Source organism: Janthinobacterium sp. 35, assembly GCF_002754575.1.
Classification (GTDB): domain Bacteria; phylum Pseudomonadota; class Gammaproteobacteria; order Burkholderiales; family Burkholderiaceae_D; genus Janthinobacterium; species Janthinobacterium tructae.
The window spans coordinates 228,239-285,402 of record NZ_PEFN01000001.1; the positions used below are offsets into that span (position 1 = coordinate 228,239).

The 57,164-nt window shown below is 62.9% G+C and carries 52 protein-coding genes and 2 tRNA genes (2 of these 54 running past the window's edge); 16 read left to right on the top strand and 38 right to left on the bottom strand.

Annotated elements, in window-relative coordinates:
- Together CLU93_RS01030 and CLU93_RS01035 are read right to left on the bottom strand one after the other, a co-directional pair.
- A protein-coding gene (locus tag CLU93_RS01030) for a CoA-acylating methylmalonate-semialdehyde dehydrogenase (RefSeq protein WP_099759633.1) crosses the window boundary here: on the bottom strand, window positions 1-1,086 show its 5' portion. 429 nt of this gene lie to the left of the window's left edge; only the first 1,086 of its 1,515 coding nucleotides appear in the window; it begins with the start codon at window positions 1,084-1,086; its stop codon lies off the left edge, out of view.
- Between the two features lie 123 nt (window positions 1,087-1,209).
- Window positions 1,210-2,427, bottom strand: coding sequence for an ABC transporter substrate-binding protein (locus CLU93_RS01035; RefSeq protein WP_099759634.1), 1,218 nt, complete (start codon window positions 2,425-2,427; stop codon window positions 1,210-1,212).
- 121 nt (window positions 2,428-2,548) lie between these two features.
- Between CLU93_RS01035 and CLU93_RS01040 the strand changes: the two genes are divergently transcribed.
- The 3 genes from CLU93_RS01040 to CLU93_RS01050 all read left to right on the top strand — a co-directional run bounded on the left by CLU93_RS01040 (window position 2,549) and on the right by CLU93_RS01050 (window position 6,031).
- Window positions 2,549-3,466 carry a LysR family transcriptional regulator gene (locus CLU93_RS01040; RefSeq protein WP_099759635.1) on the top strand — a complete coding sequence of 306 codons (918 nt, stop codon included), beginning with the start codon at window positions 2,549-2,551 and terminating at the stop codon, window positions 3,464-3,466.
- 50 nt (window positions 3,467-3,516) lie between these two features.
- Window positions 3,517-4,047 carry an isochorismatase family protein gene (locus CLU93_RS01045; RefSeq protein WP_099759636.1) on the top strand — a complete coding sequence of 177 codons (531 nt, stop codon included), beginning with the start codon at window positions 3,517-3,519 and terminating at the stop codon, window positions 4,045-4,047.
- Between the two features lie 106 nt (window positions 4,048-4,153).
- A complete protein-coding gene (locus CLU93_RS01050; RefSeq protein WP_099759637.1) occupies window positions 4,154-6,031 on the top strand; it encodes a hypothetical protein in 1,878 nt (625 codons plus the stop codon).
- Between the two features lie 7 nt (window positions 6,032-6,038).
- On the opposite strand, the gene CLU93_RS01055 is transcribed toward CLU93_RS01050, so the two are convergent.
- Window positions 6,039-7,202: a DUF1624 domain-containing protein gene (locus CLU93_RS01055; protein WP_099759638.1), complete on the bottom strand. Its 1,164-nt coding sequence runs from the start codon at window positions 7,200-7,202 to the stop codon at window positions 6,039-6,041.
- 108 nt (window positions 7,203-7,310) lie between these two features.
- A complete protein-coding gene (locus tag CLU93_RS01060; RefSeq protein ID WP_180287778.1) occupies window positions 7,311-9,401 on the bottom strand; it encodes a TonB-dependent siderophore receptor in 2,091 nt (696 codons plus the stop codon).
- 198 nt (window positions 9,402-9,599) lie between these two features.
- Here CLU93_RS01060 and CLU93_RS01065 point away from each other — a divergent pair, with 198 nt between their 5' ends.
- Window positions 9,600-9,923, top strand: coding sequence for a tetratricopeptide repeat protein (locus CLU93_RS01065; RefSeq protein ID WP_099759639.1), 324 nt, complete (start codon window positions 9,600-9,602; stop codon window positions 9,921-9,923).
- A gap of 6 nt (window positions 9,924-9,929) precedes the next feature.
- On the opposite strand, the gene bla is transcribed toward CLU93_RS01065, so the two are convergent.
- The 12 genes from bla to CLU93_RS01125 form a co-directional block, all read right to left on the bottom strand.
- Window positions 9,930-10,892, bottom strand: a complete 963-nt coding sequence (bla, locus tag CLU93_RS01070) for a subclass B3 metallo-beta-lactamase (protein ID WP_257224820.1) — start codon at window positions 10,890-10,892, stop codon at window positions 9,930-9,932.
- 56 nt (window positions 10,893-10,948) lie between these two features.
- Window positions 10,949-12,700 (bottom strand): M56 family metallopeptidase, encoded by a 1,752-nt coding sequence (locus tag CLU93_RS01075; protein WP_180287779.1) that lies wholly within the window; start codon window positions 12,698-12,700, stop codon window positions 10,949-10,951.
- An 8-nt stretch (window positions 12,701-12,708) separates the two neighbouring features.
- Window positions 12,709-13,101 (bottom strand): BlaI/MecI/CopY family transcriptional regulator, encoded by a 393-nt coding sequence (locus CLU93_RS01080; RefSeq protein WP_099759641.1) that lies wholly within the window; start codon window positions 13,099-13,101, stop codon window positions 12,709-12,711.
- A gap of 63 nt (window positions 13,102-13,164) precedes the next feature.
- Window positions 13,165-14,655, bottom strand: a complete 1,491-nt coding sequence (locus CLU93_RS01085) for a hypothetical protein (protein WP_218968318.1) — start codon at window positions 14,653-14,655, stop codon at window positions 13,165-13,167.
- A 104-nt stretch (window positions 14,656-14,759) separates the two neighbouring features.
- On the bottom strand, window positions 14,760-16,106 hold the full coding sequence (locus CLU93_RS01090) for a DUF3422 family protein (protein ID WP_099759643.1): 1,347 nt from the start codon (window positions 16,104-16,106) through the stop codon (window positions 14,760-14,762).
- Between the two features lie 121 nt (window positions 16,107-16,227).
- Window positions 16,228-17,436 carry a multidrug effflux MFS transporter gene (locus CLU93_RS01095; protein ID WP_099759644.1) on the bottom strand — a complete coding sequence of 403 codons (1,209 nt, stop codon included), beginning with the start codon at window positions 17,434-17,436 and terminating at the stop codon, window positions 16,228-16,230.
- Window positions 17,433-18,107: a CerR family C-terminal domain-containing protein gene (locus tag CLU93_RS01100; RefSeq protein WP_099759645.1), complete on the bottom strand. Its 675-nt coding sequence runs from the start codon at window positions 18,105-18,107 to the stop codon at window positions 17,433-17,435. The genes CLU93_RS01095 and CLU93_RS01100 overlap by 4 nt, the downstream gene beginning before the upstream one ends.
- Window positions 18,108-18,230: 123 nt before the next feature.
- A complete protein-coding gene (locus CLU93_RS01105) occupies window positions 18,231-18,701 on the bottom strand; it encodes a copper chaperone PCu(A)C (protein ID WP_207780994.1) in 471 nt (156 codons plus the stop codon).
- 17 nt (window positions 18,702-18,718) lie between these two features.
- On the bottom strand, window positions 18,719-19,315 hold the full coding sequence (locus CLU93_RS01110; RefSeq protein WP_071077916.1) for an SCO family protein: 597 nt from the start codon (window positions 19,313-19,315) through the stop codon (window positions 18,719-18,721).
- 64 nt (window positions 19,316-19,379) lie between these two features.
- Window positions 19,380-19,766, bottom strand: coding sequence for a DUF2946 domain-containing protein (locus tag CLU93_RS01115; protein WP_257224821.1), 387 nt, complete (start codon window positions 19,764-19,766; stop codon window positions 19,380-19,382).
- 20 nt (window positions 19,767-19,786) lie between these two features.
- A complete protein-coding gene (locus tag CLU93_RS01120) occupies window positions 19,787-20,410 on the bottom strand; it encodes a hypothetical protein (protein WP_099759647.1) in 624 nt (207 codons plus the stop codon).
- A 62-nt stretch (window positions 20,411-20,472) separates the two neighbouring features.
- Complete coding sequence (locus tag CLU93_RS01125) at window positions 20,473-21,174, bottom strand: Crp/Fnr family transcriptional regulator (RefSeq protein WP_071077919.1); 702 nt, start codon at window positions 21,172-21,174, stop codon at window positions 20,473-20,475.
- A 113-nt stretch (window positions 21,175-21,287) separates the two neighbouring features.
- Between CLU93_RS01125 and CLU93_RS01130 the strand changes: the two genes are divergently transcribed.
- The gene (locus CLU93_RS01130) at window positions 21,288-22,922 is read left to right on the top strand and encodes an acyl-CoA synthetase (protein ID WP_099759648.1); all 1,635 of its coding nucleotides are present in this window, start codon (window positions 21,288-21,290) and stop codon (window positions 22,920-22,922) included.
- Between the two features lie 10 nt (window positions 22,923-22,932).
- On the opposite strand, the gene CLU93_RS01135 is transcribed toward CLU93_RS01130, so the two are convergent.
- The 3 genes from CLU93_RS01135 to CLU93_RS01145 form a co-directional block, all read right to left on the bottom strand.
- Window positions 22,933-24,348, bottom strand: a complete 1,416-nt coding sequence (locus CLU93_RS01135; RefSeq protein ID WP_099759649.1) for an MFS transporter — start codon at window positions 24,346-24,348, stop codon at window positions 22,933-22,935.
- Window positions 24,349-24,425: 77 nt separating this feature from the next.
- Window positions 24,426-25,142: a ribonuclease T2 family protein gene (locus tag CLU93_RS01140; RefSeq protein WP_099759650.1), complete on the bottom strand. Its 717-nt coding sequence runs from the start codon at window positions 25,140-25,142 to the stop codon at window positions 24,426-24,428.
- 68 nt (window positions 25,143-25,210) lie between these two features.
- On the bottom strand, window positions 25,211-26,311 hold the full coding sequence (locus CLU93_RS01145) for a branched-chain amino acid aminotransferase (protein WP_099759651.1): 1,101 nt from the start codon (window positions 26,309-26,311) through the stop codon (window positions 25,211-25,213).
- A 196-nt stretch (window positions 26,312-26,507) separates the two neighbouring features.
- Between CLU93_RS01145 and CLU93_RS01150 the strand changes: the two genes are divergently transcribed.
- The 4 genes from CLU93_RS01150 (at window position 26,508) to CLU93_RS01155 (ending at window position 30,289) form a co-directional block, all read left to right on the top strand.
- Window positions 26,508-29,048: a PepSY domain-containing protein gene (locus tag CLU93_RS01150; protein ID WP_099764176.1), complete on the top strand. Its 2,541-nt coding sequence runs from the start codon at window positions 26,508-26,510 to the stop codon at window positions 29,046-29,048.
- A gap of 137 nt (window positions 29,049-29,185) precedes the next feature.
- Complete coding sequence (locus tag CLU93_RS27765; protein WP_143451681.1) at window positions 29,186-29,371, top strand: hypothetical protein; 186 nt, start codon at window positions 29,186-29,188, stop codon at window positions 29,369-29,371.
- 150 nt (window positions 29,372-29,521) lie between these two features.
- The gene (locus CLU93_RS28120; protein ID WP_157750997.1) at window positions 29,522-29,677 is read left to right on the top strand and encodes a hypothetical protein; all 156 of its coding nucleotides are present in this window, start codon (window positions 29,522-29,524) and stop codon (window positions 29,675-29,677) included.
- 213 nt (window positions 29,678-29,890) lie between these two features.
- A complete protein-coding gene (locus CLU93_RS01155) occupies window positions 29,891-30,289 on the top strand; it encodes a bacteriohemerythrin (RefSeq protein WP_071077924.1) in 399 nt (132 codons plus the stop codon).
- Between the two features lie 3 nt (window positions 30,290-30,292).
- On the opposite strand, the gene CLU93_RS01160 is transcribed toward CLU93_RS01155, so the two are convergent.
- A complete protein-coding gene (locus CLU93_RS01160) occupies window positions 30,293-31,120 on the bottom strand; it encodes a hypothetical protein (protein ID WP_143451682.1) in 828 nt (275 codons plus the stop codon).
- 324 nt (window positions 31,121-31,444) lie between these two features.
- Between CLU93_RS01160 and CLU93_RS01170 the strand changes: the two genes are divergently transcribed.
- Window positions 31,445-33,679, top strand: coding sequence for a TonB-dependent siderophore receptor (locus tag CLU93_RS01170; RefSeq protein ID WP_180287780.1), 2,235 nt, complete (start codon window positions 31,445-31,447; stop codon window positions 33,677-33,679).
- On the opposite strand, the gene CLU93_RS01175 is transcribed toward CLU93_RS01170, so the two are convergent.
- Window positions 33,676-34,425, bottom strand: coding sequence for a nucleotidyltransferase domain-containing protein (locus tag CLU93_RS01175; protein WP_180287781.1), 750 nt, complete (start codon window positions 34,423-34,425; stop codon window positions 33,676-33,678). The genes CLU93_RS01170 and CLU93_RS01175 overlap by 4 nt on opposite strands.
- Window positions 34,426-34,519: 94 nt before the next feature.
- Between CLU93_RS01175 and CLU93_RS01180 the strand changes: the two genes are divergently transcribed.
- Entirely contained in the window at window positions 34,520-35,086 is a 567-nt protein-coding gene (locus tag CLU93_RS01180) for a methylated-DNA--[protein]-cysteine S-methyltransferase (RefSeq protein WP_099759656.1), read from the top strand.
- 58 nt (window positions 35,087-35,144) lie between these two features.
- The gene (locus tag CLU93_RS01185; protein WP_099759657.1) at window positions 35,145-35,519 is read left to right on the top strand and encodes a DUF1294 domain-containing protein; all 375 of its coding nucleotides are present in this window, start codon (window positions 35,145-35,147) and stop codon (window positions 35,517-35,519) included.
- A 15-nt stretch (window positions 35,520-35,534) separates the two neighbouring features.
- Here CLU93_RS01185 and CLU93_RS01190 read toward each other — a convergent pair whose 3' ends face one another.
- The 7 genes from CLU93_RS01190 to cydD all read right to left on the bottom strand — a co-directional run bounded on the left by CLU93_RS01190 (window position 35,535) and on the right by cydD (window position 44,670).
- Window positions 35,535-36,263, bottom strand: a complete 729-nt coding sequence (locus CLU93_RS01190; RefSeq protein ID WP_099759658.1) for a hypothetical protein — start codon at window positions 36,261-36,263, stop codon at window positions 35,535-35,537.
- 56 nt (window positions 36,264-36,319) lie between these two features.
- A complete protein-coding gene (locus tag CLU93_RS01195; protein ID WP_257224822.1) occupies window positions 36,320-37,885 on the bottom strand; it encodes a methyl-accepting chemotaxis protein in 1,566 nt (521 codons plus the stop codon).
- A 406-nt stretch (window positions 37,886-38,291) separates the two neighbouring features.
- Window positions 38,292-38,417 carry a cytochrome bd-I oxidase subunit CydX gene (gene cydX, locus CLU93_RS01200; RefSeq protein WP_070258990.1) on the bottom strand — a complete coding sequence of 42 codons (126 nt, stop codon included), beginning with the start codon at window positions 38,415-38,417 and terminating at the stop codon, window positions 38,292-38,294.
- 22 nt (window positions 38,418-38,439) lie between these two features.
- Window positions 38,440-39,594 (bottom strand): cytochrome d ubiquinol oxidase subunit II, encoded by a 1,155-nt coding sequence (gene cydB / locus CLU93_RS01205; RefSeq protein WP_099759660.1) that lies wholly within the window; start codon window positions 39,592-39,594, stop codon window positions 38,440-38,442.
- A gap of 13 nt (window positions 39,595-39,607) precedes the next feature.
- On the bottom strand, window positions 39,608-41,185 hold the full coding sequence (locus tag CLU93_RS01210; RefSeq protein WP_099759661.1) for a cytochrome ubiquinol oxidase subunit I: 1,578 nt from the start codon (window positions 41,183-41,185) through the stop codon (window positions 39,608-39,610).
- A 105-nt stretch (window positions 41,186-41,290) separates the two neighbouring features.
- Entirely contained in the window at window positions 41,291-42,973 is a 1,683-nt protein-coding gene (locus CLU93_RS01215) for an amino acid ABC transporter ATP-binding/permease protein (protein ID WP_099759662.1), read from the bottom strand.
- A complete protein-coding gene (cydD, locus tag CLU93_RS01220) occupies window positions 42,970-44,670 on the bottom strand; it encodes a thiol reductant ABC exporter subunit CydD (RefSeq protein ID WP_099759663.1) in 1,701 nt (566 codons plus the stop codon). Before cydD ends, CLU93_RS01215 begins: the two co-directional genes overlap by 4 nt.
- A 117-nt stretch (window positions 44,671-44,787) precedes the next feature.
- Here cydD and CLU93_RS01225 point away from each other — a divergent pair, with 117 nt between their 5' ends.
- From CLU93_RS01225 to CLU93_RS01235, 3 genes are all read left to right on the top strand, one after another.
- Entirely contained in the window at window positions 44,788-45,360 is a 573-nt protein-coding gene (locus CLU93_RS01225) for a GbsR/MarR family transcriptional regulator (RefSeq protein WP_242428456.1), read from the top strand.
- Window positions 45,361-45,660: 300 nt separating this feature from the next.
- Window positions 45,661-46,227: an FxDxF family PEP-CTERM protein gene (locus CLU93_RS28505; RefSeq protein WP_257224823.1), complete on the top strand. Its 567-nt coding sequence runs from the start codon at window positions 45,661-45,663 to the stop codon at window positions 46,225-46,227.
- Window positions 46,228-46,398: 171 nt separating this feature from the next.
- Window positions 46,399-46,578, top strand: a complete 180-nt coding sequence (locus tag CLU93_RS01235; RefSeq protein ID WP_071077939.1) for a hypothetical protein — start codon at window positions 46,399-46,401, stop codon at window positions 46,576-46,578.
- Between the two features lie 69 nt (window positions 46,579-46,647).
- Here the strand turns inward: CLU93_RS01235 and CLU93_RS01240 are convergent.
- The 6 genes from CLU93_RS01240 to CLU93_RS01265 form a co-directional block, all read right to left on the bottom strand.
- Window positions 46,648-46,722: transfer RNA gene (locus CLU93_RS01240), tRNA-Arg, on the bottom strand.
- 94 nt (window positions 46,723-46,816) lie between these two features.
- Window positions 46,817-46,893: transfer RNA gene (locus CLU93_RS01245), tRNA-Pro, on the bottom strand.
- A gap of 81 nt (window positions 46,894-46,974) precedes the next feature.
- Window positions 46,975-48,312, bottom strand: a complete 1,338-nt coding sequence (glmM, locus tag CLU93_RS01250) for a phosphoglucosamine mutase (RefSeq protein ID WP_099759664.1) — start codon at window positions 48,310-48,312, stop codon at window positions 46,975-46,977.
- A gap of 40 nt (window positions 48,313-48,352) precedes the next feature.
- Window positions 48,353-49,186 (bottom strand): dihydropteroate synthase, encoded by an 834-nt coding sequence (folP, locus tag CLU93_RS01255; protein ID WP_099759665.1) that lies wholly within the window; start codon window positions 49,184-49,186, stop codon window positions 48,353-48,355.
- Between the two features lie 114 nt (window positions 49,187-49,300).
- A complete protein-coding gene (gene ftsH, locus CLU93_RS01260; RefSeq protein WP_071077941.1) occupies window positions 49,301-51,184 on the bottom strand; it encodes an ATP-dependent zinc metalloprotease FtsH in 1,884 nt (627 codons plus the stop codon).
- 202 nt (window positions 51,185-51,386) lie between these two features.
- On the bottom strand, window positions 51,387-52,070 hold the full coding sequence (locus CLU93_RS01265) for an RlmE family RNA methyltransferase (protein WP_096234939.1): 684 nt from the start codon (window positions 52,068-52,070) through the stop codon (window positions 51,387-51,389).
- 42 nt (window positions 52,071-52,112) lie between these two features.
- On the opposite strand from CLU93_RS01265, the gene CLU93_RS01270 reads away from it, so the two are divergent.
- Window positions 52,113-52,583: a YhbY family RNA-binding protein gene (locus CLU93_RS01270; RefSeq protein ID WP_010397237.1), complete on the top strand. Its 471-nt coding sequence runs from the start codon at window positions 52,113-52,115 to the stop codon at window positions 52,581-52,583.
- Between the two features lie 194 nt (window positions 52,584-52,777).
- Here the strand turns inward: CLU93_RS01270 and CLU93_RS01275 are convergent, their stop codons facing one another.
- The 4 genes from CLU93_RS01275 to carA form a co-directional block, all read right to left on the bottom strand.
- Complete coding sequence (locus CLU93_RS01275; RefSeq protein ID WP_180287782.1) at window positions 52,778-53,221, bottom strand: DUF4149 domain-containing protein; 444 nt, start codon at window positions 53,219-53,221, stop codon at window positions 52,778-52,780.
- On the bottom strand, window positions 53,221-53,697 hold the full coding sequence (greA, locus tag CLU93_RS01280) for a transcription elongation factor GreA (protein ID WP_071077944.1): 477 nt from the start codon (window positions 53,695-53,697) through the stop codon (window positions 53,221-53,223). Before greA ends, CLU93_RS01275 begins: the two co-directional genes overlap by 1 nt.
- Before the next feature lie 163 nt (window positions 53,698-53,860).
- A complete protein-coding gene (carB, locus tag CLU93_RS01285) occupies window positions 53,861-57,091 on the bottom strand; it encodes a carbamoyl-phosphate synthase large subunit (protein WP_099759667.1) in 3,231 nt (1,076 codons plus the stop codon).
- Window positions 57,084-57,164, bottom strand: the end of a protein-coding gene (carA, locus tag CLU93_RS01290) for a glutamine-hydrolyzing carbamoyl-phosphate synthase small subunit (RefSeq protein WP_099759668.1). 1,098 nt of this gene lie beyond the right edge of the window; 81 of the gene's 1,179 nt are visible here — the last part of the coding sequence; the start codon falls outside the window, past its right edge; its stop codon occupies window positions 57,084-57,086. Before carA ends, carB begins: the two co-directional genes overlap by 8 nt.

A 57,164-nucleotide genomic window follows, 5' to 3' on the forward strand; every position in this document is an offset into this window, starting at 1 on the left:
GGCCACCTTGAGGCCGCGGCCGTCGAGCAGCAACTGCGCGCCCTCGTCCACGCCCGCCTGGATCAGTTTTTCCGCCCGCTGCATGGCCGCTTTCGAGACCATCGGCCCCAGGTCGGCATCGCGGTCACTACCCGGCCCCACTTTCAGCGCTTGCGAACGGGCGACGATTTCCGGCAGCCAGGAACGCGCCTCGCCCACCAGCACGACGACGGAATTGGCCATGCAACGCTGGCCGGCCGCGCCAAAGGCGGCGCCGATCAGGTTATTGATCGCTTGCTCCTTGTTGGCGTCGGCCAGCACCACGCAATGGTTTTTCGCGCCCATCATCGATTGCGCGCGCTTGCCCGATTCGCTGGCGCGGCGATACACATGCGTGCCCACGTGGGTGGAGCCGATGAAGGACACGGCCTTGATGTCGGCATGGTCGCACAGCATGTTGACGACGTCGGCGCCGCCGTGCACGACGTTCAGCACACCGGCCGGCAAGCCCGCCTGGTACATCAGTTCGACCAGGTACATGGTCGATGACGGGTCTTGCTCCGACGGTTTCAATACAAACGTATTGCCGCAGGCGATAGCAATCGGGAACATGAAGCACGGCAGCATGACGGGGAAATTGAAAGCCGTGATGCCGGCGCCCACGCCCAGCGGCTGGTAGATGTTGTAGACATCGACGCCGGTGGCCGCGTTTTCCGCGATTTCGCCCAGCTGCAAGGTGGCGATCGAGCACGCGTGCTCCACCACTTCCAGGCCGCGCATGACCTCCCCTTCCGCGTCCGGCAGGGTCTTGCCGTGTTCGCGCGTGATCAGTGCGGCCAGGGCGCCGATATTTTCACGGATCAGGTGCTGGTACTTGAGCATGATGCGCATGCGCGCGGCCAGCGGGGTATTCCGCCAGGTCTTGAATGCTTCCTTGGCCGTGGCGACGGCCAGGTTGACTTCATCGGCCGTGGAAAACGGCACCCTGGCGACGATTTCCTGCGTGGCCGGGTTGACGACGTCGCGCCATTCGGTGCTGGTCGAGGTGTGGTGCTTGCCGCCGATGTGCAGGGGGACAGTAGGGACTTGGGTGAGGGGGCGATTCATGGCGTACTCCGTGATTTCGATGTTTGTTCAGCTAAACCCAACGGCGTAAAGCTGGGGTCAGTTCCTTCGGAATCGGGATTTTCCCCACTAGGGAAAATCCCCCCGGCGGGTCTGACCCCGGAATTATTTTTTAACGAGGTTGCACGCCGCCGCATCCATAGTCTTGAAAGCCTGGTCGGCGGGGATGGTGGACAGCACTTTCAGGTAATCCCACGCGCCTTTCGATTCGGCCGGGGTTTTGACCTGCACCAGGTACATATCGTGGATGACGCGGCCATCGGGGCGGATCGAGGCATTGTTCATCACAAAGTCCTTGATGGGCAGCTCGCGCATCTTCTGGGCGACGATCTTCGCGTCGTCGCTTTTCGCCGCCGCCACCGATTTCAGGTAGTGGTAGACGCTTGAATACACGCCCGCCTGCACCATGGTCGGCTTGGCGCCCTTGTTGAGCGCCTCGAAACGCTTGGCGAAGGCGCGGCTGCGGTCATCATAATCCCAGTAAAAACCGTCCGCGTAGACCAGGCCCTGGGCCGTTTCCAGCCCCAGCGCATGCACGTCGGAGAGGAACACCAGCAAGGCGGCCAGGCGCTGGTCCTTGCCGCTGCCGATGCGGAACTCGCGCGCCTGCTTGATGGCCGACACCGTGTCGGCGCCGCCGTTGGCCAGGCCGATCACCTGCGCCTTGGAACCCTGCGCCTGCACCAGGAAAGATGAAAAATCGGATGCGTTGAGCGGATGGCGCACGGCGCCCAGCACCGTGCCGCCATTGTGCTTGACGACTTCGCTGGCGTCTTTTTCCAGCGAATGGCCGAACGCGTAATCGACGGTGACGAAGTACCACGATTTTTGTCCCAGCTTGGTCAATGCCGCCGCCGTGCCGGCCGCCTGCGAATACGTGTCGAACATCCAGTGGAAGCCGTTCGGCGAGCAGTCTTCATTGGTCAGGCGCGTGGTGGCCGGGCCGCTGAACATGGCGATGCCGCCCTTTTCTTTCATCAGCTTTTGCACGGACAAGGCCACCGAGGAATTGGTCAGGTCGGCGATGGCGTCGACCTTGTCGCGGTCTATCCATTCGCGCGCCTTTGAGGCGGCGATGTCGGCCTTGTTCAAGTGGTCGGCCGAGACGATTTCGATTTTCATGCCCTTGCATTCGGCTTTCAGACAATCCTCGACGGCCATCTGGCTGGCGACGACGGAGCCGCGCCCGCCCATGGCCGAATATGGGCCGGACATGTCGGTCAGGATGCCGACCTTGACGACGCCATCGGAAATCTGCGCGTGCGCGCCGCCAAAGGAAAGGGTGAGCGCCAGCGCGCCCATGGCCAGAACGGTTTTTTTCATGCGTGTCTCCAGGTGGATGGGTTTTCTTATAGGTGTAGATGCATTCTGCATGTGTAAAAATATGCACTCAAGTGAAATTAATGCATAATTCCTTTGCAAAAATGCACAGAGAGGGATTGCCATGCTCGATTGGGACAATGTACGGGTCTTCCTGGAACTGACGCGCAGCGCGGGACTCGTCGATGCGGCGAAAAAACTGGGCATCGACCATTCCACCGTGTCGCGGCGCATGCGCAAGTTCGAGGAGCAGGTGGGCACGCAGCTGTTCGACCGCAATTACGTGGGCTACCAGCTGACGCCCGAGGGCCACCGCCTGATGGAATACGCGGAAAGCATGGAGAGCACGGTGTTTGCCGCCACCGAGGAGCTGGGCGAACATAATCGCCTGCTGTCGGGCCAGGTGCGCCTGGGCGCCACGGAAGGTTTCGGCGCCATCGTGCTGGCGCCCCACCTGGCGCAGTTTTGCGGCCGCTATCCGCACATCAGCGTGGACCTGATCGCCGTGCCGCGTTTCGTCAGCCTGTCGAAGCGCGAGGCGGACGTGGCCATTTCCATCGAGCGCCCCCTGTCCGGTCCGTACGTGGTGACCAAATTGTCCGACTACCGGTTAAAACTGTACGCCACGCCAGCCTACCTGGCGCGCCACGCGCCCATTACCAGCGTGGCGCAGCTGGCGCAGCACCCGATCATCGGCTACGTGGACGACCTGGTCTTCAGTTCGGAGCTGCGCTACATGGATAACGTGGCGCCCGATTCCCTGCGCGCCTTTCGCAGCACCAGCGTGATCGCCCAATACCACGCGGCGCGCGCGGGCCAGGCGCTGGCGATCTTGCCCTGCTTCGTGGCGCAGCAATCGAACGAACTGGTGCCCGTGCTCGATGGCGAGATCGACCTGCTGCGCGCCTTCTGGATGATCTCGCCAAGCGAGCGGCGCAACATCGCCCGCGTCAGCGCCCTGTGGAATTACCTGCGTGCCGCCATCGACCTGAATCACGCCTATCTGATGGGCGAGACGACCACGCCCAGCTGGCCAGCCTAAGCAAGCGGCAGCGCGCTACACTGTCGTCACATACTAACAAGGAGAACACCATGTTGATGGATGCAAGCCAGTCCGTACTCGTCATTGTCGACCTGCAAGGCCGCTTGATGCCGGCCATCCACGACGCCGGCCTGGTGCTGGCGCAAAACCTGCGCCTGGCGAAGATCGCCCGTCTGCTCGACGTCCCCGTGCTGGGCACGGAGCAAAACCGCCAGGGACTGGGGCCGAACGTGGAGGAAATCGCCGCGCTGTGCGAACGGACCTTGCACAAGACGCATTTCGGCGCCTGCTTTGATGGCTTGCAGGACATGCTGCCGGCCGGGCGCAAGCAAATCGTCGTCACCGGTTGCGAAGCCCATGTGTGCATGCTGCAGACGGCCATCGGCCTGCTGCAGCTGGGCTATGAAGTCATCATCGCCATCGACGCCGTCGGCTCGCGCCAGGCCGCCAGCCGCGATGCGGCGCTGGCCCGCCTGGACAAGCTCGGTGCCCATCTGGTGACGGTGGAAATGCTGGCCTTTGAATGGTTGCGCGACTGCAAGCATCCGCGTTTCCGCGAAGTATTGGCGCTGATTAAATAGAACGCAGGTTTAAGCCAGATCAAGCCTGACGGCCTTTCATTTGCTAGCTTGGTAACAGCGCCGCCACTCCGAGCGGCGCGCCTTCCACATCAGCAAGGGAGCCATCATGGCCTATATCCTGCGGGGCAAACTGTGCGGCTTGATCTGTGCCGAGTGTCCTGAACCGTTGTCGCACGTCATCGTGCGCCTGTATCGCCCGCGCGCGTCGCAAAACATCACGGCCCTGGCCGTGGCCAGCGCCAAGGAAACCTTCGCCATTCTCACGGACGAGGAAGTGCAGGCGAAAGCCCCCTCCCTGCTGGCCGAAACGCGCACGGATGACGATGGCAACTACAGCTTTACCCTGGGCGACAAGGAACAATACCAGGGCGAGGCCGTGGAAGTGGACGTGTTATGTCCCAGCGTGCCGCATCTGAAAGGGGGGCCGAAAGACCCCGTGCCGCTGCAGTTTTCCATCACCACCATCCAGCCGCGCTGGCGCCAGGCTGACAATGATTTCCTCGCCGTCTGGGATTATTGCCTGCCGCAACGCTTCTGGTGCCTGGTGCGCGCCCGCTTCGGCGCCTGGACCATCTGCGGCCGGCTGCGCACCTGCGTTGCGCCCCACACGCCGATCGCCGGCGCCACCGTGCGCGCGTTTGACGCTGACTGGCTGCAGGACGATGCGCTGGGCGTTGCCGTGACCGATGCCACGGGGCGCTTCCGCATCGATTACCTGACGTCGGACTTTACCTTGACGCCGTTCTCGCCGTTCATCAACGTCGAGTTCGCCAGCGGGCCCGACGTGTATTTCACGGCGCAGCTGGGCAGCGTGACCATCCTGACGGAAACCCAGGCCAACGGGCGCCAGCCAGGCCGCGAAAACGTGGGCCACTGTTTCTGCGTGGAGTTGTGCTCGAAAGACGTCTTGCCACCCGATGTGGAAGGCGTGCCCCACTGGCAGCAGGTGGAAATCTTCGACATCCACCCGTTCCCCTCGCTGGCCGGCTTTTCCCCGCAAGGTTATGCGGGCGGCGCCGACGCGTCCTACGTGTTCGCCGGCGGCGTCACTTTGAAAGGCAATTGCCCGCTGCGCAATAGCGCCATCCCCGCCAACCCGCTCGAATACCGTTTTCTGATCGGCGAGTGGTCCTGGCCCGGCGGCAGCGACGACCCGGCAGCCATCCCCACGCTGGCGCCGGCCAGCCTCGCACCGCTCACGCAAGTGCTCGGCACCCTGGTCGGCTATGTGTTTTATACGAATGGACTGGGCCTCGCCGACTCGGCACAGGTGATCGTCGACGCGGGCGACTTGCAGCCTGGCGGCTGGATAAGGGTGGACGGCAAGAGCGTCACCGTGGATATGCGCGATGGCACCACGGCCGTCGTCAACGTAGCGCCCAACATCTTCCTGCGCACGTTTGACTTGCTGACCATCAATACGCCCGCCATCACCAGCCTGCATCCGGCCAAGCTGCCGGGCGGCTTGCCCATCCTCGACGCGGGCCGCAGCCTGACGGCGGCCGAGAGCGAACCAATACGCCGCTACCGCCTGGGCTTCGAAGTACGCGACGGCATCAGCCTGGCGCTGGTGGCCACGGACGGGCTCGACTCCATCGTCTTCGACAATTCGCCCGTCATCGTGGCGCTGGACCTGGAAGAGTTGCGCAGCAATGCCTGCAACCCCATCGCGGGCGGCCTGGTGCATATCCTGTACACGATCGATCACCCGCATTTGCGCTTTTTCAATATCACGATTTCCAATAACAACGGCATCGCGCACCCGCCGCCACCGCTGCCGTCCGCCAGCTTCACGCCGCCGCCACCACCGAACAATTACCTGTTCCGCGGCGGCGCGGGTGGGCCTCATCTGTCAGGCAACAATGGCGGTTTTCCCGTCAACGTGGCGCTCGACCCGCCCTGCGCCTACCGTGTGGCGATTGCTTGGCAGACGCGGCATTACCTGGCGTCCAGCCACAGCATCGACAGGCTGTATTGTAAGTAAGCCTGCCTCAGAAATAGCGCACCCACGCCTGCTGCGAGGTGCGCTTGTAGTTGGCAAACGCGCGGCAGGGAAAGTACAGCACGGGCATCAGCAGCAAGGCCAGCAGCCAGACTTGCCAGAGTTGCTCGACGCCATAGCGGCCAGCGTGATTGGCGCCCAGCATGGCCTTCAAGGCCAGGCCGATGCCCAGCAGCAGATATAAATGCAGCAGATAGTAAAACATGGGCGCGCCGCCAAAGGTGGCGCAGGCCCGCGTGAACCCGTTGTCGACGCTTTCCAGCCAGGCCAGGCCCAGCAAGCCCAGGCCCAGGGTGAACAGCAAAAAGTCCAGCGACGGCGGGTACTTGGTGAAGTTCAGCACGCTCATGACCGTGCGCACGGCCGTGTCGCCCGCCACCCAGGGCAGGGTTTCGCCATACAGATTGAAGCCGCGCAACACGGCCAGCAGCAGCAAGCTGCCCGCGCCCAGCGCCAGCAACCAGCGCCGTCTGGCCTCTGCGCTGAAGGTGCGCGCATACAGGGGGCCAGCCGCGTAGCCGAGCACGATCACGCCTATCCACGGCAGCAGCGGATAGCTGACCTTGATCTTCATGGCGCCATCGGCGACCAGGTAGCCGCGTTGCAACAGCAGCGTCAGCAGATAGTAGCCAAAGCTGCCCTCTTCCGCGTGCAGCCAGGTAAACAAATGCTGGCCCGCGATGATCGCCACGCCCAGCAGCGCCAGCACTTTCAACGGCAACCGGTGCAGCACTGCCAGCGCCATCATGGCCAGGCCGATGACCCAGATCACCTGCAGATACAGCACGGCGGGTGGAAACGCCCCGCTCCAGGCGACATTGACGAACACCAGTTCCAGCACCACCAGCAGCAAACCCCGCTTGAACAGGAAACCAGCAGCACTGCGGGGACCGGTGGCCGGATGCGCGTACAGCCAGGCGGACAGTCCCGTCAGGAAAACGAACATGGGCGCACACACGTGGGCGGCCAGGCGCGTGAAGAACAGGGCCGGATCGACGTGGGCCGCATCCATCGGGTCGCCCACCTGGTGGTGCAGGAAGACCGTTTCGCGCACATGGTCGAACAGCATGATCAGCATGACGAGGCCGCGCAGTACGTCGATGACGGCGATGCGGGTGCGCAGGGTGGCGGGGGAAGGCAGGGAGGCAGTCATTTATTCATTTTTAAATCTAAGATTAGAAACGGCATGCTTACCCCAACGGCAGAAACTGGGGTCGGACCTGAAGGTCCGACCCCGGCACTTTGCTGTTGGGTGAATACATCAAAACCTGTAATGCGCATTCAGGGTCAGCGTGCGCTCGGCCCCAGGCGCCACCCACAGCTGGTTGTAGGAACTGGCATAGTAGCTGCGGTTGAACAGGTTTTCCACATTCAGTGCCAATCGCAGTTTGGCGTTGGGCGAATACGACGCCAGCAGCTTGGCCGTCGTGTAGGCCGGCAAGGTAAAGCTGCTGCTGATGGCGACGTCGCCCAGGCGCTCACCCACGTACTGCACGCCGCCGCCCACGCTGGCCGTGCCCGTGCCCAGCGCAAATTGCTGCGTGGCCAGCAGATTGGCGCTGTGGCGCGGCACGTTGGCCAAGCGGCTGCCCGTCACTATCGTAGTGTCGCCGCGCGTGACGCTGGCACTCGTGTACGCATACGCGCCCGAGACGCGCAAGCCGCGCGCCACTTCGCCCGAGACATCGAGTTCCAGGCCCCGGCTGCCCACCTCGCCCGCCGCGATGGCAAAATCCGTGTTGGCGGGATTGGTGGTCAGCACATTGCTCTTGCGGATGTCGTACACGGCCAGCGTGCCCGTCAGCTTGCCCGTTTCCAGCTTCGCGCCCAGCTCATACGCGCGGCTGCGCTCGGCAGGAAAAGCCTGGTTATCGATGCTGATGCCGCTATTGGGCCGGAAACCCTTGGCCGCACTCGCATACAGCGACCACATTGTCGACGGCTGATAGACGAGGCCCGCGCGGGGGCTGGTGGCCGACAGCGACTGGCCGTTGCTCACGTTCAGGCGATTGTTCGTCACGTCCTGCGTGTACGTATCGTGGCGCACGCCGACCAGCGCCTTCCATTGCGCGCCCAGATCCAGTTGATCCTGCGCATACAGGCCACGCGCCTGTTGCGCTTCCTGCGTGTCGATGGACAGGGCCAGCGGAGCGGCCTTGCCGCCATACACGGGCGCAAAAATATCGATGGCATAGGCATTCGCGGCCGAGGGATTGCGGCGCAGCTGTACCCGATGGTCATCGAAGTGATAGGCGTCGACACCGGCTAGCACCTCGTGCGCCAGTGCGCCCGTTTTGAACTTGCCCAGTACTTCAACGCGGGCCGACACGTCGGTGGCCGAAAAATCGCGGTGGCGGCGCTGGCGGTTCAGGCTGCGGCCATCGGCCAGCAGCTTGTTCGCCTCGGTCGAATAGCCGCGCAATGCGCTGTCGCGGTAAGAAGCGCCCGCCTGCAGCGTCCAGTCGTCGGACAGCGCGTGATGGATAAACAGCTGCTGCCCCAGCGACTTGACCGTCATGGGGCCATCGCCCGGTTCGCCCAGGAAGCGCGCGACGGGGACAAGACCCAGCTGGCCATGCACGGCCACTACGCCACGGTCGAACGGCACACGCTGCCGCACCGCTTCGATTTCATACGAGACGGTCGTGTGCTCGCCCGCCAGCCAGAGGAACGAGGGAGAAAACAGGCTGCGCTCGACTTTCACCGTATCGCGGAAGCTGTGCCCCTCTTCATGCGCCGCGTTCAATCGGTAGGCGATGGTGTCGCTCAACGGCCCCGTCAAGTCCAGCGCGGCGCGGCGCGTGCGGAAACTGCCGAGGGAAACGTCGGCGGCGTATTCCGGCGCGAACTTCGGCTTTTTCGTCGTGATGTTCACCGTGCCACCCGGCTCGCCCCGGCCGTACAGGGCCGACGCGGGGCCTTTCAGCACTTCCACATTCTGCGTATTGCCGGCGTCGCGCAGGCCGTTGTAGCCACGGCTGGAACTGAAACCGTTGACCATGTAGTCGGAACCGAAATTCGGGTCGCCCGTGAAGCCGCGCATGGCATAGCTATCCCACAAGCCACCCAGCGGGCTTTGCTTCGCAATGCCGCTGGCCAGGTCCAGCGCGCCGGCCAGGGTCGTCACACCCGCATCGCGCAGCAAGTCGCCGGTCAGCACGCGCACGCTTTGCGGCAAATCCATCAATAAGGCATCCGTCTTGGTGGCGCCCGTGGCCGACAGGCTGCGGTAGTGCTGGCGCTCGGCCTTGACGGTGACGACATCATCGGCCTGCGCACCATCGACTGCCAGTGACCAGGGACTGGCGGCGGCCAGCAAAAGCGCCACGGGGCGGCGTAAAAACACGGACATGGGATTCCTGACGAGGGCGCAAAACAATGCAATAAGCTTGCATTATAAATGATAATGGATTCTCATTAATGGATTTTTGAAAGATACTCGGCCCATATCTATCCTGCTGGCAGACGTGGACGATGAAACGTCCGCTTGTTTCCCGCGCGCTCAAGCGTTAATATGCAAGAATTAACTTGCATATTAACGGGACCCTTGATGCGTGAAAGACTGGAAAAACTGCTGGCGCAGGGACGCGACAGCGCCCTGCTGCGCTTTGGCCTGGGAGATGCCTGCCTGAAAGAGCATGACGCCGAGCAAGCGGCCCTGCACCTGGCGCAAGCCACCGTGCAGCAACCCGGCTACTCGGCCGCCTGGAAACTGCTGGGCAAGGCCCTGCACCAACTGGGCCGGCTGGAGGAAGCGCAGGCCGCCTGGGCCACCGGTGTGACCGTGGCCCAGCAGCAAGGCGATTTGCAAGCCGTCAAGGAAATGACGGTGTTCGTCAAACGCCTGCAAAAACAGCAGCAGGCGGCCGAGTAAAACCGTTTAATGCGCGTGCGCGGCGCCCTTGGCTTCGGCTGGTAACGCAACGCCCCGCTCTTTCGCCAGGCGCTTGGCCAGCAAGCCACCCGCTTCGGCCGCATAGGCGCGGCAGGCGTTGGCGTCGATCAGCGGATTGCTTGTGGCGCTGCGCCTGGCGGCCTTGCCCAGCACGTCCGTCGTGCCCGGATGCACGGGGATGATGATGTCGCATGGCAAGGCAGCCACCTTGGCGATGCTCGCTTCGAACGAGGCCGAAACGTCAGGCGAGCCACCCTTGCCCGCGCCTTTGCCCGTGTACGCAAAATCACCGCTGGCATACGGGTTCAGGCTGTCCGCGTACACCACGTTCAGGCAGCGCTGGCCTTCGCACGAGGTCCACGTCCACGTCGTGCCGCCGGGCGTGTGGCCCGGCGTCATGTGGGCCGTCAGCACCAAAGGGCCCACCTTGACGGTATCGCCCTCGCCCACTACCTTGACCTTGGCGACTTTCGCGACATGCACGACGGGATCGGCCTGGTACTGCGGATCATCGTTGCCATTCGTACCGCTTTGCAGCCCCAGGGCGCCCGAGGCGCTGGCCACTACCGTGGCGCCGCTGGCCCGTTGCAGCGCGGCGATGCCGCCCGCATGATCCCAATGCGCATGCGAATTGAGGATGACTTTCACATCCTCGATGCGAAAGCCCAGCGCCTTGATGCTGGCGATGATCAGGGGCGCCGATTGCGGCAGCGCACCGTCGAGCAGGATATGGCCCTGCGGACTCGTCACCAGCACGGCGGACAGGCCGGCCGTGCCCACATACCAGCTATTGCCATACACGTTGAACGGCTTGACGGGCGCATTCCATTCCTTGCAATTGTCACAATTAACCGGTTTATCCTGCACCGGGGCCGGCGTCTTCGCCTGCACCGTACCAGCTGCCATGGTCGCAACCGTAGCCAGCATCAACTTCGCCAATAGTGTCATCTTCATCTCCAGAGTGTAAAAAGAAGGGCGCCCGCACTGGCGCGCCCGGGGGGGTATCAGTGCATGCGGCCAGTCCTGTCGGCCAGGGTGTCGCGGATGTGTCCGGCGTCGAGCGAGCGCCGCTGCGCGCCATCGGCGTCCAGCAACACCACGGTGACGTGCTTGCCGCCGCTGCGCATGCGCATGGTCAGACAGCTGCCCGCCTCATGGCTGCTGCCCGTCTTGGACAGCACAATGTCCCAGCCCTTGCCGCCCACCAGCGGGTTGGTGTTGCGCAGGGTACGGACCTTGCCATTGACGGCCACGCTCGCTTGCGGGTGGCTGGTGATGCGCGCGATGTCGGGATAGCGCGCGGCCGCCGCGACGATCTTCGCCACCTCGCTGGCCGTGGACGTATTCGCGGGGGAACTGCCGACCGGGTCCAGCAAGGTCGTGCGGTGCAAGCCTAGGTGGCGGATCTTCGCCTGCAGTGCCTGCTGAAACGCCGCGCTGCCGCCGGGATAGGTGCGCGCCAGCGCGGCGGCGGCGCGGTTTTCGGAAGGCAGCAGCGCCAGTTGCAACAGCGCGCCACGCGACACGGCCACGCCATCGGCCAGCAGGCTGTGGCGCTGCAGCGACGCATCCCCATCGGCCCGCACGATGCGCAACTGTTCATCGGGATCGAGTCCCGCGTCCAGCACCACCATGGCCGTCATCAGCTTGGTGATCGAGGCGATGGGCACGACGGCGTCCGCATCTTTCGCCATCAGCACCTGGCCCGTGCTGTCGTCAAAGACCAGCATGTGTTTCGCGCTGACGGGCAAGTCCAGCATCGCGGCGGCGGCCTCGGCCAGGGCCGCCCCGCTGACGGCAGGCTTGCCCTGCACCTGCAGCAGCAAGGTGGCGCAGGCCAGCAGCATGGCCGGCACGGCCAGTTTCCAGCCGGCCGTATCAAGGCCGGGCGCCATCAGGCGTTCGATACGCGTCAGCAGCGCCCCGCCCCGGGCCGACATCAGCAAGCCGGAATGCTGCGGCACATCCGTGTGCAGGGACAGCGCATGCAGCGCCGTGGCCAGTTGCTGCGGGTCTTGCAGCGCTTGCGCAGCCAGCGCGTCGGCCACCTGTTCCCGTTCGGCCCGCATGCGCGCCGACAGCCACCAGACGACGGGGTGAAAAAACAGCAGCGCCTCGGCCACGCTTTGCAACAGGTTGACCAGGTAATCCCAGCGCCGCACGTGCGCCAGTTCGTGCGCCAGCAACGCTTCCAGCAAGGCGACGGGCATGCCGCTCAGCAAGGCGGCGGGCAGCAGGATGACGGGGCGCCAGAAGCCGACGGTGACGGGGCTGGACAAGCCTGCATGCAGTTTCAGCGGCACTTGCCGACTGCGGTGCAAGCCCATGCGCAGCGCCAGCGCATCGAGGCGCGCCTGCCAGATGGCCGGAGCGGCCACGGCCTGACGGCGCAGCCTGCCGACCCAGGCCAGGCCCAGGCACAGGCGCAAGCTCATCAGGCCAACGCCGGCGCTCCAGGCCAGCACCAGGGCCGGCATCCACGCTTGCAGCGCGGCGCGCCAGGCGGGCGGCGCAGCCATCGGCAGCTGGGCCAGTGAAGTGCCGGACAGCAGAGACAGCAGGTGAACGGTGGGAATACATAGGCACAGCAGCAGCGCCAGCGCGCAGACGGCATAGCGCCAGCGCGCGCTGGCGTGGCGCAGCAGCCAGAGCAATACAGCGGAGACGGCGCCGACGATCACGCCCTGCCAGACAAAATACAGCAAGACCCAGCCCAGCGCCGGGACAAGGTTGCCCAACTCAATGCCCAAGCGCATGTCCAGGTTCATGGCGCCTTGCCATCCTTGCTGCGCAGGATCTTTTCAATTTCCAGGCGCTCCGCGTCGCTCACGTGCTCGCGCAGCGCCGCCAGCACCAGCGCCTTGCCGGAACCGGAAAACACCTTGCCGATCAAGTCCTTGAGCAAGCTGGTCTGTAACTTTTCCTGCGCGTCGACGGCCGCATACAGCTGCGGCCGCTGGCTTTCATCGCGGCTCAAGAGTCCCTTGCCATGCATCAGCTGCAACTGGCGCAGCACGGTGGCGTAGCTGGCGTCGGCACGCTCTTCGGCCAGGGCGTCGTACACGGCGCGCGCGTCGGACGGACCGCGCCGCCACAGGATGCGCAGCAAGTCCAGTTCGGCGGCCGTGGGATGGGGAGTGGAGGTATTTTTTAACATGCCGCCAGCATATCCAGTCCAGAACTCCTTGTCTAGAACTTTTTTTCTGGAGTGTGGAAGCGGCTAAAATTCGCGCAAGCGGTCGAACAAGTCCAGCAAGGCTGCCTCATCGACGAGAGCGGCGCCCTGCCCGCTCAGTTGCCCACTTAGCTGTGCCAGCAGTTCCGCCAGCACCGTATAGATTTCCTCGCGCTCGACCGTCTCGATGATGCTCGTCCGCCGCTCGATCTTGTTGAATTCCTGGACATAGGCGCTGACCATCGCTTCCAGCACGGCGGCCGCCGCCGGCGCCTCCATGGCGGCATCGATGCCGCGCGTCACGGCCAGCATGTTCTTGTAGGCCAGCGCCGCCTTTTTCGCATACGCGGGAGAAATATGCTCGCGGCCATCCCAGTCGCGGAACGGGTTGAGCAGATTTTCCGCCAGCCATTCCGGCTTGCGCGCCTTGCTCACCGATAAGTCCAGTCCCTGCGCCGCCGCTTTCTTGTAGCCGGCCTTGATGGCCTTGGCGACGTCGGCGGGCAAGCTGGTCAGCCACAGGGCAGACAGCTGCGGCAATTGCGTGGCCGATGGAAACTCTTCCGCCTTGTAGCCGAACAGATCACAGGCGGTGAACATCCGCAGCTGGGCCAATTGCGCAAGGCTGGCCATCTGCGATGCCAGTCCCGGCTTGCCCCAGATGCGCAAGGCCGTCAGGTGAGGAAAGCGCTGCGCCACTTGCGCCAGGTCGACGTCTTTCATGCTCACCAGCGACAGGCCGCCCAGCTGGTCGAGACCGTGGAATGACGGCAGCGTCTGCTTGCACTGCAGTGTCAGATGGCGGCCATCGGCGCCATCCTTGATGCGCAGCGCCAGCGATGGTGCGCTGCGCAGCGCGAGCAGACCCAAGCCTTTGTTCAAGACCAGGCTGCTGACGCCATCGGGCTGCAGGATCAGGCGTTCCAGGCCGCTGCCGCTGAAATCGAGCGCATGCACGGTCGATGACTGCCAGTCCAGCTCATTGATGAAGGGATTGCCCTGGATAAACTCCATCAAGGCTGGCGTGCCGTGGCTGGTCTCGATGGACATCAGGCAAGGCAGTTGCTCCAGTTCGGACAGGTCGCCCAGCGCCTGCAAGACGCTGTCATTGATTTTCGTCGCGTCCTGGCGGAAGACGTGGCCGCCGAGCGTCACTTCACGCTCGCGCGACACGGCCTTGAACTGCTGGCGCCGCAGCGGATCGATGCGCTCCCAGTTGCGCTGGCGCAGCACACTGTCGCCCACGTTCCAGCCGCTGCGGTAGCTGTTGACTTCCACGTCCACCAGCGGCGCGATATTGCCAACGAGGGTATGGCCAGGCGGCACGTTCGCCGTGGCATAGCAGTGATCGTGGCGCTTGTTCCAGAAGAAATAGTCGCACAGCAGCGGCCGCATGGCTTGCACGGCCGCCGCATCAGGCAAGGCGTCACCGGTCCAGTCCAGCTCCAGCACGGCAGCGACAGGCCTGGACGATGAAGCATCCTTGATGCGGGTGACCTGGCAAGCCACGTACTGCTGCAGCTCGGACGAAAACACACTGTAAACATCTCCAACATTCGGTAGCACGCATTTTCCTTTTCAGAACACCTGACGGTCGAATGTTGAAAGATAGCAAAAATGATAGCGCAGTGTCGTCCCGCTCAGTCCGCGTGCAGCTTGTGATGCATGCGGCGCAGCCCCAGCCACACGCCGGCCGCCACGAACGGCACCAGCGCGCCGACGAGGATTTCCGGATTCACGGGCAGCCCCATCACCTTGGCCGCCTTGCCCGTGTAGCTGAACAGGCCGATCACGTAATACGAAATGGCGGCCACGGACAAGCCTTCCACCGCTTGCTGCAGTTGCAGCTGCTGCGCCGCGCGGGCGTTCATCGATTGCAGGATTTGCCGGTTCTGCAATTCCTGCACGATGCCCACGCGCGTGCGCAGCAAGTCATTCGTGTTGGCAATGCGCTGCGCCATCGCTTCCTGGCGGCTGGCCATCGCTTCGCACGTGTTCATGGCAGGCGTCAAACGGCGATCCATGAATTCCTCGACCGTCGGGATGCCCTCGATGCGCTCTTCGCGCAACTCGTCGATACGCGCCTTGACCAGGCCCATGTAGGCTTTCGAGGCGGAAAAACGGTAGCTATTGTCGAGCGACAGCTTTTCAATGCGGGCCGCCAGGCGCGTGATGCGGTCAAGCAAGGCTTGCTCGGCAACGCCCTCGTCGGCCTTGGCCAGGCCGGGCGCGTCGTCCGTGTCGACCATGGCGGCGGCCAGGGTCGCCAGTTCGTTTTCGATGGCGTTCAACGAAGGCGCCGCCTGCATGGCATAGGGCAAGCCCAGCAAGGCCATCATGCGGTAAGTTTCGATTTCCAGCACGCGCTGCACCAAACGGCCCGACTGCTGCGAGTGCATGCCCGCATCGCGGATGACGAAACGGCTGAAGCCATCCGACTGGATCGTAAAATCCGTCCACAATTCGCCGCCCTGCAACACTTTGCTGCCGGCCAGGGTATTGCCCTCGAACACGCGCGACAAGCCCTGCATGAAGATCTCGGCCGGCTCGGTTGCCTGCTGCAGCACCACGTGGGCGGCCACCATCAGCTTGCCCTTCAAGCCCGCCAGCCACTGCTGCGGCAACTGTTCCAGCGGCATGCGCTCGAACGCCTGTTCCAGGGGCAAGGCGGCGCCCGGGCGCTCGGCAAAGGTAAACGTGGCAAATTCCGTATGGCATTCCCATTTCAGTCGGAAGCGGCCAAAGTCGTAATAAAAATACTTGGCTTCGGCGGCGGGCGGCGTGACGCCAAAATGCGTGCACAGGGCCGCCAGGGTGGCGTGCTGGGCCGCCATATTCGACGCACCGGGCGCCGCGCTGTCATCCTTGTAGACGGCCAGATGGGTTATCAGCTCGGGGGCATCGAGCTGCAAAAACGGCCGCGAGTGGATTTCCGCAGCCAGCGGCACGCGCAAGGCGTGGTTCAAACTGGAGTTAATCAAGTGCATGATAGCCAAAGGTAAAGTTGCAAAACTGCTTAGACCCGCGCGCGTGCTGCTATGCCCGCGGCAGGGCCTGATTGTCACAGTGTAACAAAGCAGGAAGCATGCCACTCTTTTACAGGGCCCGTCATGTTGTTTTGATAATGCCGGTCGCCCCCTGCCCCGACCCTTGGCGGCTGCCCAGCCACCAGAATACGGCGGCCAGCACCACGGCAGAGGCCTGTCCCAGCGCCAGCTTGAAGGCACTGTCGAACAGCAACGGTGCGACAAAACCGGACACCAGCGCAAACACCAGCATCTGCACGAAGTTTTGCAGGGAGGCGGCCAGGCCCCGCATCTGCGGGAAAATGTCGAGCGTCGACATGGTCATGCCCGGCAAGGCCAGCGACATGCCGAACGCGTACAGCATCACGGGCACGACGGCGAACGGGATGCTGGCCGCAAACCAGTGGTTGTAAGCAATGTTGAGCGCGCTCGTGGCCGCCATGGCCAGCAAGCCCCAGCGCACCAGCACGGCGCTTTTCACCGCATGGGCCAGCTTGCCCGACAGCGCCGATCCCAGCACCAGACCCGCCACCATGGGGATGAACATCCAGCCAAACGCCGTTTCCGGCAGACGCAGCAATTCCAGGATGAAATGCGGGGCCGAGGCGATGTACAGCGCGAAGCCGCCAAAGGCGAAGGCCACGGCCAGCGAACGCAGCAGGAACGCCCGGTGGCGCAAGGCCAGCCAGTAATTACGCGCGATGTTGCCTGGGTGGAAGGGTTGGCGTTGCTCGACGGCTAAACTTTCCGGCAAGCCTTTCAGGCAGGCGAGCGCCAGCAGCACCGTGACGGCAAAGGTGAAGACGAACGTCGATTGCCAGCCGTAGGCCACGTGCAGCCAGCCGCCGATGATGGGCGCGATGGCCGGTGCGATGCCGAACACCATCATGATATTGGCGAGCATCTTTTGCGCGGCCGCGCCCGACAGCGTGTCGCGCACGATGGCTTGCCCGATGACCCTGCCCGCTCCCGCCGAGGCGCCCTGCATGCCGCGGAAGAACAGCAGCCAGCCAAAGCTCGGTGCAAACGCGGCGCCGATGGAACCGACGGCGAAGATCAGCAGGGAAGCCAGGATCACGGGACGGCGGCCAAACGAATCGGACAAGGTGCCGTAGAACAAGGTCATGAAGGCATAGGCGGCCAGGTAGACGCTCAGGGTTTGCTGCACCAGCACGCTGCTGACGTCGAAATGCGTGCCGATCGCGGGAAACGATGGCAAGAAGGTATCCGTGGCGAACGGGCCCAGCATGGCCAGCCCGGCCAGCACCAGGGTCAGCTTGCGCGCTTTCATGCGCCCGCCTGCGCGGTGTATTGAAGGCGCATGCCTTCCAGGGCCGCCAGCGAAAATTGCGACACATGACGCGCGATGCTGGCGATGCCCGCCTCGTCATACGTCATTTCCGGCACCACCAGTTCATGCACGATGCGCGAACGGGCATAGAACACGGCCTGGCCGATCACGCTGAACACGCATTTCTGCACCACGTCCGCCGGCATGGCCGGCCCCACCACGCCACGGATCAAGCCCGTAAACAAGGCATGCTGGGGCCGTACGTTACGCTCGGCCAGCTTGTGGATGGCGGCCGTCGGCTCGATCAGTTCGCGCGCCACCAGGCGGCTGAACAGCGATGCGTGCCCCGAGCGCAGCATGTCGGACACCAGCGCCTCGATAGCCAGGCGCAACTGTTCCACGGGGGGCAACTGCGCCTGCGCGCTGGCGGCGGCCACGTCGGCGGCGGAGGCCCGCGCCAGTTCGCGCGCATGGTCGAAGGCGGCCAGGTGCAGCTCTTCCTTGCTATGAAAATAGTAATTGACCATCGCCACATTGACCCTAGCCGCCTCGCATATCCTGCGCACGGAGGTGGCCTTGTAGCCCTCGCCGGCAAACAGGTCCGCCGCCGCCTGCAGGATGCGCGCGCGCGCCGGCTCCGTTTCCTTGCCACTTCTCGTTTCTTCCGTCATGTCATTCCCATCATTTAAACAGCCGTTTAATATCGCAGGGGATTATATCAAACAGCCGTTTAACTTTCAGGCAGGCACAAAAAAGCCCGGCGAACCGGGCTTTTCACGGGTGTAGCGGCAAACTTAGTGCTTCATCGCCGGCATCGGCGCCGAGGTCGCGCCCAGCGGACGGGCCACGGCGGTCACTTCGATGGTTTCGCGGCGCTTGTCCTCACCTTCGACGACCAGGGTCAGCGGGATTTTGTCGCCCGCCTTCACTTGCCCTTTCAGGTCCAGCAGCATGACGTGGTAGCCGCCCGGCTTCAGCTCCACGGCTTTGCCGGCTGGCAAGGCGATTTCCTTGACCTGGCGCATGCGCATCATATTGTCCGTCATGCTCATTTCATGGATTTCCGCCACGCCGGCCACGGGCGAGCGCACTTCCAGCAGGCGCATGGCTTTCGGCGCCGTGATCTGCATGAAGGCGCCCGTGGCTTTTTGCTGCGGCACGGTGGCGCGTACCCACGGGTCGGTAATCTGCACGGAAGTCTGGGCAGCGGCGGAGAAGGACAGTACGGTCAGGGCCGTGGCCAGCAGGGTTTTCAGATGGGTCATGATCATTTCCTCGGTAGTTATAAGGTGTATTTCGATTTCATCAGGGTCTTGATGTCTTGCACGCACTCGTCGGCCGTCAACTGGTGCTTCAGGCCCAGGCGCATGCGCCCTTCCGTATCGAGCACATAGCTGATGGCCGTGTGGTCCATCGTGTACGAGCTGCCGCTCGGCACGCGGCGGTAGAAGACCTTGTAATTGAAGGCCGTCTGCGCCGTCGCCTGCGGGTCCGTGCGCAAGCCCAGAAAGCTGGGGTCGAAGGCGCGCATGTACTCGCCCAGCAAGGCGGGCGTGTCGCGTTCGGGGTCGATGCTGATGAAGATCACTTGCAGTTTATCCCCATCGGCGCCCAGTTTCTGGCGGATTTCCAGCGCGCGCGACAGCGCCGTCGGACACACGTCCGGGCATTGCGTAAAGCCAAAGAAGACCATCACATACTTGCCCTTGAAGTCGGCCAGGGTATACACCTTGCCGTCGGGGCCGCTCAACTTGAAGTCGGGCTTGTAATCGCCTCCCGTCAAATCCAGGCTGTTGTAATGGGGTTTCGGTGCTTGTTCGCAAGCGGCAAGCGTGAGCAATCCCGCCGTGCCGGCGAGAAGGAAAAGACGACGTTTCATGGTAATTCCAGCCCGATGGGCGTAGTTGAGACAAGTTGGGACGTAGAAGGCGTGACTGTTGCGTTCAGGCAGCCAAAGGCGGGCCGCGCGGGCTGGCGCCCAGCCACGCGAACTGGGGCCGTGGCGCCTGGTAAAACAAGGGTGGATAGTGGTCGTGGCCCGTGATGACGGCCAGCGGAGACAAGGTCGGCGGCGGCAGGGCCACGCTGGCCGCATGGTTCATGCAGAACGGGCAATGCTCGATGTGGTGCAGTACGGAATCGGTGGTGGATTTGGCGGCCGGCGCCAGGTCCGCTTGCGTATAGACGGCGCCGCTGGCCGAGCAGATCTCGACGGCAGCGCTGTTCGCGTTCGCGTGCAGCGAGGCAAACGCATACGACAGGGACGGCGACAGCGCATTGAGCAGTATCGCCAGGCAGGCGAACCACATATGCCACTGTTTGCGCTTCAATAAAGATCCCATGGCCCCGATTATAGCGGAGTATGGCTTTCGCGTAGCGCGGGCGCGCCCGCCTGCCCCCGCAGGAACAGGCTGGGGCGCACGCCGGCCACGTCCACGCAGGCGTCGCAAAACGCGGGGATCGAGGCGAAACCGGAGCCGGCCGCCACTTGTGCCAGGTCGCGCTCGCCGCCTTCGCCATCGGCGCCCGCTTGCGCCGCCGTGTGCAGCGCATGCGCCAGGCGCTGCTCGCGCACCAGGCTGAGCAATGCCTCGCCCTCGGCAAACAGGCGTGCGCGGGCCTTGTGCGGCGTCACTTGCCACAGGGCCGCCAGGCGCGCCGCCGTCCATTTGCCTTGCGGCGTATCAAAGATGTGCTGCGCCAGCGCCTGGCTCCAGCGCTTGCCGCCGCCGTGTCCACCGTCCGGCTCGTCGCCTTCCAGCGCCAGGGTAAACACGGCCGGCTTGCCCCGCCCCGGCATCACGTCGCAGGCGAAGCGCAAGAAGGCAGGCACGACAAAACTGTCGCCGCTACCCAGTTTCTTGGTGGTGATTTCATTATGCAAGGTGACAAAACCCTGGCGCACGGTGACGCGCAGCCGGAGCGGAAAACGCAAGCCCAGCAAGTACAAGGGATGATCGGAAACGAGGGCCATGCGTCAGGTCAAGGTGGTGAACGAGCCGCCAGCATGCCACACATCGCGCAAGCAGTCTGTCATCACAGCGACGCCACGCCATAGCGGCGCAAGCCATCGAGGTCCACGACGCGAATCGATTGGTAGGCGATGCTGATCAGTTTCAGTTCGGCCAGGCGGCCCAGGGCCAGGTTCACGCGCTGGCGCGAAATGCCGGTCAGCAAGCCAATTTCTTCCTGCGACAGCTCAAGCACGCTGGAGGTGCGCGGATATAACATGGGGTGGAACAGTTGCGCGATCGCTTGCGCCACTTGCGCGTCGACGGCCAGCAGGCGCTGGTTCTGGATGGTGGCGATGAATTGCCCCATGCGTTCGTTCAGCTGGCGGATGACGAAGGCGTTAAAGGAAAGGCTCTCGGCCAGCAGCAGGTGAAACAGGTCCACCGGCACCAGGATGATGTTCGCGGCGCGCACGGCCACCACATCGTAGCGGCGCAGTTCGCGCTTGAGCACGCTTCCTTCGCCGCACCAGCCGCCCGCCGGCACGCCAGAAAACGTGGCGCCGCGCCCATCGGCGTTGTAGACGGCCAGCTTGATCAAGCCCGTGTGCACGCCGATCCAGTGCGCCGACGGTTCGCCGCGCCGCGTGATGAAGGCGCCCGCCTCGACATGGCGGAGCACGCTGCCGGCGCGCAACAGGGCCTGATGCCGCGCATCGAGGGCCGTGAACCAGTCGTGGCTATCGAGTTCGGGCACCGCACGGTCTACACTATCGTTGCTATCCATTCCATCCTTCAGTTGTCACTAAGATGACAGTGATTTTTCAGCACCGGTGCTATGCTAACCGGTATCAATCCCGAAACAGGGAGCTACAGCATTTTATTTACCAGGAGACAAGCATGACTGCTGATTTCAATACCGGCCTCGACAAAAACAGCGCCAACTACGCCGCCCTCACCCCGCTCGACTATATCGCCAGGGCAGCGGCAGTATATGGCAATCGCCTGGCAATTGCACATGGCGCCGTGCGGCAGACCTGGCGCGAAACCTATGCGCGCACGCGCCGCCTGGCCTCCGGCCTGATCAAGCTGGGCGTGGGCACGGGCGACACGGTGGCCGTGATGCTGCCGAACACGCCCGCCATGGTGGAAGCGAGTTTTGGCGTGCCCATGGCCGGCGCCGTCCTCAATGCCCTGAATATCCGCCTCGACCTGGCGGCGCTGACCTTCATGCTGCGCCATGGCCACGCGAAAGTCTTGCTGGCCGACACGGAATTTGCCGAGCTGGCACGCCAGATGGCGGCGCAGATTCCCGGTCTGCGCGTGATCCAGGTCAACGACGTGCTGGGACCGGAAGTGGAGGCCTTTTCCGACCTCGACTACGAAAGCTTGCTGGCCAGCGGCGACCCCGATTACGACTGGCAGCCGCCTGCGGACGAATGGGACGCCATCGCCCTCAACTACACGTCCGGCACCACGGGCGACCCGAAAGGCGTGGTCTACCACCACCGCGGCGCGGCCCTGAATGCCCTGTCGAACATATTAGAGTGGGACATGCCCAAGCATGCCGTGTATTTATGGACATTGCCGATGTTCCACTGCAATGGCTGGTGTTTCCCATGGACCATCGCCGCGCGCGCCGGCGTCAACGTGTGCCTGCGCAAGTTCGATCCGAAACTGGTGTTCGACCTGATGCGCGAATTGCGCATCACCCACTATTGCGCGGCCCCCATCGTGCATGCAGCGCTGGCCAACGCGCCCGCCAACTGGCGCGAGGGAATCGACTGGACCGTGCGCGGCATGGTAGCCGGCGCGCCGCCGCCGGCCGCCATGGTGGCGAAGATCGAAGCCATGGGCTTTGACTTGATCCACTCATATGGCTTGACGGAAGTGTACGGCCCCGCCGCCATCTGCGCCGAGCAGGATGAGTGGGCGGCCTTGAGCCAGGAAGAGCGCGCCGTATTAAAGTCGCGCCAGGGCGTGCGCTACCATTTGCAAAGCGCCGTCGCCGTGATCGACCCGGAAACCATGCAGCACGTGGCGGCCGATGGCGAACAGATCGGCGAGATCATGTTCCGCGGCAATATCTGCATGAAGGGTTACCTGAAGAATGAAAGGGCGACGCAGGAAGCCTTCGCCGGTGGCTGGTTCCACACGGGGGACCTCGGTGTCATGTATCCGGACGGCTATATCAAGCTGAAGGACCGCAGCAAGGACATCATCATTTCCGGCGGCGAGAATATTTCCAGCGTGGAAGTGGAAGATGCGCTATACCACCACCCGCAAGTGCTGGCCGCCGCCGTCATCGCCCAGCCGGACGAGAAATGGGGCGAGACGCCATGCGCCTTCGTCGAACTGCGCGAAGGGGCCAGCGTGACGGAAGCAGAATTGATCGCCTTCTGCAAGAACAACCTGGCCGGATTCAAGGTGCCGAAAGCCATTTATTTTGGCCCCCTGCCCCGCACGTCGACGGGCAAGATCCAGAAGTTCGAATTGCGCAAGCGCATGCAGTCAGACAAGGCCATCGACGTCTGACCTCTACCCGTCAGTCGCGCTTGCCGGCCTGCCACGCCGGCTGCGCCACCACCAGGCGCGAAAAGCTGGCGATGCTGGCCACGGTGGCAAATCCTGCCGCCAGGCACAGCGCATACGTCGTACCCCGGCTGGCCGAAACGGTGAAGCAATAGGCGACGAGCGCCGCGCCCGTCGCTTGCCCGATCAGCCGCGAGGTGGCGACCACGCCGCTGGCGCCGCCGGCCCGCTCGGGCGGCGCGCTGCCCATGATGGCTTTCAGATTGGGCGCCTGGAAAAAGCCGAAACCGACGCCGCACAAGGCCATGCGCCAGCCGATGTCGAAGGCGCTGGGGTGGGCCGGTATCCAGATCAAGGTCAGCAAGCCGCCGGCCAGCGCCGCCAGGCCGATGCCGCCCAGCACGCCCGGCGAGTAACGATCGCTGAGGCGCCCGGCCACGGGCGCCATCACGGCCACCAGCACGGCCCACGGCGTCATCAAAAAACCCGTCTCGACGGGCGAACGGCCCAGCGTGACTTCAAAATAGAATGGTAGCGAGACGAACGCCAGTCCCTGCGCGGCAAACGTGCAGATGGCCGTCAGCGACGACAGCAGGAATAATGGACGGCGGAACAGGTCGATCGGCAGCATGGGCGCCGCATGTCCCGCCTGGCGGCGCAGCAGCAAGACAAAGAACACGGCCACGGCCACCAGTTCCGCCAGCAGGACGGCGCTGGACGCGTGATGGGCCGCGTCGCCGAACAGCAAGATGAGCAAGCCGAAGGCGCCCACGTTGTACAGCGCCGTGCGCGCATCCAGGGTGTGGCCGGAGAGTCTGGTGGCCGGCAGCATGCGGCTGGCGAGGAAAAAGCCGGCCACGCCCAGCGGCACGTTGATGGCGAACAGCCACGGCCACGATGCCGTCGCCAGGATCAGCGAGGCGGCCGTGGGGCCGATGGCGAACGCGACAGCCACCACCAGCGCATTGTTGCCGAATGCGCGTCCCAGCAAATGTTTCGGATACAGGGCGCGCAGCAGCGCCGTATTGACGCTCATCATGGCGCTGGCGCCGACGCCCTGGAACAGCCTTGCCACCACCAGCGACGGCAGGGACCAGGCCAGCGCGCAGGCGAGCGACGCCACGGTAAATAACAGCATGCCGGAGATAAACACGCGCCGGTAGCCGGCGATTTCACCGAGGGCGGAAAACGGCAGCAGGGTCGCCACCATGGCCAGTTGATAGACATTGACGATCCAGACGGAGGCGGCCGGCGTCGTGTGCAGCTCGCTGGCGATGGCCGGCAAGGCCGTGTTGGCGATCGCCGTATCGAGCGAGGCCATGCCCACGCCGATGGCCAGCGCCAGCATGGCCCATAAACGGGCGCCCGGCGGCAAGCCGTCCTCGCCCACCATCACGGCTTGCGTTTGCCGCTGCATAGACTGCTGCATAAATACACTACCTGTTCATCTTGCTGATCCGGGCAATACACTAGCATGTATGCAAAAAACCTGCAGAGCAGGCAAGCTTACTTCTGGCAGTCGATGACCTTGAAATCCTTCGAGTAGCAGATGCGCAACTCGCCCGAGTGCTTTTCATAGCCGAGCCAGTGGCCCTTCAACTGCGGGTTGTGCTGCTTCATCCACTGGAACAGCTCGTTTTTCGGCATGGTGGAGTCCGGCAACTTCAATGCCTGGAACAGTTCGCGTTCCTTCTCGAAATACTGCTTGGCCGTATCGAAATCGCAGGCGCCATGCTTTTCCCATTCGCCCTGCAGCAAGGCTTCACCGGGCTGCATGCACATGTAAGGCAAGATCTCCGACGGCGCCAGCTTGGGCAGATTGCCCTTGCAATAGCGCGGATGCATGTCCGTCTTGCGCGGCGGCGTCACGGAAATGTCTTCGCACGTGGCGGGATTGGCCGACTGCGCCCACAAGCCATGCACGATCCAGCCGAACTGGTTGCTCTCGGCGCACTGGAAGGCGGCCTTCTTCGACACGGCGCCGCGGCGACGCTGGCTGTCGCAAAAGCCTGGCGACCACGACAGCGCGAGCATGAAGTAATCGGTGGGCACGTTGGTGCTTTGCTTGTAGCAGGTGTTTTTCTCGTCCGACGGCTTGACGTCATAATCGTAGTAGCTGACGTTGTTTGGAATAGCGCAGCTGGCGTCGGCCGCGTGGACGGCGCCAGCGGACAGGCAGAGGAAAACGGCGGCCAGCGCGGGCAAGACAGAGCGAATTTTCATCGAGTTTCCTTCAAGATATAAAAACGCCGGCAACTGCGTGCCGGCGCGGTATCAATCAAGCAAGCTGATTAGCAAACCTTGTGCATCCAACCGTGGGTATCCGGTGCCGTGCCATGCTGCAAGCCCAGCAGCGCTTCGCGCAGGGCCAGCGTGACGGCGCCGTTTTCATTGTTGTTGATGGTCATTTCAAAGCCGTTCGCCTTGGCCACGCCGACCGGCGTGATGACGGCGGCCGTGCCGCAGGCGAACACTTCGGTCATGCGGCCCGAAGCGATGTCGTCGCGCCATTGCTGGACGGACAATTTACGCTCCTCCGTCGCATAGCCGAGGTCTTTTGCCATTTCCAGCAAGCTGCGGCGGGTGATGCCTGGCAGCAAGGTGCCCGTCAGTTCCGGCGTCACGACCGTGATTTTCTCGCCAGCTTTATAGACGAAGAACAAATTCATGCCGCCCATTTCTTCGATGAACTCGCGGTGCACGGCGTCGAGCCAGACGACCTGGTCGCAGCCTTTTTCCTGTGCTTGCGACTGGGCCATCAGGCTGGCCGCGTAGTTGCCCGCGCACTTGGCTTCACCGGTGCCGCCGGGCGCGGCGCGCACGAAGTCTTCGCTGATCCACACGGTGACGGGTTTCACGCCTTTCGGGAAATAGGCGCCGGCCGGCGAGGCGAACAGCACGAACAGGTATTCTTCCGATGGACGCACGCCCAGGTAAGGATCGGTGGCAATCATCAGCGGACGCATGTACAAGCTTTCGCCCGTGTTCTTCGGCACCCAGTTGCGGTCTTGCGCAATGAGCGCATCGCCCGCTTCCAGGAACAGCTCGACAGGGATGGCCGGCATGGCCAGGCGCGCGGCGCTGCGGTTGAAGCGCTCGGCATTCTGTTCTGGACGGAAAGTCTTGATGCTGCCATCGGGCTGGGCAAACGCTTTATAGCCTTCGAAGATGGCCTGGCCGTAGTGCAGGGACGACGCGGACGGGTCCAGCATCAGCGGACCGTAAGCCTTCAGTTCACCTTGCTGCCACTTGCCGTCACGGTAAGGAATCACCACCATGTGGTCGGTGAAGATGCGGCCGAAGGCGGGATTGACCATGCGCGCGGCGCGCTCGGCGTCGGACAGGGGGTGGGCGGACGGGGTGACGACGAGATTCGGTGTGGAAGTGGTCATGGCGGCAATGGGAACTAGTGAAGAGTATCCCTATTGTAGCGCCTATAGCGGCCAATCAGGCAAACGAGGATAGCCCCCGCCCCGCGAAGACAGGACGCCATCATTTGCGAATGATTCTCGTTTGCGTTACTATATCAGCCTTCTCTTCCCCGCCATGCCTGATGCCTCGCATGGCAGCGCTATCGAAAGCCGCTTCATGCCGACCTCCTCCCTGCCCCAACCCCAGCTGCGCGCCAGCGCCGACGATGCGTCGCAGACTCGCCAGCAGCGCCGCCAGCAGCACCAGCGTGCCGCCGCCCCGCAACAACGGCGCTGGCACTGGAGCTGGAAGCAGGTCTGGTTTCAATTGCACTGGTTCATCGGCATCACGGCTGGCACGGTGCTGGTGATCATCGGCCTGAGCGGCGCCACCCTGGCCTTCAAGGATGAATTGCTCGACGTCATGAACCCCGGCGTGCGCCATGTGCCCGTGGAAACACGCGCGCCGCTGACGCCGGCCCAGCTGAGCAACATCGCCGCCGCCGAACACGGCCAGCGCGTGGCCTCCATCACCCTGTATGCGCAGGCGGGCACGGCGCCACGCCTGTTCTTTGCACCCAAGAACGGCCAGCGGCGCGGCGAGTCCATTTATGTGCACCCGTACACGGGCGCGACCCAGCCCGCGTTGATGGGGGCGGGCTTTTTCGAGTGGACGGAGTCGCTGCACCGCTGGCTGCTGCTGCCACGCGATCCGGGCCGCCAGGTGGCGGGCGCGCTGGCCCTGTGCCTGCTGGGCCTGGCACTCTCCGGCCTGTATCTGCGCTGGCCACGCCGTCCGCTGGACTGGCGCACCTGGCTGAGCTTCGATCCTGCATTAAAAGGCCGCTCGTTTTTGTGGAATTTGCACGCCGTGGCCGGCACCTGGTGCCTGGTCGTGTACGTGGCGCTGACCCTGACGGGCATGTACTGGAGCTATGACGTGGTGCGCGACAATATCGATGCCTGGGCCGGCAAGCCCCCAAGGATGGCACAGGCGCCCATGAAAAAGGGGACGGGCAAGGAGAAGGAGGCGCCGGCCGTTGACATCGGCCTGGCCTGGAGCAGCTTCCAGCAACACGCCCCCGGCTGGACCCTGGCCAGCGTACGCATGCCCTCGCGCGCCGGCGAAGCCGTGCAATTTACGTGGCTGGCCAGCGATGCGCCACACGAGCGGGCGCGCAGCCGCATGAGCATTGCCCCGGCCGACGGCACGCTCACGGAAAACGAGCCGTACAGCCAGCAGGCGCTGGGCGTGCGCCTCGTCAACATCATTTATCCGCTGCACATGGGCACGTATTTCGGCTTGCCGGGCCGCATCATCGTCACCCTGGCCAGCCTGGGCCTGCCCCTGTTCGCCATCACGGGCTGGATGTTGTACCTGGGCCGCCGCAAGGCCAAGCGCGCTGTGCAGGCGCAGCGCGCTCTGCTGACTGGCATTGCGGGCAAGACGGACACGGGCTTGCCCACCCTGGTGGCTTACGCCAGCCAGTCGGGCCAGGCCGAGCGCCTGGCCCTGGAAAGCGCGCGCGCCCTGCAGCAGGCGGGCGTGGCCGTCGACGTGCAGTCGCTGGAGCGCTTTGATCCCGCGCAATTGCGCCAGTACGCGCGGGCTCTGATCGTTGCCAGCACCTTTGGCGAAGGCGAAGCGCCGGACGGCACGCGCCGCTTCGCGCGCCTGCTGCACGCAACATCAGGCACGCCGCTGGCCGGCCTGGAAGTGGGCATGCTGGCCCTGGGCGACCGCCATTACAGCGACTTCTGTGGCTTCGGCCATGCGCTGGAGCGGCAATTGCGCGCGCTGGGCGCCACGCCTTTGTTCCCGCTGATCGAAGTCGACAAGCACGACCCCGCCGCCCTGGCCGACTGGTCGCAAGCGCTGGCCCGTTGCAGCGGCAGCGCCATCGACGCCATCGGTGTGCAGGAACAGGCATCGTACGAAGACTGGCGTTTGCTGCGCCGCGTGCTGCTCAACCCTGGCAGCCTGGGCGGCGAACTGCATGAAATCACCTTGACGGGCCCGGCCGGCGCCACCTGGGAAGCGGGCGCGCTGGCGGAAATCATCGGATGCAACGCGGACGGCGGCGAGGGTGACCCGCAGGGTGCCCAGCATGCGCCGCGCAGCTACTCGCTCGCTTCACTGCCATCCGATGGCGAACTGCAATTGCTGGTGCGCCAGGAACGCCATGCGGGCAGCGCAAACGAGGGGTACGGCATCTGTTCCGGCTGGCTCACGCGCTTCGCCCAGCCGGGCACCACCATCCGCCTGCGCCTGCAAGCCAATCCCGCCTTCGCCCCCGCCCTGGTCGATGTGCCCTGCATTTTTATCGGCAACGGTTCCGGCCTGGCGGGCCTGCGTGCGCACCTGCGCGCGCGCCAGCGGGCCGGGCTGGCACGCAACTGGCTGCTGTTTGGCGAACGGCAGCAAGCTTTTGACAGCGTCTGCGGCGAAGAGTTGCAAGGCTGGCTGGACGCTGGCCACCTGGCGCGCCTGGACCGTGTCTTTTCGCGTGATGATGAAACACGACAATACGTGCAGGACCGCCTGCGTGACCATGCCGACGAACTGCGCGACTGGCTGGCGCAAGGCGCCATCGTCTACGTGTGCGGCAGCCTGCACGGCATGGCGGCAGGAATCGATGCTGTGCTGCAAGAAGTGCTGGGCCAGGAAGGACTCGACGCCCTGCTGGCAGCGGGACGCTACCGCCGCGACGTGTATTGATCTGCCTCAGCACATTGCCAGCACCGCCCGGCTATGTGGGCGGGCGCACAGTCAGCGCCAGCCATCGGACTAGAGTGGGGATATGGCGGCATGGGGACAAACCCGCGCCGCGCCACTCACTATCTGCGAGGCACCCCATGAAAAACCCCTGGATGAGCATGTACCTGAGCGCCGCCAACCGTATCGCCAACACGGCGCGCGGCCACGCCACGGTCGCCGTCAAGCGTGAAGCAGCGAAAAATACGCGGCATTTGACGCAAGTGTGGTTCGATTCCTTCCTGCCGCCAACTGGCAAGCCACGGCGCAGTCGCAAGGCCAAATAAGCCCTTGGCAACAGGCGAACTGGTGCGGTGCATCACAGCAATTAGTTGAAGTTTCAATCAGATGAACTAAACTGCAAGCATGGTAGTACATAGGAAGTGACCTGCAGGCGCCGCATCCCCGCGCCGCCACCGGGCCACCGGGAGACGACCATGTTGACGCTCAAAGTGCTGGCCTGCCTTGCCCTGTCGGCCTTGCTGCTCGTGCCCCTCGTACTGCGCGACGCGATGCAGACGTCGGCCGTGCAGCAGATGCAGGTACCGAATGTCGATGCGCATGCCCTGTGGGCCCACTGGCCCAAGCACTAAAATACGCGCGGCTGAGAAAACGCCGCTCGGCAACACGTCGCATCGTTCAAATCTGCTTTGTTGCGGGTGGGATTTGTTCCCCCTTTCCAGTCCAAATGTATCAGTACCCCTCTTCACCATACTTTTGATCCAGATCATGGATTTCCCCCTACGCTGCGGCCACACTGGAACAGTCCGCTTCACATCGCGACGGACTTAACCGGGAGCATCGGCATGGGTATATCGGCTTGGAAGGATGAGATGGCGCTGGGCGTTCCCGCCATCGACGAGGCGCATGAGGCGCTGTTTCAGGAGCTGGCGCGGCTGGGCCAGTTGAGCGACCAGCATTTCAGCGTGGCGTTTCGCGAGCTGATTGCGGCCGTCGAGCGCGATTTCCGCGAGGAAGAGGATTTGATGGAACAAATCGCCTTCCCCTCGCTGGCGAATCACCGGGAACAGCATGCGCGCGTGCTCAGCGGTTTGCACCATGCGTGGGCTGCCGTCGATGAAGGCGACCTGGAACAGGGACGCCATGCGCTGTCGCTGCTGCCGCAATGGCTGATCTTCCACCAGGCCACCATGGACCTGGCCCTCGCGGCGGCCCTGGAGCTGGTGCAGCGCCAGCCCAATTAACCGCTACAGCAGCAGCACCGTGGCTTGCTCGGGCAGGACGACGCGGTAGTGTCCGGGGTATTTGTCTTCGCCGTCGAAAATCTTGCAAAACACGGGCTGATTGATGTCGTTGACGGCCGGCTCATTCATGGGCAAGGTGGCGATCAGTTGCTCGCCATCCATCAATTGCAAGGCGCTGCCCCGCTCGATCGCGCAAAAGGCCAGCGATTGCACATCGCTGGCGAACGGCCGCTTGTACCATGGCGTGATGGCCCGCACGGCTCGCCGTGCATCGTGCAGGACTTGCCCCACGCGCGTGACGTTCCACGCATCGCGCGCCACGGACGGCTGGAGCACGATATTGGCCGTCAACTCGCCCCTTCCCTTGTTCACCAGGAAAGTGCCATCTTGCGCGGCGATGTCGTCGTTGAGCGGCACGACAAACACGCCGCCGGCGGACACCTTGATCGGCACGGCAGCGCCATTGCCTTGCAGGGCCACGCGCACATCGTCGATGGTGGCACTGAGCTTGGCGGGAATCAGGCGCAGGGCCATGACCACGCTGCCGCTCGACACTTGCCACACCTTCCTGGCCGTCAGATAACTCTCGCGGTAAGCCATGAAACGGATGCGCGGCGCCTTGGCGTCGCTGTTGGCCGTGATCGTCACCGTTTGCGATGGCAAGGCGTCCTCTGCGGGCGCCGGCGCAGCAGATGTGGCGGATGCGGCAGCCATGGCGGGCGGCACGCTGGCGCTGTGCAGTGGCGCGGGAACAGCCGGCGGCGCGTGTTCCTGGGCTTGCCCCAGCGACACGACACACAACCATCCGGCACAAGCGATCCATGTACGCATGCATTTCTTTCAATGAGGAAAATATTTTATCAGCGCCTGCATTATCGCAGAAGGCCGGACGATGCGCCCCCATTGGCCTGCCGCACTCTGTTGGTGCGCACGCTTGATTATTTGGCAAATACCACCTATATTGATAATGATTCTTATTCACGAAAGTGAGGGGAATCGCGCGCCCTTCTTTTCCACTGCCCGACCGCGCCGGGCCTTGCGGTGGAACTGCTATCCAAGCCAGACCGCGGGCCAGCGTCATGCCATCCCCCCAGCTACTGCGCACATCGCCAGACGAGATAGGAAAACACACGACTAAAATATTCCAGGAAAATGATGCAATCAACGACAGTCTTCCCTTCTTCGCGCCAGCCCGCCTTGCGCCCCCTCCCCCGTTTATTACACATCAGCCTGCTCAGCCTTGCCGCTGGCGTGGCCCTGCCGGCCCAGGCCGCCGATGCCGCTGCGGCCGACGTTACCATGCCAGCCGTCACCGTGACCGGCCAGTCGACAGCGACGACGGAAGGCACGCAATCGTACACGGCAGGCGAAGCGCGCAGCGCCACGCGCATGGACCTGTCCCTGCGCGAAACGCCGCAATCGGTCAGCGTCATCACGCGCCAGCTGCTCGACGACCTGGGCGCCGTGCGCCTGGACCAGGCGCTGGCGCAGACGACGGGCATCCAGGTGGGCCAGAACGACACGGAGCGCACGACCTTTTATGCGCGCGGCTTCGGCATCAACAATCTCCAGATCGACGGCATGGCGCGCGGCGGCAATGCGCCGCTGCAAGACACGATCCTGTACGACCGCATCGAGGTGGTGCGCGGCGCCACGGGCTTGATGGGCGGCAAGGGCGACCCGTCGGCCACCATCAACATGATACGCAAGCGGCCGACGAACGAGTTCCAGGCCAGCGCCGGCCTCATCATGGGCCGCTGGGATGACCAGCGCTTCGAAGCCGACCTGTCCACGCCGCTGAACGCGGAGGGCAGCGTGCGTGCACGCACGGCCCTGGCCTGGCAAAAACGCGATTCCTACCTGGACATGTATCACGAGCGCAAGACGGTCGGCATGGTCATCCTTGAGGCGGACGTACGCCCCGGCACCCTGCTGACGGCCGGCGTCGACTTCCAGGACAACCAGCCGACAGGCGCCACCTGGGGCGCCGTGCCCTACTGGAATGCGGATGGCAGCCTGGCCAACTTGCCGCGCAACACCAGCCTCACGACGCCGTGGAGCACCTGGGCCAACAAGCAGCACACGGTATTCACGTCGCTGGATCAGCGCCTGCCCGGCAACTGGAACATGCACCTGGGTTATGCGCGCACGGAAAGCACGAACCGCACCACCGTCGCCTATGCGGGCGGCGGCAAGCCCGATCCGGCCACGGGCGAAGGCATGTTCCTGTGGACGGGCGCCTATGGCCCGGGCAAGACCACGGGCGACAACTTCGACGTGTACGCCAGCGGCCCGTTTACCTTGCTGGGGCGCAAGCATACGGCCATCGTCGGCTGGAACGGCGGCAACCAGCGCGCCCGCTCGCTGGGCGGCAAGGCGAAAATCGAGTACCCGGACTTCGTCCCCGATTACCGCAACTGGACGGGCAACATCCCCCGCCCCGTGTTCCACCCGGACGGATCGCACACGGAAACCGTCACGCGCCTGGCAGGCGGCTACGTGGCCACGCGCTTGAGCCTGGCCGATCCGCTGCACGTCATCATCGGCGCGCGCAGCAGTACTTACCGCACGGACACACGCAGCTACGATAAGCGTGGCGCGTACACGGGCAGCGGCGACTTCGTGGAAACGCGCAATGAAGTCACGCCCTACGTGGGCGCCGTGTTCGACATCAACAAGCAGTATTCCGCCTACGCCAGCTTCACGCAGCTGTTCAATCCGCAGACTAGCAAGGACCGCAACAACCAGTTCCTGGCGCCGGAAACGGGCGACAACGCGGAACTGGGTATCAAGGGCGAATTTTATGAAGGCAAGCTGAACGCGTCGGCCGCCCTGTTCCATACGAAGAAAAAGAACATGGCCGAGCTGGACCGCACGGTAGCGCCCGGCTTCTTGCTGCCCGACGGCGGCCAGGCGATGGTGGCCAATGGCGCCGGCGTGACGGCCAAGGGCGTGGAGTTCGACGTCTCCGGCCAGATCACGCCCGCCTGGGAAGCGAGCGGCGGCTATACCTATCTGCACGCGGCCGAGGCTGATGGCCGCCGCGCCGCCACCACGCAGCCGCGCCATTTGCTGCGCCTGGCCACCAGCTACCGTTTCGACGGCCGCCTGGCAGGGCTGAAAGCGGGCGCCAGCATGACGGCGCAAAGCGCCATCTACAGCGAATCGTGGTACGGCCGCCCGCCATCGGGCGAGATGACGAACATCCCGCAGGCCGGCTATGCACTGGTCAACGCCATGGCCAGCTATGCCATCAACCGCCACGCCAGCGTGCAGCTGAACGTGAATAACTTGCTCGATAAAAAGTACTACCGCAACGTGGGCTTCTTCGACGGCGTGTTCTGGGGTGAGCCGCGCAACATCAGCCTGGCCGTGCGCACGGCGTTTTAAGCACGCCAGTGGGCGGGCGCCGGCAAGGTAAAGCCATCGAGCAAGGGACCGCCCACGGGCGCCAGCACGGCGGCGGTGACGTGCTCGAACGCGCGCTGGCCCGCCGCAAGATCGCTGGCGACCAGGCGCAAGGCCCCGTCCAGCTGCTCGGCGATGGCCGCGTCAAATGCCTGCAGGCGGCGGTACAGGTGCTTGCCGCCGCCGCTCCATACACCAGCCGCGCGCAGGTGCAGGTCGGCCAGCGCTGGATACAGCTGGCAGGCCACGGCCAGCGTCTCGCCCGGGTGCGTGCTGTCGACCAGGTCTTCCAGCGCGGTGGTGATGGCGTAGCGGCGCCGCTGCAAGTTTTCCGCGTCAAACACGGGCGGCCCGGCAGCATCGATGGCGTGCGCCAGCGCGTGCAGCCGGGTGTAGGCGTCGCCGGCTGCGAGGATGTTTTCCCCTTCCAGCACCATGTGCGCCAGCGGCACCGTGCCGCCGGGCGCATCCATTTCCTTGCAAAAATAGGTGAACGTGGCCAGGTCGTGCGCGAACAGTTCCACCGTGCGCCCTTCGGCCACGATGGTCGAGCGCCAGGCGCAATCGACGTGCTCGAACAGCAGCAGCAAATCGATATCGGAACTGGGCGTCTGCCGGCCCGTGGCAAACGAGCCGCCGATGATGGCCGCCACGGCCGCGGGATAGTGTTCCTGCACTAGCCGCACGGCAATCGCGCGGATGGCGTCATAAGTGGGGATCGTCGTCAAAGCCAGTGCTCCATGCCGAAAAACGCTATCCTACACGCAATACGCGGCACGCCGCCAGCCTGCTACACTGGCGCTCTCCGATCAAGGAACAAGCATGGAATACGACTGCATCGTGGTGCCCTCGCCCGTGGGCGAGCTGACCCTGGTGGCGCGTGGCGCGGCCCTGGCCGCGATTTTGTGGGAAAACGACAAGCCGAACCGCGTGCGCCTGGGCGAGATGCGCGCCGATGACGGTTGCGCCGTGCTGCTGGAAACGGCGCGCCAGCTGCGCGAGTATTTTGCCGGCACGCGCCAGCAATTTGAGGTGCCGCTCGATTTTGCCGGCACGCCATTCCAGCAGGAAGTGTGGCGCGCGCTGCTGACCATACCGTACGGCCAGACGCGCAGCTATGGCGAGATCGCGCGCCAGATCGGCCGTCCCGCCGCCGTGCGCGCCGTGGGCGCCGCCAACGGCAAGAATCCCATTTCCATCATCGCCCCCTGCCACCGCGTCATCGGCGCCACGGGCGAGTTGACGGGCTTTGCGGGCGGCCTGCATGCCAAGGAAACGTTATTGGCGCTGGAAGGCATCGCCCTGTCCAGCGACCGCGAAGCGCTGAAGACGGGTCACGCCCGCCGCCGCGCCGTGCATGTTGATATGGCGCAAGGCTGTTTATTTTAGACAGCAGCATCGCTCCCCGTGTGGGATACTCACGCCCCCGCTCAAGCCACCACATCCTATGCCCTACCTTGTCATCCTGTTCTTTGTCGTTTTGTATTTACTGGCCACGTTCTTTTTTCACATCCCCGCCCTGGTCGCCCTCGTGTATGGCGTGCTGAGCCTGAGCTGTTTCGTCGCCTATGCGATCGACAAGTCGGCCGCCAAACAGGGGCGCTGGCGCACCTCGGAGCGCACCTTGCTGCTATTGGGACTGCTGTGCGGCTGGCCGGGCGCCGTGCTGGCCCAGCAATGGCTGCGCCACAAGTCCAGCAAGCGATCGTTCCGCGTGCTGTTCTGGATCACCGTCGCCCTCAATATCGGCGCTTTCGTGTATTTCAGCGTGCATTACGCGGCGCCCGATATCGGCACCGAGGTCGCGCCCATCGAGCTGTAGGACTGTCCCCTCCCTTTACTCGCCCAGCAGGCGCAGCGACTCCAGCCAGTCCGCCTTCCATTCGCGCAGCAAGGGCTGCGTGGCGAAGGCCTTCTTCAGGTGCGCCATCGGCACGCGGTGCACATCGTGCAGGCCGAACGCCAGGGTGACGGGATGCCACAGGTGGCTGTTCTTGCCACCGCGCGAATTCTTGCGCACGCGCGCGCCATCGTCGCCAAAGATGCCCACGCCACTGGCCATGCCTTTGTCCAGGTCGACCTTGCCCACCCCGGCAAAGGCAAGCAAAATCTGCTCGCGCCCCAGGCCCTTGAGGGCGCTGGGCAAGACAAACGGCGCGGCATTGTCAGTTCCGGCTTCCGGCTCGGCCGGCTGCGGGTGCTGCAACTCCTTGAGCAAGCGCAATAAGTCACGCTCCTGGAAGTGCAAACCATCGACCGGCACGCGCAAGCCCGGCGCCTTCAGTTCGATGGCGATATTGCCGGAGTCGCGCGTAAAGCGCAGCCACACGTCATCGGCGCCCGAGGCCAGGTGCTCTTTGTCGCCGATGAACACGACGGGCGCCGCATAGCGCGTCACGCCGTCATGGAACAGCTCGGCCCAGGCGTCGCTGTAATCGAGCCAGACATACGGCAAGCCGCCCTGCTCCAGCAGGCGCGCCAGGGTCCACGGCGTGCCCGTCTGTTGCGCCAGCCAGGCACAGGCTTGGGTGGCGGTGGCGCGGTACGGCAAAGAAAGGGTAGTCATGGCAGTTCCGTCGATAAAAGTGGAGCGCAGTGTAGCAGACGCCGCCATCACGCCGGTCAGGCAGCCGCCAGCAATGTAAACACGCGCACGTCCTGCATCATATTGTGCGCCTGCTCCTGCATGCTGGCCGCTGCCGCTGTGGCCTGTTCGACCAGGGCGGCATTCTGCTGGGTCACTGCATCCATCTGACTGATGGCCTGATTCACCTGTTTGATGCCGTCGCTTTGTTCGTGGCTGGCGACGGCGATTTCCCCCATGATGCCCGCCACCTGCTGCACAGAGGAGACGATTTTCTGCATCGTGCCGCCCGCCTCATCGGCCAGATTGCTGCCAAGCTCGACTTTTTCGACCGACTCGGCAATCAGCTGCTTGATCTCTTTGGCGGCAGTGGCGGAGCGTTGCGCCAGGGTGCGCACCTCCGACGCGACGACAGCAAAACCACGCCCCAGTTCACCGGCGCGCGCGGCTTCGACAGCCGCGTTCAGGGCCAGAATATTGGTCTGAAACGCGATGCCGTCAATCACGGAAATGATCTCGACGATACGCTTCGAGCTATCCTTGATGGACACCATGGTCGCGACGACACGCTCGACCACTTGCCCGCCCTGCAGCGCTACCGCTGAAGCCGACAAGACCAGTTGATTGGCTTGCTGGGCGTTTTCGGCAGTCTGCTGCACAGTGCTGGTTAACTGCTGCATCGCCGACGACGTTTGTTCCAGTGCACCGGCCTGTGCCTCCGTTCTCGCCGAGAGGTCCATATTTCCAGCAGCGATTTCCTGCGAGGCAGTCGAAATGGTTTCAGTACCGCTGCGCACGCGGCCCACCGTGTGACGCAGGCTCTCATTCATGCTTTTCAGAGCACGCATCAATTCGCCCGGCTCGTCGTGATAATCGGTCGCGATATCGCTACGCAGATCACCGGAAGCGACAATGCGGGCAAGCTTCACGGCGTCCTGCAGCGGTCTGGTAATGCTCTTGGTAATGAGCACCGCCACCGCAATTCCCGTGCCCAGCGAAAGCAGCAGTGTCAGCAACAGCATGCTGCTCGCTACCGTGATGCGCTCACCCGACTCCGCTTCGATCGCCGACGCGCGTTGCGTGGTCTTCTCGACCAGCTGGTTGATTGCCTGCAGATGCTGGGTGTAACTGATCGTCATTTTTTTCATCGCAACCGTAGCGCCAACCTTATCCTGCGCCTCAATTGCCGGAATGAACTGTTGCAGTGCCACCGTGTAGAAGGCCTGTGCCGGCGCATGGGACTTGTGCAGCAACAGGTCGGCGATATCGGCATCGAGTTTCTCACGCGTCCAGAATACATGGCGTTCATCGTAATCATGTTTGAGCGTTGCAAAGCGTGCGATTAACTGCGCCTGTTCGGCACGATCCTCGGTCGCCATCAGCTGAAAAGTGACCAGATAGGATTCCAGTATGTATTCCGGTGGTGGCAACACGTCCGCGATCAGATCCTTGCTTTGCACTATTTTCTGATACACCGGGCCGTTCACTTTCCATTCTTGCAGAGTCTTGAACGACCATAGGCCATAGAGGATGAAGCCAGCTGAAAAGATCACAATCAGCACAGCTAAACGGTACGATAGTTTGAGTGCTCGTAACATATGCATGATGTGTCCTTATCTTAGCTGTGCTTGCCTCTGGTTCAGCTACTGAGTAACACTAATCTCGCATGTATGGCCGGCGATCATTCGACGTCATATTTTTATTAAAAAATCATTTAATTTTTACATGAGACAACTTATTTTACATCGAATTTATGAAAATTTGACGCATAACTAATTAAAATTAACAAAAACAACGAAAATAAAACAAAATACATAAATTTTTATCGCGAATTTCTACCCGCATGGCGACGATTTCTATGGTGCTCGTACAACACAGCGAGCCTTTCTTCAGCGCATTCTCATTTCTGTGGCTGCTTTCCGCACATCCGTGAACCAGCATAAAAAAATCCCGCCGGGCAGCGATGGTAAAACCATCGCGCCGGGCGGGGCCAGTCAAGCCGACACGCGCCTACTTCGGCGTGTCACGGTATTGTTCCGGCGTCGTGTCGCCATCGGCAATTTCATACCACATCGCATTGAGCACGGCGAACGTCGCCGCCAGCGGAAGACCCAGTATCCAGGCGAAATACCACATAGTTAGTTCCTTTCCTTAATTCTTAGTAAGCGTGACCGGTTTCGTCTTCGATGGCTTTGCCGTCAACCTTGCCCCACAGTACTTTATATACCCAGGTCGTGTACGCCACGATGAGGGGAATGAAGACAGCCGTGACGACCAGCATGATGAACAGGGTCATGTGACTGGACGAGGAATCCCACACCGTCAGACTGGCGCGCGGATCGATCGACGATGGCAGGATGAACGGGAACATGGCCGCGCCCACGCTGAGGATGATGCCGGCGATGGCCGCCGCGCTGGCCAGCAAGGCCGGCACTTCGCGGCGCGCGCGCAGCAAGGCGAACGCCAGCAGCGGGCCCAGCAAGCCGAAGGCCGGAGCGATCCAGGTCCACGGATGAGCGGCAAAGTTGAGGAACCAGGCGCCCACGTGCACTTGCGCCGTTTTCAGCATCGGATTCGACGGACCGTCGACCACCACCGCGCTGCTGATGCGGTAGCCATCGACCCACAGCCACAGGGCCACGCCGGCGGCCGCATACAGTACCACGGTGGCAATCGCCGCCACGCTGCCGTAGCGGCGCGAACGGTCAGCTATGGCGCCGTCCGTTTTCAGCTGCAGCCAGGTGGCGCCGTGCATCACCAGCATGGCCACCGAGACGAGGCCGCACAGCAAGGCGAACGGGTTGAGCAGAGCGAAGAAGCTGCCATCGTAGAAGATGTGCATGTCTGGCGAGAAACGGAACGGCACGCCTTGCAGCACGTTGCCGATCGCCACGCCGCAGATCAGGGCCGGCACGAAGCCGCCCACGAACAGGGCCGCGTCCCAGCGGGCGCGCCAGCGCGGGTCTTCGCGCTTGCTGCGGAATTTGAACGCCACGGGACGCACGATCAGCGCCACCAGGATGACGAACATGGCCAGGTAAAAGCCCGAGAACGAGACGGCGTACAGTTGCGGCCAGGCGGCAAAGATGGCGCCGCCACCGAGGATCAGCCACACCTGGTTGCCTTCCCACACGGGACCGATACTGTTGATGACGACCCGGCGTTCCAGGTCCGTCTTGCCAACGAACGGCAGCAAGATGCCCGTGCCCAGGTCGAAGCCGTCCGTGATGGCAAAGCCCACCAGCAAGATGCCGATCAGCAGCCACCAGATCAGGCGCAGTGTTTCGTAAGAAATCATTTCATGCAAAATCATGGTCTGGCCCTCCTTAGGCGCGTTGAGTATGAATGGCTGCGGCCGCTGGCACGGGGGCCGGCGCCGTTTCTTCCGGCCCCTTGCGGATGGCCTTGAGCATCAGCTTCATTTCGATAATCAACAGCACGGTGTAGATGGCGGCAAAGCCGGCAATGGTGATGAGCAAGGTCGTCGCGCCCAGGTTGGAGACCGCCACGGCCGTTGGCAGCACGCCTTCGATGACCCACGGCTGGCGGCCCACTTCGGCTACGATCCAGCCCGCTTCAATCGCCACCCACGGCAGCGGGATGGCGAATACGGCCAGCTTCAGCAGCCAGCGGTGCTTGTCCAGGGTGCGGCGCGTCGACAGGATGAAGAATGTGCCGGTGAGCAAGATAAAGAACATGCCCAGGCCCACCATCACGCGGAAGGACCAGAACAAGGGCCCCACGGGCGGCACGGTGTCGAGCGCGGCCTTGCGGATCTGCTCGGGCGTCGCCTGGCGCGGGTCATCGACGTAGCGTTTCAGCAGCAAGGCGTAACCCAGGGACTGGCCTTTCGACTCGAACATGTCCTTCGCCTCTTGCGGCACGGGCGCGCCAGGCGCCACGCTGCGGATGGTTTGCAGCGCGTCATACGCCTTGATGCCATCCTTGATCAGCAGTTCGCCGCGGTCGACCAGCTGCTCGATGCCGGGGATTTCCGTCGTCAGCGAACGCGTGCCGATCAGGCCCATCACCATCGGGATGTGCACGGCGTAATGCGTCTCGCGCGCTTCCGCGTCGGGGAAGCCGAAGGCCGTGAAGGCGGCAGGCGCCGGCTCCGTGGTCCACATGGCCTCAATCGCGGCCAGTTTCATCTTCTGGTGTTCCGACGACAGGTAGCCGCTTTCATCACCGAGTACCACCACCGACAAGGTAGCGGCCAGGCCGAACGAGGCGGCCACCGTCATCGAACGCTTGGCCAGCTGCACGTGGCGGCCCTTCAGCAGATACCAGGCGGAAATACCCAGCACGAAAATCGACGCGGCCGTATAGCCGGCCGACACGGTGTGCACGAATTTCGCCTGCGCCACGGGATTCGTCAGCACGGCGCCGAAATCCGTGATTTCCATGCGCATGGTCTGCGGATTGAAGGCCGCGCCGACGGGATTTTGCATCCAACCGTTGGCGATCAGAATCCACAGGGCCGAGAAGTTCGAGCCGATGGCCACCAGCCAGGTGGTGATCAGGTGACCGCGTTTGGACAGCTTGTCCCAGCCGAAGAAGAACAGGCCGACGAAGGTCGCTTCCAGGAAGAAGGCCATCAAGCCCTCGATGGCCAGCGGCGCGCCGAAAATGTCGCCCACATAATGGCTGTAATAGCTCCAGTTCATGCCGAACTGGAATTCCATGACGATGCCCGTCGCCACGCCCATGGCGAAGTTGATGCCGAACAAGACACCCCAGAACTTGGTCATGTCGCGCCAGATGGGGCGGTTCGTCATCACGTAAACCGTTTCCATGATGGCGAGGATCACTGACAGGCCGAGCGTCAGCGGAACGAATATAAAGTGGTACAGAGCTGTCAGCGCGAACTGCAGTCTGGATAAAGCGACAATATCGAAGTCCATATGATTTCCTTGGTGTTTCCCTACTGTAAGTGTAAACCTGGTATCTACATGCGGCTGTTCGATAGCGTCTGCTGCTGTAAGCTATCGGGCTGTGCCGCCCGCCCGTCAATCTCCGCGCAAGCCGGCCAGTGCCGCCTCGAAGGCGGGTGTGCCCCGGCGCGCATCACCGACGATGCGGCCATCGCGCAGGCTGACCAGCCGGTCCGCCAGCGCCGCTTCGCGCCGCAAGTGCGTTGCGATCAGCAAGCTGCGTCCGTCGCAGCGCGCGCGCAAGCGCTGCAGGACATCGATGGCCACCTGTGCATTCAGCGCTTCGGTCGCTTCGTCCAGCAGCCACAAGGTCGATTCGTGCAGGAACAGCCGCGCCAGCGCCAGGCGCCGCGCCTGTCCGCCCGACAAGCCCAGGCCGCCCTCGCCCAGCTGCGTATCGAGGCCGCCGGCAAACGCCCGCACTTCCTCATCCAGGCCGGCCGATTGCAGCGCCGCCCACAGCTGCGCATCGCTGGCGCACGGGTCGGCCAGGCGCAGGTTGTCGCGCAGGCTGTCCTGGAACAATTCCGTCTTCTGGGTAAACAAACAGGCGCGCGGTGCGGCCACCGTTCCCGACAGCGGCGCCAGCTCGCGCGCGGCGATGGCCAGCAAGGTCGACTTGCCAGCGCCGCTGGGACCGATCAAGGCCACGCGCTCGCCATCGGCGATGTGCAGGGAAATATCATGCAAAATGGCATTCTTGCTGCCCGCATGCGCGGCGCTGACGCGTTCCAGGCGCAAGCCCGGTGCGGCATCAAAGGGCGGCAGCGCCACCTCATTGCCGTCAAGGCGCGGCGCCAGGCGGCGCATGGCCAGCAGCATGCGCCCCGCTTCCAGCGCGCCACGGCGCAGCCCCGCAAACGGTTCCACGGCCGTCAGGGCGATCAGCAGGGCCAGCGCCGCCAGCGGCAAACTCATCGTTTGTTGCTGCACCAGCGCTGCCACGGCCAGCAGCACGCCAGCCAGGGTCGCGCTGCCGGCCACGCCATACGCGGCGCCGGCGGCCGTCTCCAGGCGCAGCAGGGCGAAATCGGCTTGCGCCAGCGAACGGTCGATCTGCGCCAGCGCGGCGCACTGGGCGTCGATGCGGCCCGCCATCACCAGATCCGTCTGACCGGCCACCAGGTCGATGGTGCCGGAACGCAATTTTTCGATGGCGCGCGAACGCACGATGGCGGGACGGCGGGCACGCTGCGCCACGACCCAGCTGATGCCGCCGCCGGCGACCAGCAGCCACGCGGCCAGGCCCAGGCCCAGCTGCCACTGCATCACGCCCAGCGCCACGCCGGCCAGCAAGGCTACGCACAGGGCCGTGAAGGCAGGCACCAGCAGGCGCAAATACAGCGATTCGAGCGCGTCGATATCGGCCGTCAGGCGGAACAGCAGCTTGGCGGGCTGGCGCAGCAGGCGGCTGGCCGCTTCCGGGCGCGACCAGCCGCGAAACAGCCGCACGCGGATGCTGGCCAGTGCGGCGAACGTGGCGTCGTGCGTGACGAGCCGTTCCGCATAGCGCGAACCCGTGCGGCCGATGGCCAGCAAGCGGATGCCGGCCGACGGGCCGAACACGTCGAACAGGATCGCCGTCGAGGCATGCAGGCCGGCAATCGAGGTGGCGGTAATAAACCAGCCGGACAAGCCCAACAAGGCCATGCCGGCCACCGCCGTCAGGGCCGCCAGCAAGGCCCCCCCGATCAGCTTGCCGGGCTGGGCCAGCAGCAATTGCCGCAGGACGGGGCTCGATATGAGGGAAGTTTTCATGCCAGCTGTTCCTGTTCGTGCTCCTGTGCCAGCGCCCGGACATCGACCTGTACCGTGCGCTGCAGCCGGCCGGCCAGCACGGGGTCGTGCGTGGCGACGATCATCGTCTTGCCCTTGGCCAGTGCCAGCAAGGCGTCCGTGACGCGCGCCGCCGTTTCGCTGTCCAGGTGGGCCGTCGGTTCATCGACCAGCAGCAAGTCCGCGTGCGGATGCAGGGCCACGCGGGCCAGGGCCAGGCGCACGGCTTCGCCGCCGGACAAGCCCTGGCCGCCATCGCTGAGCATGATGGCCGGCTGCGCCTGCGCCACGCTAGCCAGGTCGGCCAGGTGCAGCGCCTGCGTCACCTGCGCGGCGTTCGCACCGAGGCGGCCCAGGGTCACATTCTGGCTGACGGAGGCGGCAAACACGTGCGGACGCTGGCCCATCCAGGCCATGCGCTGGCGCAAGGTATTCACCGTGCTGTCGCTCAGGCGCACGCCGCCGATGCGGATCTCGCCATCGCTGATGGGCAGCAAGCCGGCCAGCAAGGATAGCAAGGTGGTCTTGCCGGCGCCGCTGGCGCCCAGCAGGGCCACGTGTTCACCGGCACGCACCGTCAAGTCGAAGCGCTCGAATACGGGCGCTTCGCCGGGGTGGGCAAAGCGCAGTTGATGGATGTCGACGGCCGGTGGTGGCGCCACCGCCATGGCGGCGGCGGAAACGGCAGCCACTGCCACACCAAAGCCAGGCAGGGGCACGCCCTCGCCCGCCAGGTCATGCAGGCCGGCCAGGCCCGCTTCGCCGGCCGCCTTGTCGTGCCAGACGGCGGCCAGTTCGCGCAGGGGCTCGAAGAATGCGGGCGCCAGCAGCAGGATGAACAAGCCCTGCCCCAGGCTCAGTTCGCGGCCCCAGGTGCCGAAATTGATGCTGCCCAGCAAGGAGAAACCGATAAACGCCGCCACCATGGCCACCCCCAGCGCGGAAAACAGTTCCAGCACGGCGGACGACAAAAAGGCGATGCGCAGCACCACCATCGTGCGCCGGCGCACGGATTGCGACGAGGCATCCAGGCGTTCCGCCGTGGCGTTGACGGCGTCGAGCGCGCGCAGGGTGGCCAGGCCGCGCAGGCGGTCCAATAGAAAAGCATTCATGCTGCCCATTTCCACCATCTGCGCGCGGCTGGCCGCTTGCGCGCCCATGCCCACCAGGGCCATGAAGACGGGAATCAGGGGCGCGGCGATAAGCAGGATCAAGGCGGCAATCCACGACAGCGGCGTCACCACGGCGAGGATCACGAGCGGCACGAGCATGACTTTCCAGCGCGCCGGCTTGTAGCGCACCAGATACGGCACGATGGCTTCGGCCTGCTCGGCGATGACGCTGGCCGCCTGACCCGACTGCGCGCGCTGGCGGTCCAGCGGCGAACGGTGCGCCAGCGCTTGCGCCACTTGGGCGCGTAAGGTGCTCAGATGGGCGCGCGCCGCCGCGTACATGCGCCGCGCACCCCACGCTTCGCCGCCGGCGCGCAGCACGCCCAGCAGCAGCACGCCAGCGGCCGGCAGCAGGGCCGCGCGCCACGGTGCACCGTCGAGCATGGCTTGCACGGCCGAGGCCAGCAAGGCCGCTTGTGGCAGCCACAACAAGGCGGCGCCACCTTGCGCCAGGCTGGCGGCGCGGGGAAGGATAAAGCTGGGCAAAGACAGTGGCGTGGTCGGCATCTCTATACTTTTTGAGTTTTCAGAATTTTCTGTAAATTCGATTTTTTGTATAATACTGCGAAACATGACATATATCAATTGACCCTGCGGGTGTGGCGTGAAAAAATTCAGATAATTATGAAAACTCAAAATATCCACATGACGCCGCTGATCCTGACCTTTGTCAGCCATTTCGGCGAGATGGGCAGCCGCTGGGGCTTTAACCGTACGGTGGGACAAGTGTACGCCCTGTTGTTTGTCGCGGAGCATCCTTTGCACGCGGATGAAATCGCGGAACACCTGAGTTTTTCACGCTCGAACGTGAGCATCGGCTTGAAGGAATTGCAGGGCTGGGGCTTGATCCGCCAGTCGCGCATCCCCGGCGACCGGCGCGAGTATTTTTCCTCGCTGGGCGATGTGTGGCAAATCTTCCGCGTGGTAGCCGCAGAGCGCCGCCGCCGCGAAGTGGCACCCACCCTGACGGTGCTGCGCGAATCGCTGCTGGCGCCGGCCACGGAACCCGTGGACCAGTATGCGCAGGAGCGCATGCGCGAAATGTATGAATTGGTCGACCTGGCCAACACCTGGTTCGACGACTTGCAGCGCCTGTCGCCCGAATCGATGGCGCAACTGATGAAAATGGGCGCCAAGGTGCAAAAATTGCTCAACGCCAAGGACCGCCTGTTTGGCGTCAGCAACAACAACGATTGACCCCCCCCAAAGCCGAGACGCCGCCAGCACCAGCTGGCGCGCCTAGTCACGCCATTTCCCAACGTCATGCTGGCTATCGCTGGCACAGCCAAACATAGCCATATACGATGTTGTCAAGCGAACCAATAGAATTATTAAAATTGTATTAGTTTATATCAAGAGTAAGCTTTCATTTGCGTATTCGCTACGCGCAGGAAATACTTAAAAGCAGCTAAAAACGGGCAATGGGATGACTTCCCCGGCAGGCAGGGACGCGCCCCGACACGATGAAGCGACTGTCTCAAGCACAAGGGGATTTTCATGAAAAGCGTAAAGAACATTGCCATCAAGGCATCCATGCTGGCCGCAATGACCGTACTGACAAGTGCGGCGCAAGCGGCCACCTGGATCGATGTGGGTCCGGCCAGCGGTTTCGTCATCGCCGGCAGCACCGTCACGTATTCACCATCGCCGGCACTGCAGGTGAAATATTATGACGATAATCTGGTGCCGCAGAGTCCTGCGGCCATCCAGGGCTACATCAACGGCGTGTTCGGCACCAGCCTGGGCGCCGCCGTCTCGTATTGCGACAACGCCACCTCGGGCTGCACTGCCGGCACCACGGCAGGCTGGAGCGGCGGCGTCAATTCCTATACGAGCGCTGCCGCCTATGACTATCTGGCCATCCACTTCGGCCAGGGCGAACTGGTGTTCCACTGGGCCGCACCCGTGGCCGCCGGCACCACTTTCACGGTGGCGGGCCTGCCCAAGGATCTGAGCAACTACAGGGCCTTCATTTCCGCCGTGCCGGAACCTGAAACCTATGCCATGCTGCTCGCCGGCCTGGGCATGCTGGGCTTCCTGGCACGCCGCCGCCGGGGAGAGTAAGCCTCATCATCCGCCGCATAATGGCAGCGGCGCAGCAGCGCCCGCTGCCGCCCTCAATGCCAGCCGCATCTTTACGCCGCGCTTGCGGCGCCAGGCCCACTGTTTACACCATTTTTAGATCCCCCTCGCTATGCTCGACAGCATCAACTGCTGATCGACGAGGGAGAACTCATGCACGAACAACCGTTTCAGCCACGCGCGCGCAGCGTGATCCGCCAGCACTTGCCCGTGCGGGAACGGCTGCGTCTGGCCCGACTGGCCAACAGAAAAATCGTTTCGGTATGCTCGGCGCTGCTGTGCGCGGTGCCGCTGCTGTATTTGCTGATCGTGGTGCTGTTTGCGCAGCCTTAAGGCCGCGTGCTGACAGACAGGAAGAGGAAGATGGCGGCCGCATGGCGCAAGCCGTGGCCAGTATGAAACTGGTCCGCCCAGAGGGAATCGAACCCCCATTCACGGTTTAGAAGACCGTTGTCCTATCCGTTGAACGATGGGCGGAAAGGTGCAGTATTTTAATCCATGCGCGTCAGCAATGAAATGCCAGCGCGGAATAGAAAACGGGCTGTCATTTCTGACAGCCCGCTTATGACTTTGGTCGGAGTACAAGGATTCGAACCTTGGACCCCCTGGTCCCAAACCAGGTGCGCTACCGGGCTGCGCCACACTCCGAAGACAAGATAATAACGCCCCCAGCCAATTTCGTCAATTGCCATAGACGAATTAGATGGAAAAAACTATCGGCGCTTGCCTCTACACACCGACTTTATCGGCGATGCGGCGCGCCATCGACTCGGCCTGATCCTTGTCCTTCGCTTCCACCATCACGCGGATCAACGGTTCGGTGCCCGACGCGCGGATCAGCACGCGGCCCGTGTCGCCAAGTTCGGCCTCGACCAATTCTTTTTCGGCCACCATGGCGGCATTTTTTTGCCAGTCGAAACCGGGCGCCACGCGCAGGTTGATCAGGGTTTGCGGGAACAGCACCAGTTCGGCCAGGCATTGCTGCAGGCTCTGGCCGCTGCGCTTGAGCGCGGACAATACCTGCAGCGCGGAAACGATGCCGTCACCCGTCGTGTGGCGGTCCAGGCACAGCAGATGGCCGGAGCCCTCGCCGCCCAGTATCCAACCCTTTTCCTTCATCACTTCCAACACGTAGCGGTCGCCCACCTTGGCGCGCGCAAAGCCGATGCCCTGCTGCTTGAACAGCACTTCCAGCGCCATGTTGGTCATCAAGGTGCCGACGGCGCCCGCCACGGGGCCCGTTGCCAGGCGGTCCTTGACCATGACGTACAACAGCTCGTCGCCGTTATACAGCCGTCCCGTGGCGTCGCACATGATCAGGCGGTCGGCGTCGCCATCGAGAGCGATGCCAAGGTCGGCCCCCTGCTCCACGACGGCCTCGGCCATGGCCTTGGTTGCCGTGGCGCCGAAGCCCGCATTGATGTTGAAGCCATCGGGCTTGTTGCCGATGGCGATGACTTCCGCCCCCAGCTCATGGAACACGTGCGGCGCGATATGGTAGGCGGCGCCATGCGCGCAGTCGACGACGATCTTCAGGCCGCGCAAGTCCAGCTCGTTCGGGAAGGTGCTCTTGCAAAATTCGATGTAGCGGCCCTGGGCATCATCGAGGCGCTTGGCGCGGCCCAGCTTGTCCGACGGCACGCAGGCCATGGGCTCATCGAGCGCCGCCTCGATTTCCAGTTCCACGCTGTCGGGCAGCTTGGTGCCCTGGCCGGAAAAGAACTTGATGCCATTGTCGTGATACGGATTGTGCGAGGCGGAAATGACGACACCGGCCGACAGGCGCAGCGCCCGCGTCAGGTAGGCGATCGCCGGTGTCGGCATGGGGCCGGCCAGCATCACGTCCACGCCGGCTGCCGACAGGCCAGCCTCCAGCGCCGCTTCCAGCATGTAGCCGGAAATGCGCGTGTCCTTGCCGATCAGCACCGTCGGGCGTGCCTTGCCGCCTTGCGACTTGGCCAGCACCTTGCCGGCCGCATAGCCGAGGCGCATGACGAAATCGGGGGTGATCGGGGCCGTGCCCACCAGGCCGCGGATGCCATCGGTACCAAAATATTTACGGGTCATCGTATTTCTCTTCTTGTTGTTTATGATAGATCTTACTGGGTCAGTGTGCCATGCGCCAGACCTTCAGCGCATCGACGGTTTCAGCTACATCATGCACACGGATAATTTCTGCACCTTGCGCTACCGCAGCAAGCGCACCGGCAACACTGCCGGCCAGGCGCTGCTCGACGGGACGTCCCGTGACGGCGCCGATCATCGACTTGCGCGACAGGCCCGCCAGCACGGGCAAGCCCAGCTCGCTGCGCAACTGGCGCGTGGCGCGCAGCAAGGCATAGTTTTGTTCCACCGTCTTGCCGAAACCAAAGCCGGGATCGACGCACAGGCGCTCGCGGGCGATGCCGGCCGCCGTCATCGTGTCGATGCGCTGGCGCAGGAAGTCGGTGACTTCGCGCACCACGTCTTCGTACTGAGGCTGGGCTTGCATGGTTTCTGGCACGTTTTGCATGTGCATGATGCACAGCGCACAATCGCTGTCCTGCACGGCCTCGATGGCGCCCGGCGCGCGGAAAGCGTTGATGTCGTTGATCATGTCGGCGCCCGCCAGGATGGCTTCGCGCATCACTTCGGGTTTATACGTGTCGACGGAGAGGGGCTTGCCGCAGTCGCGCAAGGCGTACAGCACCGGCATGACGCGCGCAAGCTCGTCCGCCAACGGCAAGGGCGGCGCGCCGGGGCGGCTCGATTCGCCGCCGATATCGATGATGTCGACGCCGTCGACTATCATCTGCTCGGCGCGCGAGAGGGCAAATTCAAGCAGTTGATACTGGCCCGCATCGGAAAACGAGTCGGGCGTGATGTTCAGAATGCCCATCACCAGCGCCTGCGTGCCGGACAGGTTGAAGCCGAAACGGCCGAATTGCAAATAGTGTCGCATGTGAATCTTTGTAGTCGTCATGAAAATCTGGCGCGGCAACGAAAAAGGGCAAGGATCGCTCCTTACCCTCGTTCTTGCCATACCCTTGCGTGCCGCCCGTCAGGGCGGCCGTTATCAGGCTGGCGCCGTCACGTTTGGCGAGATGCCGCCCGTGCCGCTGTCACCGCCCGCATTGCGGCGTGGCGGAATGACTTTCGGTGGACGCGGCTCCAGGCCGGCCATGATGTCATTGATCTGCTCTGCATCAATGGTTTCCCATTCCAGCAAGGCTTTGGTCATCATTTCGACCTTGTCACGGTTGCTTTCCAGCAAAGTACGCGCCAAAGCATATTGCTTGTCGAGAATGTTGCGGATTTCAGCATCGACCTTTTGCTGGGTCGCTTCCGAGATCGTCTTGGTGGCGCCACCGAAGAAACCTTCGTTTTCGCTGTCTTCGTAGACCATCACGCCCATGCTGTCGGACATGCCGAAGCGGGTCACCATGGAACGGGCCAGCTTGGTGGCACGCGAGAAGTCGTTCGACGCACCCGTGGACATCTGTCCCACGAAAATCTCTTCGGCGATGCGGCCACCGAACAGGATGGAAATTTCTTCCAGCATCTTGTCCTTGTAGGCGGACAAGTTGTCGTGTTCCGGCAACTGCCAGGTCAGGCCCAGGGCCCAGCCGCGCGGCATGATCGTCACTTTGTGCACGGGATCGGCTTTTGGCAGCAACTTGGCCACCACCGCGTGACCGGACTCATGGTAAGCCGTATTGCGACGCTCTTCCTCGCGGATGATCATCGATTTACGCTCAGGACCCATGTAGATCTTGTCTTTCGCATCTTCGAAGTCGGCCATTTCCACCAGGCGCTTGCTGCGGCGGGCGGCAAACAGAGCTGCTTCGTTGACCAGGTTGGCCAGGTCGGCGCCCGAGAAACCGGGAGTGCCGCGGGCCAGGATATCGGCTTTCACGTCGGTACTGATAGGTACTTTACGCATGTGCACGTTCAAGATCTGTTCGCGGCCGCGGATATCGGGCAAGCCGACGGAGACCTGGCGGTCGAAACGGCCCGGACGCAGCAAGGCTTTGTCGAGCACGTCGGCGCGGTTGGTGGCGGCCACGACGATCACGCCGGAGTTCGCTTCAAAACCGTCCATCTCGACCAGCAACTGGTTCAAGGTCTGTTCGCGCTCATCATTGCCGCCGCCCATGCCGGCGCCGCGGTGACGACCGACAGCGTCGATCTCATCGATGAAGATGATGCATGGCGAATGCTTTTTCGCGTTTTCGAACATGTCGCGCACGCGGCTTGCACCGACGCCAACGAACATTTCCACGAAGTCGGAACCCGAAATCGAGAAGAACGGCACCTTGGCTTCGCCGGCGATGGCGCGCGCCAGCAGGGTTTTACCCGTGCCCGGAGGACCGACCATCAGCACGCCGCGGGGAATGCGGCCGCCCAGTTTCTGGAATTTGCTCGGGTCCTTGAGGAAGTCGACCACTTCGTTGACTTCTTCTTTCGCTTCGTCGCAACCGGCGACATCGGCGAAGGTGACGGTATTGCTGGCTTCATCCATCATGCGCGCCTTCGACTTGCCGAACGAGAATGCCCCGCCCTTGCCGCCGCCTTGCATCTGACGCATGAAGAAGACCCAGACGCCGATCAACAGCAGCATGGGGAACCAGGATACAAAAATAGTTTGCAGGAAAGACGCTTCCTCAGGCGGGCGCACATCGAAGTGCACGCCGTTGTCGCGCAGATCGCCGATCAGGCCCTTGTCGAGGCTGGTGGCGGTGGTACGCACCTTGGTGTCGTCCATCAGCTTGGCGGTGATCGACGAACCTTCGATCACGACATCCTTGACACGCTTGGCTTTGACTTCATCCAGCAAATCGGAATAAGCGATGGCCTTGCTGCCGCCTGTGGCGCCATGACTGTCGAATTGCTTGAACAGCATGAACAACAGCAGCAATACGACTACCCAGATGGCAGATTTGGAAAACATGTTATTCACGAAGACTCCTTGGATGCAGTGCGCATCTCTTTACCAATAGCTAGAAACACGATTTTACTCGCAATAAGCGGGCCGTGCCAAAGCCCGCCGATCCGTGCGCGCGAAAAAACCGCGCTCACGCAAAAAAATGCAGTATAAACAATTTAGGCTTTTATGCCATCAGACGCTACTGCACTTCTCGTTCCCATGTGCGGATTCCCGCTTAAATATCAAGGGCGGAATCATCTTCTTGCACAGCATTTTTCAGCGGATTCTTGAGACCACGCCCCATCAGGAAGATTTCTGACGATTTATCGCGGCTGGCCTTGGGCTTTTTCTGCACCACGACCTTGAATTCAGCGCGGAATTTCTCCACGATCTGGCTGAAACCCATGTCTTTGAAGCATTTCACCAACAAGACGCCCGATGGTTTCAAATGCAATTGCGAAAATTCGATGGCCAGGTCGATCAGATGTTCCATGCGCGCAGCGTCCGCCGTGGCGATGCCCGACAGATTCGGCGCCATGTCCGACAGGACCACGTCAACCTTGCGTCCTTGCAATACCACTTCCAGCTGGCGCAGCACGCGCGCTTCGCGGAAGTCGCCCTGGATGAAGTGGAAATCGGCGATCGGCTCCATTTCCAGCATGTCCAGGCCAATCAGGGTACCATTGACCCCGCCGCCGTCCTTGCCGGCCAGCTTGCGCCGCAGATACTGGGCCCAGCTGCCAGGAGTGCAACCAAGGTCGACAATTACCTGGCCATGCTTGATCAGTTTTTCGTCTTCATCGATTTCTTTGAGCTTGTATGCTGCCCGGGCGCGGTAGCCCTCTTTTTGCGCCAACTTCACATAAGGATCATTTATGTGGTCGTGCAACCAGTTTTTGTTTAATTTCTTCTTTGCCATTCGCGTAGAATACTGCTTTTAAGGGAATTACTAAATATTATTATGCTAAAACTTACACCCGTAGAGCGCAGCGCACTGCGCGCCGAAGCACACGCGCTGAAGCCTATCGTCATCATTGGCGAAGCGGGCTTGACACCTGCTGTCCTCAAAGAGATCGACCTTGGCCTGGATTCGCACGGTCTGATTAAAGTCCGCGTGTTCGGCGACGACCGCGAAGCCCGCGTCGGAATGTACGATACGATTTGCGGCAATCTCGGCGCCGCCCCGGTACAACATATTGGCAAACTGCTGGTAATCTACCGTCCGAAAAAAGAAGTGGTTAAGGAGAAGGTCAGCGCCGGCAAAGGCATGCGCGAAGTGACCATCGTCAAGGCCAGCGCCAGCGGCACCAAGCGCCCCAGCGTGACGAAAGTCATGATCAAGGGCAATGAGCGCGTTACCGAAGGCGGTTCCATCAAGCGTGCCAAGCCACGTCAGAAAAGCGCCAAGAAAAGCGCACTGGGCAGCAAGTAAGCCTGTTCACCCGGCAACCGCAAGGCTGCCGGGCTTGAAGCAAGAAGCGGAGCACGGGATATCCCCTGCTCCGCTTTTTTATTGCCGTTGCGGCGTCGGATTACGCGTGGCCTACGGCCTCGCTAATCCGACCTACGTGTTGCCATGTAGGTCGGATTAGCGCGCAGCGCGTAATCCGACAAGCACGGCAGCGATTACTGCTGTTTCCAGATCAATACACCCGCCAGCAGGCTCTGCACGGCAAAGATCAGGGTCGACACGCCATGCAGCATGCCGAAGCGGCTGCGCATGGCCTCGTCCATGATGCCCGACGGCGCCTGCGCCTTGAGTTCGGCCATCAGCGGCGAAATACCGAAATGACTGAGCAGCGCGCACACCAGCATCGACAGCACCAGCGCCCCCAGCAGGCGCCGGCGTTTCAGCTCCAGGGCGCCCGCGCCCCATTGCAGCAAGGCCAGCAACACCAAAGCACAGGCGATCGACAGCCACGCCTCGGCGCGGAACATGCTGCCGGCGATATTGCCCGCCAGCACACGGTCGCTCAAGGTAGCAAACAAGGTGGGCGCCACGATGAAGCCGATGGTCCACAGGCTGCCTGCCCACAGGGTGGCAACGAGGAAGCGCAGGCGGGCGAGCATCAGATGTACTGTACTTCCAGGATTTCGTATTCGCGCGGGCCGGACGGCGCCTGCACTTCCACCACGTCGCCGGCGTACTTGCCGATCAGCGCACGCGCGATCGGGGACGTCACGGAGACTTTGTTCTTTTTCAGGTCGGCTTCATCGAGGCCGACGATCTGGTACGTGACTTTCTGGCCCGATTCCAGGTCTTCCAGGTTCACGGTCGAGGCAAACACCACGCGGCCTTCCGCGTCGAGCGCGGTCGGGTCGATGATTTGCGCTGCGCCCAGCTTGCCTTCGAGCTCGGCGATGCGGCCTTCGACGAAGGCCTGGCGCTCCTTGGCGGCATCGTACTCGGCGTTTTCCGACAAATCTCCGTGCGAACGCGCTTCGGCGATCGCATCGATGACGATGCGGCGTTCCTTGGTCTTCAAATGATGCAGCTCTTCCTTCAGAAGTTCTGCGCCGTATTTGGTCAATGGGACTGAGGTCATGTTATCTCTACTATCTGCTGGTTATCGGTGCCGTTGTCCGTGTTTTGCCACGGTTAACGGACTTACCAAGTGAAAACCACAGAGGCCGCGCGCTGCTCTGCACGGAACTCTGTGGTTGATAAGCATGCAGTGTACCGCCTAACGGCGGCCACTGCAAACGCACTTAGTTCAAGGTCTTGTGCAGACCTTGCAAATCGTACACACGCAACTCATCCAGATGGCGGATGCCTTCGACGGCCGCTTCCGCGCCCGCGATGGTGGTGTAGGTCGTCACGCGCGAAGCCAGGGCCGAGGTGCGGATGGCCCGCGAATCGACGATGGCGCTGCGTTTTTCTTCCACGGTGTTAATCACCAGCACGATTTCATGGTTCTTGATCATGTCGACGACGTGCGGACGGCCTTCGATCACCTTGTTCACTGGCGTGACGGCGATGCCGGCAGCAGCGATCACGGCGGCGGTGCCCTTGGTGGCGACCACGGTGAAACCGGACTCGACCAGGTCACGCGCCACTTGCACGGCGCGCGGCTTGTCCGACGCTTTCACGCTGATGAAGACCTTGCCCGATTTTGGCAGGTTCACGCCGGCGCCCAGTTGCGATTTCACAAACGCTTCGCCGAACGTCAGGCCCACGCCCATGACTTCGCCCGTCGATTTCATTTCAGGGCCCAGGATGGTGTCCACGCCCGGGAACTTGACGAACGGGAACACGGCTTCCTTGACGCTGAAGTAAGGCGGCACGACTTCCTGCGTGATGCCTTGCGAGGCCAGCGATTGGCCGACCATGCAGCGCGCGGCGATCTTCGCCAGTTGCAGACCGGTGGCTTTCGACACGAAAGGCACGGTGCGCGAAGCGCGCGGATTGACTTCCAGCACGAAGACGACGTCTTTCATTTCGCCATCGATTTCCTGTTTCTGGATCGCAAACTGCACGTTCATCAGGCCGACCACGTTCAGACCCTTGGCCATCAGCGCCGTCTGGCGTTTCAGTTCATCGATGGTTTCTTGCGACAGCGAGTATGGTGGCAGCGAGCAAGCCGAGTCGCCAGAGTGCACGCCAGCCTGTTCGATGTGTTCCATCACGCCGCCGATGAACGTCGTTTCGCCGTCGGAGATGCAATCGACGTCGCACTCGATGGCGTCGTTCAGGAAACGGTCCAGCAGCACCGGCGAATCGTGCGAAACCTTGACGGCTTCGCGCATGTAGCGCTCGAGGTCGCGCTGCTCATGGACGATTTCCATGGCGCGCCCGCCCAGCACGTACGATGGACGCACCACCAGCGGGTAACCGATTTCCTGCGCCAGCGCCAAAGCGTCGGCTTCCGTGCGCGCGGTGCGGTTAGGCGGCTGGCGCAGTTCCAGCTTGTGCAGCAGTTGCTGGAAACGCTCGCGGTCTTCGGCCGCATCGATCATGTCGGGCGAGGTGCCGATGATCGGTACGCCATTCGCTTCCAGGTCCAGCGCCAGTTTTAATGGTGTCTGGCCGCCGTACTGCACGATCACGCCGACCGGTTTTTCGATGGCGACGATTTCCAGCACGTCTTCCAGGGTCAGCGATTCAAAATACAAGCGGTCCGAGGTATCGTAGTCGGTCGAAACTGTTTCTGGGTTGCAATTGACCATGATGGTTTCGTAGCCGTCTTCGCGCATGGCGAGGGCCGCGTGGACGCAGCAATAGTCAAACTCGATACCCTGGCCGATACGGTTCGGGCCACCGCCCAGCACCATGATCTTTTTCTTGTCGGTCGGATTCGATTCGCACTCTTCGTCGTACGTGGAATACATGTACGCCGTGTCGGTCGAAAATTCCGCTGCGCACGTGTCGACGCGCTTGTACACAGGACGGATGTTCAGCGCGTGGCGCTGCAGGCGCACGGCCGTGTCGGTCGTCTGCAGCAAAAAGCCCAGGCGGCGGTCCGAGAAGCCCTTCTGTTTCAACTTGTACAGGGTGTTCTTGTCCAGGTTGTCCAGCTTCTGCGTATCGAGCCACAGTTCCAGGTCGACGATTTCCTTGATCTGGATCAGGAACCATGGGTCGATCTTGGTGAGATTGTGCACTTCTTCCAAAGTAAAACCTTGGGCAAACGCATCGCCCACGTACCAGATGCGCTCAGGACCAGGCTCGCCCAGTTCTTCTTCGATCTTTTCGCGGTCCTTGGTTTTCTCGTTCATGCCGTCCACGCCCACTTCCAGGCCGCGCAAGGCTTTCTGGAACGATTCCTGGAACGTACGGCCGATCGCCATCACTTCGCCGACGGATTTCATCTGCGTCGTCAGGTGGTGGTCGGCGGTCGGGAACTTTTCGAACGTGAAACGGGGAATCTTCGTGACGACGTAATCGATCGACGGTTCGAACGAGGCCGGCGTGGCGCCGCCCGTGATTTCATTGCGCAGCTCGTCCAGGGTGTAACCGACGGCCAGCTTGGCGGCGATCTTTGCAATCGGGAAACCCGTGGCTTTCGATGCCAGCGCCGACGAACGCGATACGCGCGGGTTCATCTCGATGACGATCATGCGGCCATCGACAGGGTTGATCGAGAATTGCACGTTCGAGCCACCGGTATCGACGCCGATCTCGCGCAGCACTGCCAGACTGGCATTGCGCATGATCTGGTATTCCTTGTCCGTCAAGGTTTGCGCTGGCGCAACGGTAATCGAGTCACCCGTGTGCACGCCCATCGGGTCCAGGTTTTCGATCGAGCAGATGATGATGCAGTTGTCCGCCTTGTCGCGCACCACTTCCATCTCGTACTCTTTCCAGCCCAGCAACGATTCTTCGATCAGCAACTCTTTCGTCGGCGAGGCTTCCAGGCCGCGTTTGCAGATGGTTTCGAATTCTTCTTCGTTGTAGGCGATACCGCCACCGGAACCACCCATGGTGAACGATGGACGGATGATGGTCGGGAAGCCCAGCGTGCGCTGCACGGCCCACGATTCTTCCATCGAGTGCGCCACGCCGGAACGGGCCGAACCGAGGCCGATCTTGGTCATCGCGTCCTTGAACTTGGAACGGTCTTCCGCCTTGTCGATGGCTTCCGGCGATGCGCCGATCAGCTCGACGTTGTATTTCGCCAGCACGCCATTGTTGAACAGGTCCAGCGCGCAGTTCAGCGCCGTCTGGCCACCCATCGTCGGCAGGATCGCGTCAGGACGCTCCTTGGCGATGATGCGTTCGACGACCGACCAGGTGATCGGCTCGATGTAGGTGACGTCGGCCATTTCCGGGTCCGTCATGATGGTCGCAGGATTGCTGTTGACCAGGATGACTTTGTAGCCTTCTTCGCGCAGGGCCTTGCACGCTTGCGCGCCGGAATAATCGAATTCGCAGGCCTGGCCGATCACGATCGGGCCAGCGCCAATAATCAGAATACTTTTGATATCTAAACGTTTAGGCATTTTTCTTTTTCTCCTCCGCAGCCATCAAGTTGATGAAGCGGTCAAACAGGTAAGCAACATCCATCGGGCCCGG

Coding starts and splice junctions, on each gene's coding strand:
- CLU93_RS28120 (WP_157750997.1), top strand. CDS start 29,522: ATGTTGACGCTCAAAGTGCTGGCCTGCCTTGCCCTGTCGGCCTTGCTG.
- carB (WP_099759667.1), bottom strand. CDS start 57,091: ATGCCTAAACGTTTAGATATCAAAAGTATTCTGATTATTGGCGCTGGC.
- CLU93_RS01235 (WP_071077939.1), top strand. CDS start 46,399: ATGCACGAACAACCGTTTCAGCCACGCGCGCGCAGCGTGATCCGCCAG.
- cydD (WP_099759663.1), bottom strand. CDS start 44,670: ATGCCGACCACGCCACTGTCTTTGCCCAGCTTTATCCTTCCCCGCGCC.
- CLU93_RS01150 (WP_099764176.1), top strand. CDS start 26,508: ATGCCGACCTCCTCCCTGCCCCAACCCCAGCTGCGCGCCAGCGCCGAC.
- CLU93_RS27765 (WP_143451681.1), top strand. CDS start 29,186: ATGAAAAACCCCTGGATGAGCATGTACCTGAGCGCCGCCAACCGTATC.
- CLU93_RS01095 (WP_099759644.1), bottom strand. CDS start 17,436: ATGAAAGCGCGCAAGCTGACCCTGGTGCTGGCCGGGCTGGCCATGCTG.
- CLU93_RS01225 (WP_242428456.1), top strand. CDS start 44,788: ATGAAAACTCAAAATATCCACATGACGCCGCTGATCCTGACCTTTGTC.
- CLU93_RS01190 (WP_099759658.1), bottom strand. CDS start 36,263: ATGACTACCCTTTCTTTGCCGTACCGCGCCACCGCCACCCAAGCCTGT.
- CLU93_RS01110 (WP_071077916.1), bottom strand. CDS start 19,315: ATGAAACGTCGTCTTTTCCTTCTCGCCGGCACGGCGGGATTGCTCACG.
- CLU93_RS01065 (WP_099759639.1), top strand. CDS start 9,600: ATGCGTGAAAGACTGGAAAAACTGCTGGCGCAGGGACGCGACAGCGCC.
- CLU93_RS01130 (WP_099759648.1), top strand. CDS start 21,288: ATGACTGCTGATTTCAATACCGGCCTCGACAAAAACAGCGCCAACTAC.
- CLU93_RS01090 (WP_099759643.1), bottom strand. CDS start 16,106: ATGCACTTGATTAACTCCAGTTTGAACCACGCCTTGCGCGTGCCGCTG.
- CLU93_RS01145 (WP_099759651.1), bottom strand. CDS start 26,311: ATGACCACTTCCACACCGAATCTCGTCGTCACCCCGTCCGCCCACCCC.
- CLU93_RS01140 (WP_099759650.1), bottom strand. CDS start 25,142: ATGAAAATTCGCTCTGTCTTGCCCGCGCTGGCCGCCGTTTTCCTCTGC.
- glmM (WP_099759664.1), bottom strand. CDS start 48,312: ATGACCCGTAAATATTTTGGTACCGATGGCATCCGCGGCCTGGTGGGC.
- cydB (WP_099759660.1), bottom strand. CDS start 39,594: ATGATTTTGCATGAAATGATTTCTTACGAAACACTGCGCCTGATCTGG.
- CLU93_RS01100 (WP_099759645.1), bottom strand. CDS start 18,107: ATGACGGAAGAAACGAGAAGTGGCAAGGAAACGGAGCCGGCGCGCGCG.
- CLU93_RS01125 (WP_071077919.1), bottom strand. CDS start 21,174: ATGGATAGCAACGATAGTGTAGACCGTGCGGTGCCCGAACTCGATAGC.
- CLU93_RS28505 (WP_257224823.1), top strand. CDS start 45,661: ATGAAAAGCGTAAAGAACATTGCCATCAAGGCATCCATGCTGGCCGCA.
- bla (WP_257224820.1), bottom strand. CDS start 10,892: ATGACACTATTGGCGAAGTTGATGCTGGCTACGGTTGCGACCATGGCA.
- greA (WP_071077944.1), bottom strand. CDS start 53,697: ATGACCTCAGTCCCATTGACCAAATACGGCGCAGAACTTCTGAAGGAA.
- CLU93_RS01120 (WP_099759647.1), bottom strand. CDS start 20,410: ATGGCCCTCGTTTCCGATCATCCCTTGTACTTGCTGGGCTTGCGTTTT.
- CLU93_RS01060 (WP_180287778.1), bottom strand. CDS start 9,401: ATGTCCGTGTTTTTACGCCGCCCCGTGGCGCTTTTGCTGGCCGCCGCC.
- CLU93_RS01045 (WP_099759636.1), top strand. CDS start 3,517: ATGTTGATGGATGCAAGCCAGTCCGTACTCGTCATTGTCGACCTGCAA.
- CLU93_RS01055 (WP_099759638.1), bottom strand. CDS start 7,202: ATGACTGCCTCCCTGCCTTCCCCCGCCACCCTGCGCACCCGCATCGCC.
- CLU93_RS01075 (WP_180287779.1), bottom strand. CDS start 12,700: ATGCGCTTGGGCATTGAGTTGGGCAACCTTGTCCCGGCGCTGGGCTGG.
- CLU93_RS01265 (WP_096234939.1), bottom strand. CDS start 52,070: ATGGCAAAGAAGAAATTAAACAAAAACTGGTTGCACGACCACATAAAT.
- CLU93_RS01210 (WP_099759661.1), bottom strand. CDS start 41,185: ATGGACTTCGATATTGTCGCTTTATCCAGACTGCAGTTCGCGCTGACA.
- CLU93_RS01270 (WP_010397237.1), top strand. CDS start 52,113: ATGCTAAAACTTACACCCGTAGAGCGCAGCGCACTGCGCGCCGAAGCA.
- CLU93_RS01185 (WP_099759657.1), top strand. CDS start 35,145: ATGCCCTACCTTGTCATCCTGTTCTTTGTCGTTTTGTATTTACTGGCC.
- folP (WP_099759665.1), bottom strand. CDS start 49,186: ATGCGACACTATTTGCAATTCGGCCGTTTCGGCTTCAACCTGTCCGGC.
- CLU93_RS01135 (WP_099759649.1), bottom strand. CDS start 24,348: ATGCAGCAGTCTATGCAGCGGCAAACGCAAGCCGTGATGGTGGGCGAG.
- CLU93_RS01050 (WP_099759637.1), top strand. CDS start 4,154: ATGGCCTATATCCTGCGGGGCAAACTGTGCGGCTTGATCTGTGCCGAG.
- CLU93_RS01180 (WP_099759656.1), top strand. CDS start 34,520: ATGGAATACGACTGCATCGTGGTGCCCTCGCCCGTGGGCGAGCTGACC.
- CLU93_RS01195 (WP_257224822.1), bottom strand. CDS start 37,885: ATGCATATGTTACGAGCACTCAAACTATCGTACCGTTTAGCTGTGCTG.
- cydX (WP_070258990.1), bottom strand. CDS start 38,417: ATGTGGTATTTCGCCTGGATACTGGGTCTTCCGCTGGCGGCGACGTTC.
- CLU93_RS01275 (WP_180287782.1), bottom strand. CDS start 53,221: ATGCTCGCCCGCCTGCGCTTCCTCGTTGCCACCCTGTGGGCAGGCAGC.
- CLU93_RS01215 (WP_099759662.1), bottom strand. CDS start 42,973: ATGAAAACTTCCCTCATATCGAGCCCCGTCCTGCGGCAATTGCTGCTG.
- CLU93_RS01105 (WP_207780994.1), bottom strand. CDS start 18,701: ATGACCCATCTGAAAACCCTGCTGGCCACGGCCCTGACCGTACTGTCC.
- CLU93_RS01170 (WP_180287780.1), top strand. CDS start 31,445: ATGCAATCAACGACAGTCTTCCCTTCTTCGCGCCAGCCCGCCTTGCGC.
- CLU93_RS01160 (WP_143451682.1), bottom strand. CDS start 31,120: ATGCGTACATGGATCGCTTGTGCCGGATGGTTGTGTGTCGTGTCGCTG.
- CLU93_RS01155 (WP_071077924.1), top strand. CDS start 29,891: ATGGGTATATCGGCTTGGAAGGATGAGATGGCGCTGGGCGTTCCCGCC.
- CLU93_RS01080 (WP_099759641.1), bottom strand. CDS start 13,101: ATGTTAAAAAATACCTCCACTCCCCATCCCACGGCCGCCGAACTGGAC.
- CLU93_RS01040 (WP_099759635.1), top strand. CDS start 2,549: ATGCTCGATTGGGACAATGTACGGGTCTTCCTGGAACTGACGCGCAGC.
- CLU93_RS01035 (WP_099759634.1), bottom strand. CDS start 2,427: ATGAAAAAAACCGTTCTGGCCATGGGCGCGCTGGCGCTCACCCTTTCC.